Raw genomic sequence first — 44,282 nt, 5'->3', positions numbered from 1 at the left:
ATCCGGTTTCTGATGTATAAAGTGTGGGGGCTAAACATATCTCACGGTCTTTATGACCATGGAAACATCGGTCTTATTCCACACTCTGATGTTGAAACTTTATGCAAAAATATAACGATTAAATAATATACAATGAAAACAGTATTAACTTTCGTCATTGCGATGATCTGCGTATTGCAAGACTTTGCGCAGACATCAGACCCATTAGATACGGCTCAGTTCTCAAGTCAAGAGGAAGCTCTGATTGGGACACTTTTATCTCTAATGGAAGATAAGAATGAGAATACACTGTGTAGAAACATTATAGGCAAAGTCGTAGATGAAAACAATTCGCCTCTCGACTTCGTGAATGTCGTGCTTCTCAAAGCCGATTCCACCTACATAGCCGGTACCGTTACCGATGAAAACGGCGGATTCCTTTTTGAGAAACCACAAGGCAATCCGAAATTCATAAGGCTTTCGTCAATAGCCTACTCAACCAAAACTATGGATATTCCGGCTACCGGGAATCTTGGAGTTATCCAATTAAATCCCGAAAGTGTGATGCTCGGTGAGGTTGTTGTGAAATCCAACCGTCCTGTTACTGCAATCAAAGGTGATGCTCTTGTTACCAATGTGGCAGGGTCGCAACTTGAACACGCCGGCACCGCCAATGACGTGCTTACACAAGTGCCTATGGTGCTTGGGCGTGACGGTAATTTCGAGGTATTTGGCAAAGGCTCTCCGGCTATTTATATAAATGGCCGTGAGGTACAAGACCTCGCACAACTATCGCAGTTAAATTCTGCCGACATAAAGAATGTGGAGGTAATTACCAATCCCGGTGCTAAATACGATGCCTCAGTCAAATCTGTAATCCGTATCCGTACTAAACGCCCGCATGGAGATGGCTTCAGCGGAACGTTCCGTGCACAAGGAGTTATGCAGAAATATTTCCGCACAGTGGATCAGGCTAATTTCAAATTTAGAACTGGCGGATTGGAGTTATTCGGTAATTTCGGATACATCGGAGGAAAATTCCAAAGCAGTAATAGAGTCGATATGTTGACTCAATCAACAACCGTGTGGAATCAACTTCTTACACAGGACGGTTCCATGAGAACAAATGAGTTTTTCGGCAAAGCCGGATTCTCCTATATGTTCAATGACAGCCATTCCATAGGTGCTTATTACTCCAATGGATTTACAAAGCAAAGATCTGAACACACCGGAATAAGCCGTGTGTTGGCAGACGGACAGCCCTATGACAATCTCTCAATGTATGGTCGTAGTAACAACAATACGTTACCCAAGCATCACGCCAATCTCTATTATAACGGAGAAATCGGGAAGTTCGGTATTGACTTCAACATGGATTATATGTGGCGAAAAAATCGCAACTCCATGTTTAATAATGAAACAAGCGACACCCAAAACAATTCCCTTGTAAATTCTCTCGGTGTAAGCAGAAGCCGAATGTTGGCTGAAAAACTTGTATTAAGCTATCCTTTTGGGAAAGGCGGTATTGAGTTCGGAGAGGAATACACATCATCGCGTTTCTCATCCGAATACAACACCGATGCTACTTTAATAGGCAACGCAGATTCAAGAGTTGACGAAAACAACATTGCCGGATTTGTGGAAATCGGCCAGACTTTCGGACAATTCAATTTAGGTGTTGGATTGCGGTATGAGCATGTAAGATTTGAATATCTCGAAAACGGACAAAAAAAGGAAGATCAGAGCAAAATATATAATAATCTGTTCCCCTCATTATCGCTGTCAACCATGATAAGAAACGTGCAGTTGTCAATGAGCTATACACATAAGACCCAACGGCCAAGCTATGCTGACCTTGACGGAACAGTGGATTATATCAACCGCTTTACCCTCGAAGGTGGTAATCCGTTCTTAAAGCCGGAGAAGATGCATTCTGTTGAACTTATGGGGGCATGGCGCCAATTCTTCGGGCAGATAACCTACACATATAAGAAAGACCCGATAATGAACACCACATATCCCTATGCGGATGATGCAGAGGTCAAACTTATAACGATGGCAAATTTCCCCAAGATACATAATCTTCAGGCATTTGTCGGCGCACAGTTTAAGGTGGGTGTATGGCAGCCTAAAATAAATGTCGGCATTATGAAACAGTGGCTTACCATAGATTATGCTGATGGTCGTAAGAGCCTTAACAACCCCATAGGACTTATGCAATTTCAGAATGCCATTCATCTTCCCTACGATATTTGGCTGAATGTAGATATGCAGTGGATGAGCGGCGGTAACGATGACAACATGAAACAATCCTCATCGTCGTATCTCAATGCCAAACTCTATAAAGCGTTCTTCAATAATCAGTTCAGTGTAACTTTGGAGGCCAACGACATCTTTAATAAGAGTAATCGTGATGCCACGTTGTTGAACAAGGATGTTACCATACATAAGTTCAATACGACAAACAACCGCACGTTCATGCTGACCCTGCAATACACCTTTAATTCTTCCCGTGACAGATATAGAGGACAAGGTGCCGGAACAAATGAGATGAACCGATTCTAAAAATAACATGAAAACTTTTATCATCTCATTCATCCTGTCTTTGGTCTGCGGAATAGCCTACGCAGAACCGCACTGTCAGGGGTTCAACAACTACGACAACGAAGTCACTATCGTCTTTACAGATGATAAGGCTGGTAGCCGGTACGAGGTAACGGATGTAAAACTCGTTACCTACGGCAAAGAATACTCCGCCACTTCTGTAACAGTAAGTGTCAAAGATGGTACTGCAACGGTAACACTTACCTTTCCCCATATCACCCAATTCTCTAATCCGAAAGTAACACTTCGGATTAACGGAAGGAAGAAAAGGTTTAAGGTGTGTCAATAGCATACTCCAAATCCTAATTAATATTTACAGAAAACAGCTATATTTCATGCAAGAAGACAGGCAACCCCGGCAGTGATTGTCGGGGTTGCCTGTCTTTAATAGGGTTATAGAGGATATTAGTGCATACCGCCCATTGAAAAGTCTCCGTTAAGATTCTTGCCTCGTTTCTTGGCTCTGAAAGCGGCAAGGGCTTCTGTCGGTGACATCTCCGGATGTCGGCGACGGAATTCCGGCCACGTTTCGCTGTCGCCCCCCCCGATACCGTACATGGGCCTTCTTCGGTGGGGGATTGGGATGCCCCTCCATATAGTCCGAAATTGTTGTGTCCTTGCGACTGTGCCGGAGCATCAGGATTTGTGCCATCGGCATACATCCATCGGGATTGCGGATGCAACGGTTTGTTCTTTGCAAGATGAGCCTTGATACTACCGAAACTGAAACGGCGGTCAATCTTAGAGGCAGGAAAACACTTGCCTTTGCAGATGAATGAAAGGCCTTGGATTTCCTCTGTGCCTCGGCGATACTTGTATTTTAACTCTACGCCGGAGGCTTTCAGGCTTGCTTCCAACTGTTCGAAGGTATGTATCTCGGAATCATGCCATGCGGTATTGACGGCATTGACGATTGCGATACGGTACTTATCAATCGTAGTAATGGTACGGGAGTAGTAATGATTTCTTTGGAAGAATATAATTCTTTGAAGGAGACCGAATATATCATGTCTTCTGAACAAACCATGAACGATATTCGTAAAGGAGAAGAAGACCTAAAGGCAGGCAGAGGAATAGAAGTAAACTTAGACGAACTATGAAATTGATATTTACTCCTATTGCCAAGGAACAGTGGTCATATTAGGAGAAGAATGATTCCGACATGACCAAACGCATTAAGAAACTGCTCGCAGATATATTGGAACATCCTTACACTGGCATAGGTAAACCTGAACCTCTCAAATATGAATTGGCAGGTAAATGGTCAAGGCGAATTAACTCAGAGCATAGACTTATTTATTCTGTGCATGATGATATGATAGTAATTTACATATTCTCCATGAAATATCACTATTCCAAGAAGTAACTATATTATCCCATCTTATTAATTAGAAGGACAGCTATTAAGTCGGGTGTCCTTTTTCTGTTTATACACTCCAATCAAATAAAGAGCAATCAAATCGAAGTCACATTCCTTTAATATATGGTAATAGCATCGTTCACATACAAATATTTTATTCGTAGACTACCGTTTTCGACAAAGAAACAACATTCTAAGAACAGGTATCTTTTTTACAAGAAAAATCCCATTATACCATAAACGCTTATAAAGCAATGCACACATTTGTATATCAAAGCCCTATTTTAGTTAGAGCCTGTTTAAATTTTATTCAGCATTCTTTTAAGAGTTCTTTTTGAGGATGTTTTTCTGTTTTAATGAAGAGCATAGCGGGCTATGTGACGAATAGAAACAGAAAAACAGACCGGAAAGAAGCTTGGGAAGAAGCTGAAAAAACTTTTTGAAGAAAATTTAAACAGGCTCTAATCAAATTATGTAAGTTTGCAAACGAATAAAAAGTTCCCTTTCCATGAACAATATCATTCATAAAATCAGGCAGATTTACCCGGTTTCTGATGAGGCACTGCAGGCGCTTCTGACAAATATGCAAGTAAGGTACTACCCTAAAGGTACTTATATAGTACGAGCGGGAGTGACAGACCGACTGGTATATTTCATTGAGGAAGGAGTCACCCGTTCCGTATTTCATCACGACGGACAAGATACCACCACTTGGTTCAGCCAGGAAGGTGATGTAACCTTCGGAATGGATTCACTATATTATCAACAGCCGTCAATAGAAAGTATTGAGACTCTTTCGGACTGCAAAATCTATACTATCCACATAAACAAGTTAAACGCTCTCTACGAAACATATATCGATATAGCCAACTGGGGCAGAATATTGCATCAGAACGTAAACAAAGAGCTCAGTCACATGTTTGCGGAAAGACTCCAACTGCCTCCCAAAGAGCGGTACGAACAATTTAACCACCGTTACCCCGGACTGATAAACCGGGTGAAGCTAAAATATGTGGCAGCCTTTCTGGGTATTTCCATTTATACCCTCAGCCGGATACGCGCAAAAAAATAGAAACTCGTCGTTCTTTTTTTGCTTTTAAGCAAAAGAACTTCGTTTCGCATGGCGTATCTTTGGCATCCGAAAACATTAACCAAACAATAGAAAAAACAGATGTCACACATTTCATCTTCTGCCTTCTCAGACACCAAAGCACACTATGACCTTCTCGACGGGCTCCGTGGCGTAGCAGCCTTAATGGTTATATGGTATCATATATTCGAAGGCTATGCTTTTGCCGGTGGTGGCATTATCGACACCTTCAACCACGGTTATTTAGCTGTAGATTTCTTCTTTATACTATCGGGATTCGTTATCGGGTATGCCTATGATGACCGTTGGGGCAGGAGCCTCACAATGAGAAACTTCTTTAAACGGCGCCTGATACGTCTCCATCCGATGGCCATTATGGGGGCCGTCCTAGGCACCATTACCTTCTGTCTTCAAGGATGTGTACAATGGGACGGAACACATATTGCCCTCTCCATGATTATGCTGTCCCTTCTTTGCACAATATTTTTTATTCCCGCAATGCCGGGTGCAGGTTATGAAGTCCGTGGCAATGGCGAAATGTTTCCTTTGAATGGTCCATGCTGGTCCTTGTTCTTTGAATATATAGGCAACATCCTTTATGCTTTATTTATCCACCGCTTATCAAACAAAGCCCTAACCGTACTGACAATATTGCTGGGAGTGGCATTGGCATCATTCGCCATTTTCGATGTCTCCGGATATGGAAATATGGGAGTGGGCTGGACACTGGACGGAATAAACTTTGGCGGCGGATTACTGAGGATGCTTTTTCCTTTCTCCATGGGCATGCTTTTGTCACGCAACTTCAAGCCTATCAAGGTGAAAGGTGCTTTCTGGATATGTGCCATCGCATTGGTCGCCTTGTTTTCAGTGCCCTACCTGGAAGGTGCAACACCGGTCTGTACAAATGGCATTTATGAAGCGTTCTGTGTAATCATCGCTTTTCCGGTTCTCGTCTGGTTAGGAGCTTCCGGTACCACAACAGACAAGAAATCAACCCGGATATGCAAATTCCTGGGAGATATATCCTATCCAATCTATGTGATACATTATCCATTCATGTACTTATTCTATGCATGGCTCATCAAGAACCAGCTCTTCACATTGGAACAGACCTGGCAGGTTGCCTTGTGTGTTTACGCATGGAACATATTATTGGCTTCTCTATGCCTGAAATTCTATGATGAACCGGTGCGGAAATATCTGGCCAAACGCTTCTTGAACAAGAAACGGTAAAATGGCTTCCTGCTTCCGTCACATTTTCATATTCATAATCTCCTCTTTTTACTTATTAGACGCGGAAATATGAAGGTTGATTGCAAAAATCTGCATTTTTTTCCTACATTATATCCCCAATAAGCAGTATCTTTGTCCCCGCATTTTTTACAACCACATAAAATTATAATGAAAACAATAGTAAATGTTCCCTCCCGACAGAACACCATGCGCGAACTGCGGGATTATCTGATGATTGCTCTGGGTATGGTCTTATATGGTATCGGTTGGACAGTCTTCCTGCTTCCCAACGATATTACTACCGGTGGCGTACCGGGCATTGCATCCATCGTATATTTTGCCACTGGATTTCCCGTCCAATATACGTACTTCGCCATCAACTTTATACTTCTATTGCTTGCCCTACGTGTGTTGGGATGGAAGTTCAGCGTAAAGACAATCTTTGCCGTATTCACCCTGACCTTTTTCCTTTCCATTATCCAGAAACTGACCGAGGGTGTTGTCCTCCTACACGACCAACCCTTCATGGCTTGTGTCATCGGTGCTTCCTTCTGTGGTAGCGGCATCGGCATCGCCTTTTCCAACAACGGCAGTACCGGCGGCACGGACATCATTGCCGCCGTAATCAACAAATACCGCGACATCACGCTGGGCAGAGTCATGCTGATATGTGACCTTATCATCATCTCGTCCAGCTACTTTGTTCTGAAAGACTGGGAAAAGGTGGTGTACGGCTACGTTACTCTATACATATGCAGCTTCGTGCTCGACCAAGTGGTGAATAGTGCCCGCCAGTCCGTACAATTCTTCATCATCAGCGATAAATATGAAGAGATAGCCAAGCACATCCAGGTATATCCCCATAGAGGTGCAACGGTCATCAACGCTTCGGGTTTCTATACAGGAAAAGAGATAAAAATGCTATTCGTGCTGGCCAAGAAACGGGAGTCCACCATCATCTTCCGGCTCATAAAAGACATAGACCCCAATGCTTTTGTATCACAAAGTGCAGTCATCGGAGTCTATGGAGAAGGATTCGACAAAATCAAAGTGAAGTAGAGGACTTCTCAAACTTCCCTTGATTCCAAGTATAAACAATAAAACGGCGGACAAACGGTTTCAGTTTCTCCGCCGCTTCTTTACCCATATAATCGGTCGTGGTAAAAGTAAATGTCAACGTGGCGTCCTCCGCAGAAAGGTCTGCTTTCATCAGCAACATGTCGGCCTGGCGACGGGCATCCTGATACTCATAGACATCCACTGTATCCGAGGCCTCAGCGATAAAATCATCCAGAACGGGCAATGCCGGCAAATAGGACGAAGCTGTCAGCTCCTTCCAGTCTGTGTTATAGAACTTGACATGGCTGTCGCAGGCCGGAGCACAAACCGTAGCAACCACACAAATCACCTTCGTACTATCGCTAGTAGGCAAGAGCTTCATCTGCCATGACCCTTGGGGCGTCATCTTCACATGTATATAGTCTGGAGAAAGCTTCGTCATTTCCGATTTACCACCAAGGCTGTTGGTCACCTCGGCTTTCATCTTACTTTCCAGAAAGTCTATAAAATCCGCACGGTTCACGGCACTAAGCAACGGACATATAGAATCCGGCATATTCTTAAAACACGTCTTGGCTTCCTGGGCCTGCAAATATCCCCATCCGATGAAAGCCAAAAACAAAAAAGCACTCAGTTTTCTTATCATAACATTTTAATCATTTCTTCAAGGAAACGGGCATCTGTTTTATCAAAACTGCCCAAATCGTCACTGTCAATATCCAATACCCCCCACACTTCACCGTCCTCACGCTTCAGCGGAACCACAATCTCCGAACGCGACAGCGAGCTGCAGGCTATATGTCCGGGAAATGCATCCACATCGGGCACAACCAATGTCTCGGCTCTATCCCATGCCGTTCCGCAAACACCCCGACCTTTCCTGATGCGTGTACAAGCTATCGGTCCCTGAAAAGGTCCCAACACCAGTTCCTCCCCTTTCACCAGATAGAATCCTACCCAGAAGAAACGGAAAGTCTCTTTCAATGCCGCCGAAACATTTGCCAGATTAGCTATCAAGTCATCTTCACCTGCCAGCAGGTTTTTCAGCTGAGGAAGCAGGGCTCGATATTTCTCAGCCTTGCTACCAGCATTTATATATAAGTCTTCTGCCATATATTTCTTGTCTATTTACTCCCCAAATATAGGAAGAACATTCCAATCAACACCAAAATGAGGTCGACAGCCTTGCTTTTTAAATTCTTTTCACGGAAGAAAAGCGCACCGAAAAGGAAGGAAACCACAACGCTACCACGACGCACCATCGAAACGATGGAAATCATGGAGTCCTCATAGCTCAGGGCATAAAAATAGACAAAGTCTGCCGCACAGAGGAAAATGGAGATGCAGATAATGGTCCAGTCCCAACGAAACGGAGTGCTTTCTTTTCGTTTGGGGTACCACAACAGCAGGATAATGGGGCACATGATAAAGACTTGGTAGACATTATACCACGACTGCACCAGCATCGGATTGAGCTGCTTCATCAGGTATTTGTCATACAGCCCGCTGACAGCTCCGGCAACGGCCGCCAGCACGATGAAAAGAATCCATTTGTTATGCTTGAAATCTATTCCCTCTTTCTTGCCTGAACGGCTCAACATGAAGAAGGACGCTATGGCAAGCAGCACGCCAATCCATTGATAAAGGTTCAAGCGTTCGCCAAACATAAGCATGGCACCTAACAGCACCATTACGGGCCGCGTCGCATTAATCGGTCCCACGATAGTCAGCGGCAGATGCTTCATCCCGAAATATCCTAATATCCAGGAAGAAAGCACGATGAGCGACTTGACAACAATAAACTTATGTACCTCCCACCCCACCACGGGGACATCAAACATCGTGCCTCCCAACACCGACGGCGCAAAGGCAGATACCAAAATGAAAGGAAGAAATATAAGGCTTGAGAATAACGTGTTCAGAAAAAGCACCGGCAGTACGGCATTGTCACGCAGCGACTTCTTCTTGAAGACATCGTAAAATCCCAGCAAGGCGGCAGAGAGGAAAGCAAGTAATAACCACATTTTTAATTGGAAATTGATAGTTAATAGTTGAGAATTGATAGTTGAAAATGAAGAACGGGAAGATATATGCAATATTTAATCCTCAATCCTTCATTTCCCGTTCTTCATTTAAGAACAGCCCTTCCGGATAGGCTACGTCCACCAAAAACAATGCATTTCCGGGAACGGAAGTTCCTGCGCGGCAACGGTTCTTCTGCTCGATGACGCGTCGGAACCCTTCGACGGAAAGTTTTCCACGACCCACCTCGAGCAAAGTGCCGACAATAGCACGTACCATGTTGCGCAGGAAACGGTCGGCCTGGATGGTAAAAACCCAGGTCACATCGTCTACCCGAGTCCAGGAAGCATACATAATCTTGCAATTATTGGTTTTGACATCGGTATGGAGTTTGCTGAAGCTGGTAAAGTCCGTATAGTCAAACAAGGTTCGGGCCGCCTCATTCATCCGCTCAAAGTCCGGTGTTTGGAACAGACGGCAACGATATTGGCGATTGAAAGGAGACTTGGCGGTAGTGACATAATACTTATACATACGTGCAGTTGCATCAAAGCGTGCATGTGCCTCCGGTATCACCGCCCGCAAGCGATACACAGAAATATCGGGAGGAAGCAGGCGATTCAGCTTATCCGTCATAAAAACAGTGTCCAGAGGAGAATCACTGTCAAAGTGAGCTACCATCAATGAGGCATGCACCCCGGCGTCGGTACGCCCCGCTCCCACTACTTCCACCTCGCGACGCAGCAAGGTACTCAGCGCCTTCATCAAACACTCCTGCACACTCGCACCATTCGGCTGGATTTGCCAGCCGTGATAAGCGGTACCATCATAAGCCAAGTATATAAAATATCGTTGCACGGTCTTTTTTGTGTGCAAAGATAGTGCAAACCGAATACAGAACTTTCATGCTCGCATGAAAAAGTTATGCTGAAGTGCAGCCTATATTCGCTTTTTCAGCAAAGATAGTGCCAATTTAAAAACGTTTGAATTATCTTTGCAAGGTTTTCACCACGGATTACACAGATTAACGCAGATTTTTCACAGACGTAGTACATTTATAAGATGAGATATTCTTCCAGAATCCTACCTATACTGATAATTGCCGCAGCTGCCGCAACATTCACCTTTGCCGGCTGTAAGAAGAAGGACACGTCGCTCAAGTTGAACGAACCACGCAACATTCGGGGCGTTGTCAGTTACAAACGCTCGTTCGGAGACTTGAATGAGAAACATCTCAATGCAGCCCAAGCCATCGGCATACGTGTGCTTTCCTCCCGCGAGGAAGCAGAAAAGATGAAGGAGCAACTGCAACCTATCACGACAAACGAGCTCTATGCCGTGGATTCACTGACGCATTCCATCCCTTATCTCATTCCGGGCGCAGCCAGCCTGCTGGACACCATCGGACGCAACTTCCTTGATTCACTGACCTCCAAGGGGCTTAATCCAAACAAGATAATTGTGACTTCCGTACTTCGCACCCAGAACGATGTAAAACGCCTGCGCCGCCGCAACCGCAATGCTTCTCCAAACTCGGCACATTTCTACGGAACGACATTCGATGTCAGCTGGAAGCGCTTTCAGAAAATAGAAGACGAGGATGGGCGTCCTTTGCAGGATGTCAGCGCAGATACCTTAAAACTGGTTCTTTCGGAAGTGCTTCGTGACCTGCGGAAAGCCGACAAATGCTACATCAAATACGAGTTGAAGCAAGGATGCTTCCACATTACGACAAGAGGGAAATAAGCAGATAAGTGTTATTACACTTATCTCTTTATTCTTCCAACATCTTCCACGCCAGCGGCAGGCAGGCAACCATATCCCCTGCCGTCATCGCCACTGCCCCCTGCTTCTTGCAGGCAATATCTCCTGCCAGTCCGTGCACATACGTGGCCAGGCAGGCTGCCTTTTCCGGCTCATAGCCTTGGGCAAGCAGTGCAAGCACTACTCCCGTCAGCACATCACCGCTACCTCCCGTTGCCATACCCGGATTGCCGGTAGGGTTGAAAAAGCATTTCCCGGCAGAAGTGACAATGGCAGAATAAGCGCCTTTCAAGATGATGTGCACTCCGGCACTCTTCGCCAGCTCGCGAGCCTTCACCAGGCGTTCGTACGAATTCTGGCATTTGCCTACAAGACGCTCCAGCTCCTTGGGGTGCGGAGTCAGAATGCTCCCTTTGGGCAGACGCCCTATATAGTTGCGCTTCTCGCCCAGCAAGTTCAGGGCATCAGCATCTACCACCATCGGAGTCTGGCATATATCTATCTGCTCCAACAGAGCCGCTTCGGTTTCTGCCGCCTTTCCCAGTCCCGGGCCTATCCCTATGGCCTGATAATCATCCGTATCGGTGGCGGCGGCAAAGCAAGTGTCGCTGATGTCCAGCTCCGTCATGGCTTCGGGCACGGAAGTCTGCACAATGAAGTTGTTGCAGAACGGAACATGCACCGTCAGCACCCCCACACCCGAACGCAGGCAGGCGCGTGCGGCAAGCACCGAGGCCCCCGCCATTCCCTGCGAACCGGCTATCAGCAATGCGCGTCCGAAGTTCCCTTTATGGGCAAACCGACTGCGCGGCTTCAGCAAAGCAGACACGTCTTCATGCTCTAGCAGACAGAAGTCCGTTTCCATGTCATGTATGGCATCCTTGCTGAGCCCGATGTCCAGCAACTGCCATTCGCCCACATACGGTTCATTCTCGGCAAAGAGAAATGCCAGTTTCGGGAGTTGTAGGCTTAGCGTCAGATGGGCGTGGACGATATTCGTCTGTATATTATAGGTATTGTCCTCGCCCATCAGTCCCGACGGGATATCAATGGCTACCACCGTGGCGGGCGAGGCATTGATGTACTTCACTACGGCTGCAAAACCGCCACTCAGAGCCTTGTCCAGACCACTTCCGAAAAGGCCGTCTATCACCACGTGCCCTGCTGTCAATGTGGGAGGCACGAACTGGGTCGTCACTTCGTGAAACTCCACACCCGTCACGCCGCACAACCGTTCCTTGTTCGTCTCACAGTCCTGCGAAAGCGTCCCTTTCGTATTGAAGAGATACACCTCGAGCCGGTATCCCTTCGCTGCCAACAGCCGCGAGAGGGCAAGCGCGTCGCCACCGTTGTTCCCCGGTCCGGCAAAGACCGTAAATGGCGTGTCCGGCTCCCAGCGTTCCTCAATGGCTTCCGCCAATGCGTGTGAGGCACGTTCCATCAAGTCGATGGAAGAAATCGGTTCATTCTCTATGGTATTTGCATCCAGTTGCTTGATGCTTGCAGTAGGAAATATCTTCATAACAGAATTATCTGAGTTTTAAATTATAGAGCAAAGATAGAGCTTTGATTTCAACTATACAAAGAGAAGGCGTTTTTTATCAAGTTATTTGTGCTGTCACGGAGAAGGGTCCTCCGCATTATCAGGAAGCCATTAATCCTATGTTTGTGCCATCGCATTGGCAAAGTTGTGCCATCGCATTGGCAAAGTTGTGCCATCGTATTGGCACAAACTTGTGTTCCCTATCGGATTTGATAAATTAATTATCTCCGCCAATTTAAGAAAATAATGACTATTTTTGCACTTTCAATATCATAAAAACGAAAAACAATAAGAATATACACTATGAGTACATCCCGACATCCCAAAGGTCTTTACCTTATCTTCGCCACCAGCACGGCAGAGCGTTTCAGTTACTACGGCATGCGTGCCATCTTCATCCTGTTTCTCACCCAGGCACTTCTTTTCGACAAGGAGCACGCCGCCTCCATCTACGGCAGCTACACCGGACTGGTCTATCTGACACCTTTGATTGGCGGCTACATTGCTGACAAATACTGGGGCATCCGCCGTTCTGTCTTCTGGGGAGCGATGATGATGGCAATCGGCCAGTTCCTGATGTTCGCCAGCGCCTCGATGCTGGAGGCACGTGAGCTTTCGCATTGGCTGATGTACGGCGGACTGACTTTCCTTATATTGGGCAACGGCTGCTTCAAGCCCACCGTCTCCTCCCTGGTGGGGCAGCTCTACGAGCCGGGTGACAAACGGCTGGATTCCGCCTACACCATCTTCTATATGGGTGTCAACGTGGGTTCCTTCCTCGCCCCGCTGGTCTGCGGCTATTTTGGAGAGACGGGCAACCCTCACGACTTCCGATGGGGATTCCTCATTGCCGCCATCGTCACCGTGCTGACAATTGCCCTCTTCGAAACCCAAAAGAACAAGTACCTCATCGGCCCCGACGGCCAACCTCTCGGCATCATCCCCGATGCCCGCAAGGAGCAGCCTCAGGCAGACAACACTGCCCGGAAGAGTGCCCCCGCCAACGGCCGGAGCGCACGCAACTACCTACTGCTTTCCCTACTCGCCATCGCGCTTGCCGGTTTCTTCTACTGGTGCTTCGGGGGCGACTGGATAAGCATCGGCATCTTCACCGCCTGCATCGTGTTTCCCGTCAGCATCCTGCTGGAAGGCTCGCTCACCAAGACGGAGCGCGACCGCATCTTTGTCATCTACATCATCGCCTTCTTCGTCATTTTCTTCTGGGCAGCCTACGAACAGGCAGGTGCCTCGCTCACGCTTTTCGCCTCCGAACAGACCGACCGCGTCATCCTGGGGTGGGAAATGCCCGCCTCCTGGATTCAGTCCTTCAATCCCTTCTTTGTGGTGATACTTGCCGCCATCATGCCGGGTGTATGGGGTGCTTTGGGCAAGCGGGGCATGGAGCCCGCCTCGCCTACCAAGCAAGCCATCGGTCTGCTACTACTTTCACTGGGCTATCTCGTCATCTGCTTTGGGGTGAAAGATGTGCAGCCGGGCATCAAAGTGAGCCTCATCTGGCTGACGGGGCTCTACTTTATCCACACCATGGGCGAAATCTGTCTCTCGCCCATCGGGCTCTCTATGGTGAATAAGCTCACCCCCATCCGCTTCGCCTCGCTGATGATGGGGATATGGTATCTCTCCACTGCCACTGCCAATAAGTTTGCAGGCACGCTGAGCGGGCTCTATCCCGAAGCCGGAAAGGTAAAGACACTGCTGGGCTATCACATCGAGACGATGTACGATTTCTTCATGGTGTTTGTCGTCATGTCTGCCACAGCATCGCTTATCCTCTTCCTGCTTTCAAAGAAATTGCAGAAGATGATGCATGGAGTGGAATAAAAATCGTATTTTTGCCCCAACTTTCTAAAAACATCCCATCTATGGATACCATACAAATAAAAGACAAAATGTTCACAGTCTCTATCAAAGAGCAGGACATACTGAAAGAAGTAACCCGTGTAGCGAACGAAATCAACCGCGACCTGGCGGGAAAGAATCCTCTATTCCTCAGCGTACTGAACGGTTCATTCATGTTTACCGCCGATTTGTTGAAACGAATCACAATACCCTGCGAAATTTCGTTTGTCAAATTGGCATCCTATCAAGGAGTATCCTCTACTGGGGTAATTAAGGAAGTAATAGGCATCAATGAAGACCTCACAGACCGCACAGTGGTCATTGTAGAAGACATCGTAGATACGGGTCTCACTATGCAGCGCCTACTGGACACCCTTGGTACCCGCAGTCCCAAGGAGATTCATATTGCCTCCCTGCTGGTGAAACCGGATAAGCTGAAAGTCGATTTGAACATAGAATATGTGGCCATGAATATTCCGAACGACTTCATCGTGGGTTACGGGTTGGATTATGACGGCTTCGGACGTAACTATCCAGACATTTATACAGTAGTAGACTGATACAGACATAATATAGTAAATCATTAAATAATAACTAAGCAAATGTTGAACATTGTAATTTTCGGTGCTCCCGGTTCAGGTAAGGGAACGCAAAGTGAAAAGATTGTAGAAAAGTATGGCATCAACCACATCTCCACCGGAGACGTGCTCCGTGCAGAAATGAAGAATGGTACAGAACTGGGCAAGACTGCCAAAGGCTACATCGACCAAGGTCAACTGATTCCCGATGAGTTGATGATTGATATCCTGGCAAGCGTATTCGACAGTTTCAAGGATAGTAAAGGTGTGATTTTCGATGGCTTCCCCAGAACAATCGCCCAGGCCGAAGCATTGAAGAAGATGCTCGCCGAACGCGGACAAGAAGTCAGCGTAATGCTCGACCTCGACGTACCCGAGGAAGAACTGATGAAACGCCTCATCAAACGCGGACAAGAATCAGGACGTGCAGACGACAACGAAGAGACAATCAAGAAGCGTCTGGTGGTATATCACTCGCAGACAGCTCCGCTGATTGACTGGTACAAGCAAGAAGGCAAATATCAACACATCCAGGGCCTCGGCGTATTGGAAGAAATCTTTGCCGATGTTTGCAAGGCTATTGACGCAGTAAAATAACAATAAAACTGAATATGGCTGAATCGAATTTTGTTGACTACGTAAAAATATATTGCCGCTCCGGAAAGGGCGGACGAGGTTCTACGCATATGCGGCGTGAGAAATACATACCCAACGGAGGCCCCGACGGAGGTGACGGAGGACGAGGAGGCCATGTCATCTTGCGCGGTAACCGCAACTACTGGACGCTACTCCATCTGAAGTATGACCGCCACATCCTGGCAGGTCACGGAGAATCCGGCTCCAAAAACCGAAGCTTCGGCAAGGACGGAGCAGACAAGGTGATTGAAGTGCCCTGCGGCACGGTGGTGTACAACGCCGAAACGGGTGAATATATCTGCGACGTCACCGAGCACGAACAAGAAGTCATCTTGCTGAAAGGCGGACGCGGAGGTCTGGGCAACTGGCACTTCAAAACCGCCACACGCCAGGCTCCCCGTTTTGCACAACCCGGCGAACCGATGCAGGAGCTGACGGTAATCATGGAACTGAAGTTGCTGGCAGACGTCGGTCTGGTAGGTTTTCCCAATGCAGGAAAATCCACTTTACTGGCATCCGTTTCTGCGGCAAAGCCCAAAATCGCCAATTATCCGTTTACGACACTGGAGCCTAATCTGGGCATCGTGTCCTATCGCGACAGCAAATCGTTTGTAATGGCGGACATTCCCGGCATCATCGAAGGGGCCAGTGCGGGCAAAGGATTGGGATTGCGCTTCTTGCGACACATCGAGCGCAACTCCTTGTTGCTGTTCATGGTACCTGCCGACAGCGACGACATCCGCAAGGAGTACGACATACTCTTGAACGAGCTTCGCACCTTCAACCCCGAAATGCTGGACAAACAGAGGGTGCTTGCCGTCACCAAATGCGACATGCTCGACCAGGAACTGATGGATGAAATAGAACCGACACTCCCCGAAGGAATTCCGCATATATTCATCTCTGCTGTCTCCGGCATGGGCATCCCGGTGCTGAAAGACATCCTTTGGGAAGAGCTGAACAAGGAAAGCAATAAGATAGAAGGCAAAGTAGACAGCATTGCCCACCGCGCCAAAGACCTCAGCCACCTGCAGGAAGAATTGAAGGAAGAGGGTGAGGACGAAGACCTCAGCTATGAATACGTCAACGATGATGAGGACATAGAAGACCTCGAGGACTTTGAATACGAAGAAGATTGGGAGGAAGACAAAAAATGATTCCTCTTACTGAAGATAGGAGAATGTTGGGATATGAGCTGCTTGCCTCATATCCCGGCATTTCTTGTTTTGTAACCACCCGCCGCGGAGGATGCAGTGAGGGCAACTATGCCTCCCTCAACTGTACGCCTTATACCGGAGATGATGCTGAAGCTGTGCGCCGCAATCAGGAAATAGTATGTTCTTCGCTGCCCCGGCGTCCCAAAGAACTGGTCATCCCGTTTCAGACCCACGGGACAGAGGCACTTGTCATTGATGAAACCTATCTGCAAGCAACAGCAGAAGAACGCCACTCCATGTTGCAAGGCATTGATGCACTGATAACCCATGAACCGGGTTACTGCATCTGTATCTCTACGGCAGACTGCATTCCCATCCTGCTCTACGACCGGAAGAATGCCGTGATAGCTGCTGTTCATGCCGGATGGCGGGGCACAGTGAATTATATCCTCGGCCACACGCTCGACAAGATGCGTGCCTGCTATGGCACAGAGGGTAAAGAAGTGATAGCCTGCATCGGCCCCGGCATCTCTCTTTCTGCCTTTGAGATAGGCGACGAAGTCTATGAAGCATTCCGTAAGAACGGTTTTCAGATGGATTACATCTCCGAATGGAAACCCGACACCCACAAATACCATATCGACCTATGGGCCGCCAACCGACTGCAATTGCTGGACTTCGGAGTACCTGCCTCACAAGTAGAGACAGCCAATATATGTACTTTTACCCAATATGAAGAGTTTTTCTCGGCACGCCGGATGGGTATCAGATCCGGAAGGATGTTATCGGGAATCATGTTGACCTATTCAAACGGATTGTATTAATGTATCATATCACACTTTCTAAAGATATCAAGCAAAATTGCCCCGAATTCCGCGGTGCAGCCGTATTTGCAGAAGTGACAAATACCGCATATTGTGAAGGGTTGTGGCAGGAAATCGCAACTTTCACCCATGAGCTAAGAGCACGTGAAACAACGGACAGCATCAAGTATCAACCCGTCATTGCCGCCACACGCGAGGCCTACAAGCGTTGCGGAAAGGACCCCAGCCGCTACCGTCCCTCTGCCGAAGCCCTGCGCAGACGGTTGCTGCGCGGACTGGAACTTTATCAGATTGACACGCTGGTAGACCTTATCAACCTTGTTTCCCTACGCACGGGCCACTCTATCGGCGGATTTGATGCCGACAAGATACAAGGAACCGACCTTGAGCTGGGTATAGGACGTGCCGAGGAATCGTTCGAGGGTATAGGCCGCGGCATGCTGAACATAGAAGGGCTACCCGTCTACCGCGACCGTATAGGCGGTATCGGTACCCCGACCAGCGACCACGAACGCACCAAGATGGGACTGGAAACCCGTCATATCCTTGCCATTGTCAACGGTTACAACGGTCAGGAAGGACTGGCAGAAGCCGCCGAAATGATACTGCACCTACTAGAGAAATACGCTTCCGCCACCGGTGGAACCATACAATATTTTGAATAAGACCATCCCATGAGAAACCATATTCTTGCCTGCTGTCTGCTGCTGCTCCCTCTCGATGCCACGGCACAAGAAAAGAAAAACAGCTTTTCCGCCATGGAAATCAACCACGTCCGCGTCACCACCCCCGGACTGTTCTCGCAACGAAACGAAATAGAACTCCCCTTGGAAACCATATTGGATAGCGAATACTCCTTTCCCCTGCCCGGCGGAAAAGTCATCTCCCCCTACGGACGGGGAAGGGGAAGGCACAGCGGCATCGACATCAAGACCCACGCCAAAGACACCATACGGAGCGCTTTCAACGGAGTGGTACGCATGTCCAAGCACTACAGCGCATACGGCAACGTGATAGTCGTGCGCCACTCCTTCGGGCTGGAAACCATCTATAGCCATAACTCCAAAAACCTGGTACACAGCGGAGATACCGTCAAAGCCGGACAACCCATCGCCCTGCTTGGACGTACGGGACGCGCCACCACCGAACACCTCCACTTTGAGACTCGCGTCAATGGCCAGCACTTCGACCCCAACTTCATCTTCGACATGAAGAAACAAACCCTTCACAGGCAACGCATCAGCTGCCTGAAAACCGGAAACAAGATTGTCGTGAAACCATTGCCCACCATCTACCCGAAGCCCTTGGAAAAAAAATACCCAATGGAACTATTTAAGTATCCAAACGTTTCACTACATTTGCAAAACGTTTCACTAAAAGAACGAATTGAACTTTAAAGCATATCAATGATAGAAAAACTGATTGTTCTTGAAGATATTGATCCGGTAATATTCTACGGCGTAAACAACGCCAACATGCAACTGATAAAAGCTTTGTACCCCAAACTTCGTATCGTTGCCCGTGGCAATGTCATCAAAGTATTGGGTGATGAGGAGGAAATGTGTGCATTCGAGGAGAACATCACCAAACTGGAAAAATACTGTGCCGAGTACAACTCTTTAAAAGAAGAGGCCATTATCGACATCATCAAAGGCAATGCCCCGCAGGCCGAGAAATCGGGCAATGTCATCGTATTCAGCGTAACCGGAAAGCCTATTATACCACGTAGCGAAAACCAGCTGAAACTGGTGGAAGCCTTTGCCAAAAACGACATGCTGTTTGCCATCGGTCCTGCCGGTTCCGGAAAGACCTATACCGCCATCGCACTTGCCGTGCGGGCACTAAAAAATAAAGAAATCAAGAAAATCATCCTCAGCCGCCCTGCCGTAGAAGCCGGAGAAAAGCTCGGCTTCCTGCCCGGTGACATGAAAGACAAGATAGACCCGTATCTGCAACCCCTCTACGATGCCCTGCAGGACATGATACCTGCCGCCAAGCTGAAAGAGTACATGGAGCTGAACGTCATCCAGATTGCCCCCCTCGCCTTTATGCGCGGACGCACACTGAACGATGCCGTCGTCATTCTGGACGAAGCGCAGAACACCACTACCCAGCAGATCAAGATGTTCCTCACCCGCATGGGTATGAACACCAAAATGATTGTAACGGGAGACATGACGCAGATTGACTTGCCTTCTTCCCAGACTTCGGGTCTGGTACAGGCATTGAAGATTCTGAAAGGTGTAAAAGGCATCAGCTTTGTGGAACTGAACAAGAAGGACATCGTGCGCCATAAGCTTGTCACCCAAATTGTGGAGGCCTACGAGAAGTTCGACAAAGAAGCGAAAGCAGAGCGTGAAAGGCATAAGACCGAACAAACCGACAAAAGGATTGAACAGAAACAGTAAATTCTCAAATCGTAAATATTACAAAGATGAAAGCATTAACAGCAACTGAATTTAACTTTCCCGGACAGAAAAGCGTGTACCACGGAAAAGTTCGCGATGTGTACAACATCAACGGTGAAAAACTGGTCATGGTAGCTACCGACCGTATCTCAGCCTTCGACGTAGTATTACCCAAAGGCATTCCCTTCAAGGGACAAATGCTGAACCAGATTGCAGCCAAGTTCCTGGATGCCACTACCGACATCTGTCCCAACTGGAAAATGGCTACTCCCGATCCGATGGTGACGGTAGGTGTGATGTGCGAAGGTTTCCCCGTAGAAATGATTGTACGCGGTTACCTCTGTGGCAGTGCATGGCGTGCTTACAAAAGCGGCGTGCGTGAAATCTGCGGTGTGAAGCTTCCCGAAGGAATGAAGGAAAACCAGAAATTCCCCGAGCCCATCATCACCCCGACCACTAAAGCCGAGATTGGCGAACACGATGCCGACATCTCCAAAGAAGAAATCCTGGCACAAGGTCTTGCCACACCCGAAGAATATGACGTATTGGAAAAATATACCATGGCCCTCTTCAAACGCGGCACCGAGATTGCAGCGGAACGCGGATTGATTCTGGTAGACACCAAATACGAATTCGGCAAGCACGATGGCAAGATTTACCTGATGGACGAAATCCATACCCCCGACTCCAGCCGCTACTTCTACTCCGAAGGCTACGAAGAACGTTTTGCCAACGGCGAACCGCAGAAGCAACTTTCCAAGGAATTCGTACGCGAATGGCTGATGGAAAACGGCTTCCAGGGTAAGGAAGGACAGCAGGTACCGGAAATGACAGACGAAATCGTTACTTCAATCAGCGAACGTTATATCGAACTGTACGAGCATATCACCGGCGAGAAGTTCGTAAAGGAAGATACCAGCAACATTGCCGAACGCATTGAAAAGAATGTAACAGAATACTTAAATAAGTGATAAATATCCTAGTGACAAGTGATTAATAGATTTATTAATCACTTGTCACTTATCACTAAACTCTATCAACATGGATTATCCCCAGGAACATATCAAGCCCTACGGTAAGGATGGAAAGAAGAGTGAACAGATAGAGGAAATGTTCGACAACATTGCCCCTGCTTATGACAAGCTGAACCATACCCTTTCATTAGGCATCGACCGCAGTTGGCGCCGGAAAGCAATCAATTGGTTAAAGCCTTTCCAGCCGAAGCGCATCATGGACGTAGCCACCGGTACAGGTGACTTTGCCATTCTGGCCTGCCGCGAGTTGCAACCTGACGAACTGATAGGCACCGACATCTCAGAGGGAATGATGGACGTGGGACGTAATAAAGTAAAACAGGCGCACCTCTCGGACCGAATCACCTTTGCCCGGGAAGATTGCACCTCTCTCTCATTTGCCGATGACACGTTCGATGCTGTAACCGTAGCGTTCGGTATCCGCAACTTCGAAGGGCTGGACAAAGGGTTGGCAGAAATGTGCCGCGTGCTGAAAGCCGGAGGACATCTCGTCATTCTGGAACTCTCCACACCGGACCGTTTTCCTATGAAACAACTTTTCACCATCTACTCCAAAGTAGTCATCCCCCTACTTGGCAAATGCCTGTCAAAGGACAATAGTGCTTACACCTACCTGCCCCAAAGCATCCGTGCTTTCCCGCAAGGCGAAGTGATGCAGGAAGTTATTCGCAAAGCAGGTTTCAGTCAGGTTAATTTCCGCAGACTGACATTCGGTATATGCACTCTTTATACTGCGACCAAATAGAGTGATAAAGTGATATCACCTATCACATTACCGCTCTACCACCTTGATATATAGTATTATTAACGTTAGCACACTAAGAGAATTATGCAGAAATACGGTTTAATAGGCTATCCGCTGAGACATTCGTTTTCCATCGGATATTTCAATGAAAAGTTCAAATCGGAGAATATCGACGCTGAATATGTAAACTTTGAGATACCCAGTATCAATGACTTTATGGAAGTCATTGAGGAAAATCCCAACCTCTGCGGACTTAATGTGACCATCCCGTACAAGGAGCAGGTCATTCCCTTTCTTGACGAACTGGACAAAGACACCGCAAAGATCGGTGCAGTGAACGTCATCAAAATCATCCGCCTGCCGAGGGGAAAAGTAAAGCTTGTCGGCTACAACTCGGATATCATAGGATTTACACAGTCTATTGAGCCTTTGCTGCAACCCCATCACAAGAAGGCGCTGATTCTGGGCACAGGCGGTGCATCCAAAGCCGTCTATCGCGGACTGGCCAACCTAGGCATCGAAAGCGTATTCGTATCGCGCACGAAAAAGGAATCCTCTTACCTCACTTATGACGAACTGACACCGGAAATCATGCAGGAATATACAGTCATCGTAAACTGTACGCCTGTAGGCATGTATCCCAAAGTAGATTTCTGCCCCGACATCCCTTATGAACAACTGACCCCAAACCATTTGCTCTACGATTTGTTATATAATCCAAACGAAACACTCTTCATGAAGAAAGGCCAGGCACAAGGAGCCGTCACTAAAAACGGACTGGAGATGTTGCTGCTGCAAGCCTTTGCTGCATGGGAAATTTGGAATAGATAATGAAGAAAACCATCAAATATTCAATTCTCGGTCTGGCTGCCCTCTGCACCTTGCTGTTGTGCGGAGGGTACTATATGCTAGGATATGCCCTGAAGCCCGAAGAACTGGTGACACGAAGCCGCGACATCGCCTCATCCTACGAACTCATGTACGAACACTATCCCGAACTGCAACCGTGGATGGACAGCCTGATGACCGTAGGAGCACTGAAGGACTTCTACATCGAGAACGACCGTGGAGAGACACTACATGCGCTCTATGTTGCAGCCGCCCTCCCCACCGACAAAACGGCAGTCATCGTACATGGATATACGGACAATGCCGTACGCATGCTGATGATAGGCTATTTGTACAGCAAGGAGATGGGTTTCAACATCCTGCTTCCCGACCTTTACGGACACGGAATGAGCGAAGGAACCCATGTACAGATGGGCTGGAAAGACCGACTTGACGTGTTGCAATGGACTGAAACCGCCGATGAGCTTTTCGGGCGCAGCCATGCAGACAGCATATCATCCCGCAGTACAAAGATGGTAGTACACGGCATCTCCATGGGAGCCGCCACCACCATGATGGTATCCGGCGAAGTAGAACATGGCCAATACCAACAGCCTTTCATCAAGTGTTTTGTGGAAGACTGCGGCTATACAAGCGTATGGGACGAGTTTCGCGGAGAATTGAAAGAACAGTTCGGACTGCCTCCTTTCCCCCTACTGCATACAGCAAGCTGGCTCTCTCGGCAGGAGTACGGATGGGACTTCCGTGAAGCTTCTGCCTTGGAGCAAGTAAAGAAATGCACTTTGCCCATGCTCTTCATCCACGGTGATGCCGACACCTTTGTGCCGACGTGGATGGTTTATCCCCTCTACGAAGCCAAGCCTGAACCCAAAGAATTATGGATTGTACCCGGTGCCACGCATGCCATGTCTTACAAGGATTATCCGCAGGAATACACCGAGCATGTAAAGAAATTCGTAGGGAAATACATTCATTGATGTGATTTTGCCTATCTTGGCCACAACAAATATTAGTAGTATGAAACGATTTATTTCCATAGCATTCTTCTTGTGCCTGGTTGTATCCTTGCAGGCACAAGAAGTCTACACCACTAAGAACATCCCTAAAGTACACCTTCAGGACAAGACACGTTATGCCTGCAACCCTGCCGGTATCCTGTCTGCAGAGGCATGTGACGACATAGACCGCATGCTCTACGCACTGGAACAGCAGACGGGCATCGAAACGGTAGTTGCCGTTGTCCCGTCCATCGGACAAGAAGATTGTTTCGACTTTTCACACCGGCTGCTCAATGAATGGGGAGTGGGCAAGAAAAAGAAAAACAACGGTTTGGTCATTCTGTTGGTAACCGACCAACGCTGCATCCAGTTTTACACAGGATACGGTCTGGAAGGAGACTTGCCCGATGCCATCTGCAAACGCATACAAACCAAGTACATGATTCCCTATCTGAAAGACAGTAATTGGGATGCCGGAATGGTAGCGGGCGTAAAGGCTGTCTGCGCACGTCTTGACGGCAGTATGGAAAATGACACGGAAGAGGAGGAAGACCTCTCTACGGGAGGTATTCTGTTGGGGATTTTAGGTATCTTTGGAGTAGCACTGATAACAGGTTTCCTTGCCCAACGTGCAGCCAACAAATGCCCCAACTGCGGACAACATAAATTGCAGAGAAGCGGAAGCGTACTCATCTCACGCCGCAATGGAGTGAAAACCGAAGACGTGACCTACACCTGCCGCAATTGCGGACACAAAGTAGTGCGCCGCCAGCAGTCATACGATGAGAATTACCGGGGAGGCGGAGGCAGCGGTCCGGTCATTTTTGGTGGAGGAGATCTCTTCGGAGGCGGAGGCTTCAGCGGTGGCAGCTTCGGAGGTGGTATGGGCGGTGGCGGTGGAGCCGGTTCCAGATTCTAAAACCTCATCCTCTCTCCCGCAGAGAGGAGAAAAGGAATGAAAAAAAAATTTCATAGAATATAATTAAATGATTAATAACCGCACTTTCCTCCTCCCCTCTCTACGGAAGAGAGGGCGGGGGCGAGGCTTAAAAATGAAAAGTATGAAGAAATCAACCATTATCATTATTGCAGTTTTAGCACTCCTTGCCATTTGGGCAGTAACGGGTTACAACGGACTTGTAGCAATGGAAGAAAATGTCAACGGACAATGGTCGAACGTGGAAACTCAATACCAACGCCGTGCCGACCTGATTCCCAACCTTGTAAATACAGTAAAAGGGTACGCTTCTCACGAACGGGAAACCTTGGAAGGTGTGATAGAGGCCCGCAGCAAGGCCACCCGAATCACAGTGAATGCCGAGGACCTGACGCCCGAAAAGCTGGCCGAGTATCAAAAGGCGCAAGGTGCCGTGACTTCTGCCCTCGGCAAACTGCTTGCCATCACGGAGAACTATCCCGAGCTGAAGGCCAACCAGAATTTCCTGGAACTGCAAGCCCAACTGGAAGGTACCGAAAACCGCATCAACGTGGCACGTACCAACTTCAACAACACGACGAAGGAATTCAATACCAGCATCCGCCGCTTCCCCAAGAATATCCTTGCCGGACTGTTCGGCTTTGAGAAACGCGCTTACTTTGAAGCTGCCGAAGGTGCGGAACAGGCACCGAAAGTAGAGTTCTAAGAATGGACGCAAAAGCATGAATTGAATAATACAGCCTGCATCACATATTCATAAGCAACTGTATATCAATATAAATAATCTAATAAAAGCTAAAAAGGTATGCCCGTATAACCGGACGTACCTTTTATTTTATACATTTGCTCCCGTTATCCATTCCTTTTAACCCGATACAAACAATGAAACATGCGTTGAAATACATCTTCACCCTCCTTATACTGTCCGGCTTGTATGCCTGCAACGGTGACGTTTTTGTGGACGAAGTCAAACTCCCCCTCACCGAAGCCACGCTCAGCGGCGACGGCGACACGCTGACTCTCCGATTCAATACTCCAGAGTGGTCGCTGATTAATGCCTATAAAGGCGAAGAGATTTACGGGCTTTACGGACAATTCTATACACTGGACGGCACGGACATGGGTATCACCAAGTGCCATTTGGAAGACAAAGGAAAAATCGTAGTAAAAGACCTCGGCCAAGAGTTAATCCTTGTCCGCCCCAACGACAGGGAACTGCAAGTGTACATCGGCGACAACCCCACCGGCAATCCTTTTCTTTTCTCCGTGTTGATAGGCAATAAGAACCATTACGGCAAGGAACAAGAGATACGCTTCACCCAATCTCCGGGCAGCGGTTACGTGATAGACCGGATAGAATACAACCTCATCCCCGAATCCGTGGGTACTGAAATTTTTGAAGACAATTATCTGCTATGCCTCAACAGCTCCGGCGAACCGGAAGTGCGCACCTACAACCTGAACGAATGGATGCGCCGTCACATATACCTCTCCTGCGCCACCTCCACACACTTTGCACAAACAGATGACGGTCTGCCCTCCATCGAGCTCCCATCTGCCGACATCTCGCAGGGACTGAAACCCGGCAACGACCGTATAGAGTACTTCCAAAACGGAAACGCACTTGTCGAAATGAGTGTGCAGCCGCCCTTCATGAAGACCATGACCCTGCAACCGGGTATCACAGAAATCAGACGCATAGCCGAATATCAGGTTTATTCCGCCGACTACACCCTCTATCTGCGCAATGCCAAAACAGGAAAGCCCCATACCGTGCAAGGTACCTTGCGCAGCAAAACTCCGACAAGAACAATTGGTTTCTATCTAAATCATCAGGAGAATGATAAGTGACCCCAAGAACAAAATACAATATACAAGTAAGAAAACAAGCCTATACATTCATGAAAACCATCCATAAACTACTGACGGCCCTGCTCCTTGCAGGACAATCTGTCAACGGGCTATGGGCGCAGGGCGATGCGATGCCCGCACATACAGACACCGTGCCTCATCCCCTGCACCGTCCCATCCACAAAATCTCACTGGACATACGCCCCGCCTACCTGACTCCTACCAACAGCTTCTTCAAAGGTGACAATGCAAACCAACAACGGATGAACAAGTTCTTGTCGGGGCATCTGAAATACGGTTTGCAGTTCAACCCCGAATCGCCTTTGGGAATGATGTATCCACACACCACACAGGGCATCGGTTTGGCGGTCAATACGCTATTCAATGACACGGAAATAGGAACACCGGTGGCAATCTATGCCTTTCAGACTTCGCGCATCGCAAGCCTATCGTCCCGGTTGTCGCTGGACTATGAGTGGAACTTCGGCGCATCGTTCGGCTGGAAGAGGTATGACGAGGAGACGAATCCGTACAATACAGTGACAAGTTCCAAGATAAATGCCTACATCAACCTGGGCTTCTTCCTGAACTGGCAGCTTTCTCCCTGCTGGAACTTCACGGCAGGGGTGGAAGGAACCCACTTCTCGAACGGAAACTCCCACTATCCCAATTCAGGAGTCAACACGATAGGAGCACGGATAGGCATCACACGGAACTTCGGCGATGCACGGACACTGATGCCGGCACAAGCCGCCCGTCCTCCTCAGGGAAGGACATTTGTCCCGCATATCAGTTACGACTTAGTGGTGTACGGAGCCACGAAAATACGCGGTTGGGTAGAAGAGTACAACAGTGTGCTGGTGCCGGGTTCATTCGGTGTAGCGGGCATCAACTTCAACCCGATGTATAATTTCCACCGGGTATTGCGGGCAGGCATATCGATAGACGCTCAATATGACGAAAGCGCCAACCTACGCGACCATCAGGCGGGAACGAACGAGAAGGGTGACCTCAAGTTCTACCGCCCACCATTCAAGGAGCAATTCAATGCGGGACTGTCGGCACGCATCGAGTTCGTGATGCCGGTGTTCTCCATCAACCTTGGCGTAGGTTACCACTTCCTGCACAAGGGCAATGACACCAAAGGATGCTACCAAGTACTGGCACTGAAAACGTCACTAACGAGGAACCTCTACCTCCATATAGGCTATCAGTTGCAGAATTTCCACGACCCGAACCACTTGATGCTGGGATTGGGATGGAGATTCAACAACCGGAGAACCGGAATGTTCTAAGCAGATTACTTTTCTCGCACAAAGCCAAGGTTGTAACCGAAATAATCACTACTTTTGCGCATTCAATTGAACTAACTTATTATCTCATGAGCAATCAACGATACATGATGCGAGGCGTCAGCGCATCCAAGGAAGATGTGCACAACGCCATAAAGAATATCGACAAAGGTATCTTCCCGCAGGCTTTCTGCAAAATTATTCCCGACATTTTGGGCGGCGACCCGGAATATTGCAACATCATGCACGCCGACGGTGCAGGCACCAAGTCCAGTCTTGCCTACATGTACTGGAAGGAAACCGGTGACCTCAGTGTATGGAAAGGCATCGCACAGGATGCACTTATCATGAACATAGACGACCTGCTTTGTGTGGGTGCCGTGGACAACATTCTGGTATCTTCCACCATCGGGCGCAACAAACTGCTCATTCCCGGTGAAGTAATCTCCGCCATCATCAACGGTACGGACGAACTGCTTGCCGAGCTCCGTGAAATGGGCGTAGGCGTTTATGCCACCGGAGGCGAGACTGCCGATGTGGGCGACCTTGTACGCACCATTATCGTAGACTCTACGGTGACTTGCCGCATGAAGCGCAGCGATGTCATTGACAATGCCAACATCCGCCCGGGAGACGTGATTGTAGGTCTGGCTTCCTACGGACAGGCCACCTACGAAAAAGAATACAACGGCGGTATGGGCAGCAATGGTCTGACCAGCGCACGCCACGACGTGTTCGCCAAATATCTGGCAGAGAATTATCCCGAAAGCTACGACAAGGCAGTGCCCGAAGAACTGGTTTACAGCGGCAAGCTGAAACTGACGGACAGCGTCGAAGGCAGTCCGATAGATGCAGGAAAGCTGGTACTCTCTCCTACCCGTACGTATGCACCGGTAGTAAAGAAGCTGCTCGACGCACTCCGTCCCGAGATTCACGGTATGGTCCACTGCTCAGGCGGCGCACAGACCAAGGTGCTGCACTTTGTAGGTGACAACTGCCGCGTCATCAAAGACAATCTCTTCCCCGTTCCACCGTTGTTCAAGACCATCAAGGAACAGAGCGATACGGACTGGAGCGAAATGTACAAGGTGTTCAACATGGGCCACCGTCTGGAAGTGTACCTCTCTCCCGAACATGCGGAAGAGGTGATTGCCATCTCGAAGAGTTTCAATATCGACGCACAGATTGTAGGCCGCATCGAGGAAAGTGACAAGAAAGAATTGATTATCAAGAGCGAGTTCGGAGAGTTCAGATACTAAACATGAAGGTAGCAAAGCAAGACTCCGGCAAAGGATGTCTATTCCTATTAGCAGGCATCTCATTATGTTGTCTGGGCATTTGCATCGGAATGTGGCTTGACTGTCCATATCTCAAAAACCTCGGCATCATGATGGGAGGTTTTGCAGGCTCTTTTGTGGGAAGCAACTACATCAACATCAAAAAGAAGAAAACACCTGCATGGTAATGGGTGGTTTTCTTCATTTTAATATTAATAATAACGGCTCTACTTACCCTATTTTTAGAATCAAATGGCAGAAAATAACACCATACTTGAGAAACTGGAAGGACTCGTAGCCCGCTTCGAGGAGGTATCGACTCTGATTACCGACCCGGCAGTGATTGCCGACCAGAAGCGCTACGTGAAGCTCACCAAAGAGTACAAGGAACTGGGCGACCTGATGAACGCCCGCAAAGAGTACATGCAAGTGTTGAGCGGCATCGAAGAAGCCAAAGAAATCATTGCCAACGAGACAGATCAGGAGATGCGCGAAATGGCACGCGAAGAGCTGGATGCCTGCCAGACCCGCCAACCGGAACTGGAAGAACAGATAAAGCTGCTCCTCGTTCCCGCCGACCCGCAGGACGGACGCAACGCCATTCTGGAGATACGCGGCGGTACGGGCGGCGACGAAGCCGCCATCTTTGCAGGCGACCTCTTCCGCATGTACACCAAATTCTGTGAAGCCAAAGGCTGGAAGCTGGAAATATCCAGCGCCAACGAAGGTGCAGCCGGCGGTTTCAAGGAAATAGTATGCTCCGTGACGGGCGACAACGTATACGGCACGCTGAAATATGAATCGGGCGTACACCGCGTGCAGCGTGTGCCTGCCACCGAAACACAAGGACGCGTACACACCTCTGCCGCCTCCGTAGCCGTGCTTCCCGAAGCCGAAGAGTTTGATGTAGTCATCAACGAAGGCGAAATCAAGTGGGACACCTTCCGAAGCGGCGGTGCAGGCGGTCAGAACGTGAACAAGGTGGAATCCGGCGTGCGTCTGCGCTACAACTGGAAGAACCCCAACACGGGCGTAGTCGAAGAAATCCTCATCGAGTGTACCGAGACGCGCGACCAGCCCAAGAACAAGGAACGCGCCCTCTCGCGCCTGCGTACCTTCATCTACGACAAGGAACACCAGAAGTACATCGACGACATTGCCAGCAAACGCAAGACAATGGTCAGCACCGGCGACCGCTCTGCCAAGATACGTACCTACAATTATCCGCAAGGACGTATCACAGACCATCGCATCAACTACACCATTTATAATCTCTCCGCTTTTATGGATGGAGACATCCAGGACTGCATCGACCACCTCATCGTAGCGGAAAATGCAGAAAGACTGAAGGAAAGCGAATTGTGACAAGGTGGCAAAGTGATAAAGTGACAAGGTTATAGAGTGACGAGATGATAGTTCATTAACCAAGCAATCCCAATCATTAAATCGTAAATATAAAGATGAACAAACAAGAATTATTTGAAAACATAAAGCGCAAGAAATCATTTCTTTGCGTAGGCCTTGATACCGACATCAAGAAAATCCCCGAACATCTGCTGAAAGAAGAAGATCCTATCTTCGCTTTCAACAAAGCTATCATCGACGCAACGGCCGACCTCTGCATCGCCTACAAGCCCAACCTTGCTTTTTACGAAAGCATGGGCGTGAAAGGCTGGATAGCTTTCGAGAAGACCGTGAACTACATCAAGCAGAACTATCCCGACCAATTCATCATCGCCGACGCCAAACGCGGAGACATCGGAAACACCTCTGCCATGTATGCACGCACGTTCTTCGAAGAGCTGGATATAGATTCCGTAACCGTTGCCCCCTATATGGGCGAAGACAGCGTTACGCCGTTCCTCACCTATGAGGGCAAATGGGTAATTCTGCTTGCACTGACCAGCAACAAAGGCTCGCACGACTTCCAACTGACGGAAGACCCGCAAGGCGAACGCCTCTTCGAGAAGGTGCTCCGCAAATCACAGGAGTGGGCTAGCGACGAACAGATGATGTATGTGGTAGGCGCCACCCAGGGCCGTGCCTTCGAGGATATCCGCAAGATTGTGCCCGAACACTTCCTGCTTGTCCCCGGCGTAGGTGCCCAAGGCGGTTCGCTGGAAGAAGTCTGCAAGTATGGCATGACGAAGACTTGCGGACTGATTGTCAACTCCAGCCGCGGCATCATCTATGTGGACAAGACGGAAAATTTCGCTGCTGCCAGTCGCAAGGCTGCCCAAGAAGTGCAGGCACAGATGGAAGAACAATTGAAAGCAATCTTGTAAGAATATGCCATGATACTCCTGCAAGACATACCACAATATTATGCATACTGCTTTGCGGGCAAAGACCTTTGCCCCAAAGCAGCCACCTGCCTGCGAGCCATTGCAGCGCAAACCCTCGCGGAAAGCGAGGAAGAAGGGAAGAATATACTGTACTGCATAAATCCCGTTTATGTGCAGCGTCTTTCGCCTGCCGACAGTTGCCGGTATTACCGCAACAATAAACCCGTGCGCTATGCCAAGGGTATGACCCAGCTCTTCGAAGACCTCCCCTTAAAGCAATCACGCGTGGTCCGCCTACGAGTAATGCAATGCTTTTCGTGCGAAAGCTATTTCTACCAAAGCCGCAAAGGAGAGCGGCTCATTACTCCTGACGAACAAGAAGCCATTCGCCGTGTATTCCGTGCGTCAGGCGTGACAAGCGAACCTAAGTTCGATGACTTTCAGTACAGTTTGGCGTGGGAAGGATAGATATAACTATTCTATCAATCAGCATCTTACGGATTTATTTATTTTTATCTCCAACAAAGTGACACTTTATTCCCAATAAAGCGCCACTTCAACAGCAATAAAGCATTACTTTAACAGCAATAAAGCATTACTTTAACAACAATAAAGCGCCACTTCAACAGCAATAAAGTGGCGCTCTGGCAGAGATAAGACAAAACTCGATTGTCACTGAAGCAACAGCATACGGAAAAGAAGACACAGACAAGACAGTTCTCATCCACCAGTTGATGAGCAGCGTCTGTCTTACTGCATGAAATTAGCAATCAGGAAACTGCAAGCGTCCTCAAGTTCCGAAAGTTCTTCTTTGCGAGACAGACGGATGCCGCACCGGTCGCAGAAATCTTTCAAGAGCGATTCCGTTCTGCCATCCTCCACCTCAATCATATCCGGTTTGTTGTCCAAGCGGCACAAGTTATCGACAAGTTCAACAAGCATCTGCCGAGGCGCCTCTTCTCCATCCTCCATACAGAAGACGGGGAACAGCCCATCTTCTCCGGCATCCAGGCAAAGCAATACAGACGGCAGGAAAGGTATTCCATCTGCTGATTCATCCACGGGTGCAGGCATGTGGATGAGCTTCATCTGCAATGTGCCGGAAGTACGGAGTTTCTTCACCCTTCTTATAAGTATATCATTGGTAAACTCCGGTGCCGGCCATTCGTCGGGCAGGAGAGCAGGAAGCTCTATCATCCCCCAGTCGTAAGTCCCCTCAGCGTTGGGAACAAGGTAAGGCACCGGTTTTCCTCCCTCCATCGTAGGGTAATCTCCTTTTTCGTCAAAGCCCAGTTCAGTCAGACTCCGGCACGCCAACTCTCCCGCAACGGCAATCGCCGCACGGAGTGCTTCGACAATATCGGCGGCATCTTTCTCGCAAGTAATGCCCAAGGGCACTTTGAAAGGCAGATGCCGGGTAAAGTCAGGCCACCCTTTGGGACGGCGCACCTTCAGCCCATGGGCATTGACATAGTCGCGGATTATCTTCTTCGTCTTATTCTGCACGGCAGATGCCTGTATGAAGTCACAATTGATGCAGTCAAAAGTCGCTGCCATCTCAAGCATATCCACTTCAGAAAGCCGCATACTGCCGAAACCGAGACTCTTCAAATAAGAAGCGAACCCTTTCTGTCCCCTATAGAAGCCCAAGGCTAAATGTTCGCCTCCATTCCCCATCACGCAACAATAACCTGTCTCTCCATCAGAAAGGCGGAATGCAAACACATCACTGTCCGTCAATATATTCCACAGTTCCGTATCGCGGTATTGAAATGCCACCGCAAGCATATCATCTGTCAATATCATACTACATCTATTTTTATCAGATGCAAAGCTACGACTTATTTCGAACAAACATGCTTCCTTATCTATTTAATTATAAAAAACTGTCATCCATAGCGAAGCAAAGCACCTACTTTTCCAAAACAAGTTTGTTATCTATCAAACCCAAGACGGGAAGACTTCTATTGATGTGAAATTGGAGCAGGACACGGTGTGGCTTACACAGGCGCAAATGAGCGAATTGTTTCAGATTTCATCTTCGACAGCGAAGAACATGTACAACAAGGCAGATGACAGTATTGACATCCTCTACAACGACGGCAGCACCAAGAATATTGCCGAAGCATCGGACATGCTCAACATTTCTCTTCTGTCTAAGAAAGTAAAAAAGTACGACTTATGTTACCAACGTTTGCATAGATAAGTATAAAATATTCACCTTAGAATAAGGAAATATAAAAAAAAAGTCCGTTATTTGCGTTTTGAAACCATCTAACAAGAATAAGACATGGAGTTCTCTGCTAAACAAATTGCAACATTTATCCAAGGAGAAATTGTTGGAGACGAGAATGCTACCGTTCATACCTTTGCGAAAATCGAAGAGGGAATACCGGGAGCCATATCCTTCCTATCCAACCCCAAATACACCCCCTATATATACGAAACCCAATCAAGCATTATTCTGGTAAACAAGGACTTTGTTCCGGAACAAGAAGTAAAAGCTACCTTGATTAAAGTGGACAATGCGTATGAAAGTCTTGCCAAATTGCTGAATCTTTATGAGCAAAGTAAGCCAAAGCGGGTGGGAATTGACTCTCTAGCCTTTGTTGCCGAGACAGCTAGAATAGGCAAGGATGTTTACATTGCGCCTTTTGCTTGTATTGGCGAATATGCAGAAGTGGGAGACAATACGGTCATTCATCCTCACGTCACGATTGGCAACGGTGCCAAAGTGGGCAATGACTGTATTATTTACGCTAACTCAACCATCTATCACGATTGCCGGGTAGGAAATCACTGCATCCTGCACTCCGGTTGCGTTATCGGTGCAGATGGTTTCGGCTTCGCCCCCACTTCCGAGGGTTATGAAAAAATCCCGCAAATAGGTATAACCATCTTGGAAGACCATGTGGAAATCGGTGCCAACACGTGTGTGGACCGCGCTACTATGGGAGCTACCATCGTACATAGCGGCGTGAAACTGGATAATTTAATCCAGGTGGCACACAATGATGAAATAGGCTCCCACACCGTAATGGCTGCGCAAGTAGGTGTAGCAGGTTCTACCAAGATAGGAGAATGGTGCATGTTCGGCGGGCAAGTAGGCATTGCAGGCCATATCCATATAGGCAATAAAGTGAACCTTGGCGCACAGTCCGGTGTTCCCAGTAGCCTAAAGGACGGTAGCCAGCTTATCGGCACCCCTCCTATGGAGCTGAAACAATATTTCAAGGCATCCATCGCACAAAGAAGTTTGCCGGAAATGCAAGTGGAACTGCGCCAGCTCCGCAAAGAATTGAATGAACTTAAACAACAATTAAATAAGTAACCAATGTTAAAACAAAAGACTCTAAAAGATAGCTTTTCGCTCAGCGGAAAAGGTCTTCATACGGGACTTGACCTAACCGTTACTTTCAATCCTGCTCCGGATAATCATGGATACAAAATCCAACGTGTCGACCTAGAAGGACAACCTACCTTCGATGCCGTTGCAGACAATGTAATCGAAACTACCCGTGGTACCGTACTCTCCAAAAACGGAGTAAAGGTGAGCACAGTGGAGCATGGTATGGCAGCCCTCTATGCATTGGGAATCGACAACTGCCTGATACAGGTAAACGGACCGGAATTTCCCATTCTGGACGGAAGCGCCCAATATTATGTCAACGAAATAGAGCGCGTAGGCACTGTAGAACAAAATGCCGTAAAAGATTTCTATATCATCAAGTCCAAAATTGAATTCCGTGACGAAACCACCGGCTCTTCCATCATCGTGTTGCCGGACGAGAACTTCAGCTTGAATGTACTGGTATCGTACGACTCCAACATCCTCCCCAACCAGTTTGCAACATTGGAGGACATGACAAAATTCAAGGATGAAATCGCAGCAAGCCGTACTTTCGTGTTTGTGCGCGAAATTGAGCCATTGCTGCAGGCCGGTCTTATCAAGGGCGGCGACCTTGACAATGCGATTGTTATTTACGAGCGCGAAATGTCTCAGGAGAACTATGACAAACTGGCCGATGTGATGGGAGTTCCTCACATGGACGCCAAACAATTGGGATATATCAACCACAAACCTTTGGTGTGGCCCAATGAATGCGCCCGTCACAAGTTGCTCGATGTCATCGGCGACCTGGCTTTGATAGGCAAGCCCATCAAGGGCCGCATCATCGCTACCCGCCCGGGACACACTATCAACAACAAGTTCGCCCGCCAGATGCGCAAGGAAATCCGCCTGCACGAAATCCAGGCTCCTGCCTACGACTGCAACCGCGAACCGATTATGGATGTAAACCGCATCCGCGAACTTCTGCCTCACCGTTACCCGATGCAATTGGTGGACAAAGTAATAGAAATAGGTGCCAACTACATTGTAGGTATCAAGAACGCAACTTCCAACGAGCCTTTCTTCCAGGGACACTTCCCGCAGGAACCCGTAATGCCCGGTGTGTTGCAGATAGAGGCAATGGCGCAGACGGGAGGTCTGCTTGTACTGAATTCGGTGGATGAACCGGAACGCTACTCTACCTACTTCATGAAGATTGACGGTGTGAAGTTCCGCCAAAAAGTGGTACCGGGAGATACGCTCATCTTCCGTGTAGAGCTGATGGCTCCCATACGCCGCGGCATTTCTACCATGAAAGGTTATGTGTTCGTAGGCGAGAAAGTGGTCTGCGAAGCGGAGTTTATGGCACAAATAGTTAAGAACAAATAAATAGATTTACGATTAGACGATTTACGTTTTACGATTCATATTACCCATAAGAATTATCACTTTCAGGTAAAATCGTATATACTGTAAATCGCAAATAACCTCAATCGTAAATTGCTAAATCGTAAATAATATGATAAGTCCCTTAGCGTATATTCATCCCGAAGCCAAAATCGGGGAGAACGTAGAGATTGCTCCTTTTGTTTTCATTGACAAGAATGTGGTAATCGGTGATAACAACAAGATTATGGCAAACGCCAACATTCTGTACGGTGCACGCATCGGCAATGGAAACACCATTTTCCCGGGAGCCGTTATCGGTGCCATTCCCCAGGATTTAAAATTCAGAGGGGAAGAAAGCACTGCTGAAATCGGAGACAACAATATCATACGTGAAAACGTAACTATCAACCGCGGCACAGCTGCCAAAGGCAGAACCATCGTCGGCAACAACAACCTCCTGATGGAAAGCGTACACGTGGCCCACGATGCCCTGATAGGCAACGGCTGTATCATTGGCAACTCTACAAAAATGGCGGGTGAAATTGTCATCGACGATTATTCCATCATCAGTGCCAATGTACTGATGCACCAATTCTGCCATGTAGGCGGTTACGGTATGATACAAGGCGGTTGCCGTTTCAGCAAGGACATCCCACCGTACATCATTGCCGGACGCGAGCCTATCTGCTATGCGGGAATCAATGTGGTAGGGTTACGCCGCCGTGGATTCTCCAACGAGACCATCGAGAAAATCCACGATGCCTATCGCATCATCTATCAAGGCGGTCTGAACAATACGGATGCCTTGAAGAAAATCGAGGATGAAATGGAAATGACACCGGAAATAAGTTATATCGTAAACTTTATACGTGAATCAGCCCGCGGCATTATCCCCGCAGGGAAATAAAAAGACGTATGATTTACACAAAATCAGAAGTCAGAAATCATAAATTATAATTCATCATGATCTACAGATTTACAATCATCTCTGACGAAGTGGACGATTTTATCAGAGAAATACAGATAGACCCGGAAGCTACCTTTTATGACTTCCATGAAGCAATCCTAAAGTCGGCCGGCTACGCCAACGACCAGATGACCTCTTTCTTCATTTGCGATGATGACTGGGAGAAAGAAAAGGAAATTACGCTGGAAGAAATGGACGACAATCCGGAAATGGACAGTTGGGTAATGAAAGAGACCCAACTGAGTGAACTGGTTGAAGACGAGAAACAGAAACTTCTCTATGTATTCGATTATATGACTGAACGTTGCTTCTTCATCGAGCTTTCTGAAATCATTACCGGAAAAGAAATGAAAGGCGCCAAATGCACCAAGAAGGCGGGTGAAGCTCCCAAGCAGACCGTTGACTTTGAAGAGATGGCAGCTGCCGGCGGTTCTCTTGATTTAGACGAAAACTTTTACGGCGACCAGGACTTCGATATGGAAGATTTCGACAAAGAGGGCTTCGGCGGTTTGGACGAAGCAGGAAACTCTTTTGAAGAAGAGAAATATTAAACAGACATACCATACAGATTTCTTTTAAGCGCGGATTACACGGAAACGCACGGCTATTATTGAATATTCCCCGTGTAATCCGCGTAATCCGCGCTTAACGTTTTTATCCGCATGCACACTTTAATTGTACTTATCGGTCCCACCGGAGTAGGCAAAACAGAGCTAAGCCTCCGATTGGCAGAACATTTCCATACTTGTATCGTCTCAGCCGATTCGAGACAACTCTACGCAGATATAAAGATAGGCACAGCTGCCCCTACACCGGAGCAACTGAAACGGGTACAGCACTACTTCGTCGGCACCCTGAAGCTGACAGACTATTACAGTGCCGCCCAATACGAAGCGGAAGTGATGAGGCTGCTGGAAAGCTTGTTTACAAAGCATGACACCGTACTGCTGACCGGAGGCTCAATGATGTATGTAGATGCAGTCTGTAAAGGAATTGACGACATTCCGACCGTAGATGCCGATACACGCCGGCTCATGCTGCACAAATACGAAACAGAAGGTCTGGAAAGACTTTGTGCGGAACTTAAGCTGCTGGACCCGGAATATTACAAAATAGTAGATTTGAAAAATCCCAAACGTGTAGTCCATGCGTTGGAAATCTGCTACATGACGGGAAAGACCTACACTTCCTTCCGCACCCGGCAAAAGAAGGAACGTCCCTTCCGTATTATCAAAATAGGATTAATGCGTGACCGGGAAGAGCTTTATGAACGCATCAACTGCCGGGTAGACCAAATGGTGGAAGACGGCTTGGTGGAAGAAGCGCGCACGGTCTATCCGTATAAAAGTCTAAATTCCCTGAATACAGTAGGCTACAAAGAAATATTCAAGTATCTGGACGGCGAATGGACATTACCCTTTGCCATCGAAAAGATAAAGCAGAACTCACGCATCTATTCCCGTAAGCAAATGACCTGGTTCAAACGGGACGAGGAAATCCGCTGGTTCCACCCGGAGCAGGAAACGGAAATACTGAAAATCCTCTGAAATCCTTATCCCCTATTCATCAAGAAAGAATTATTCGCTGACAAGTTCCTGCAACTTATCCTGCATATACCGAAGTTTCGCAGTTCCAGTACCTTGTTCTATATGGCGGATAATGCCTTTCTTATCCACCAGTATAGTGACCGGCATACCACTCACATGAAAGGTCTCGAAGAAAAACAAGTCATCGGCTATCTGGGTAAAGAGGAAAGGACGGCTCTCTACAATTTTCTTTATTTGTGCAGCACTGTCAAAAGTCGTAGCAAGATAGGTTACATCAGGATAGACTTCCATCCATTTGTTCAGCTCCGGCATTTCACGGATACAAGGGCCACAGCCGGTATACCAGAAGTTCAAGACCATAGGACGTCCCGCCACGTTGTCGGAACCCACACCAGGCGGCATGCCTTCGAAGAAAAGCCCGTCCACCAAATAATATTTCTTACCGGCTGTCTGGGCAGAGCAAAGCCCTGCCCCCACAGCTAGCAGAATTAAAAACAAAGAGAAAATTTTCCTTATCATAGTTGTTAGAGACTATTCATTTTTTAGCGCAATCGTAAGCTTGGATTGTGCCTTCACTTTGCCGGTAGCCATGCCAATATACGAAACAACCAATACAGCATCCTTAGAAGGTACAGAAAGGACAAAATTACCATTGACATCGGTAACGCTTCCCGTAGTGGTACCTTCTATCAGAACAGTCGCGCCGATAACAGGTTTCCCCTGCTCATCCACCACTTTGCCTTCCACTTTCATATTGCCTTTGGCAATGGTCTTTTCTACGGCTTTAGTTTTTTTAGTAGTGATGTAAATCTCACCTTTTCCATCTGCCTCTTTCTTCACCTCAATACCCTCAATATTCTCGGCAGGTATTAAATCATCGATAGTTTTAGTACCCAAGTCAACCTTTTCTCCATCAATATAGACAGTCTTTATTAAATCAAGACTGCCCTTATGCTGTACTTTAGCATTCTCTGCCACCTCATTACCCCGGCGGATAACCATACCCGGAATTCCTTGTTTCAGGGTTATCAGAATAACACCATTCTGTCCCTTTTCTCCATATAATTCCGTGGCAGATTTGTCTTTTAAAACCGTTATACGTTCTATCTTATCAGGATTCAATGCACTCATAACAGATGGCGTCACCTCTTTTCCATCCACAATATACAGTGGTTCTTTCCCATTACCTGCATACCCTTCAACTGTAATACCATTGGCAGAAGAAGTTTTTTCAAGTTTGTCGTCATCCAGCCTGAACATCACCGGAGCCGTATATTTCACCGCCACCGGCTGCCCCTTCTGTCTTCCAGGTTTCCACTTCGGCATAGTGTTTATCAAACGTAACGCCTCAGCATCCATATCCTTATCTACAGAACGGAGTACCTTGGAGTCCTTGATACTTCCATCTTTATCCACTACAAACCGGACAGTCACGCATCCCTGTATACCTTTCTCTTTGGCAGATGCCGGATAACGCATATTCGTCTTGATATAATCCATGAAAGCACTCATTCCGCTGCCGGGAAATTCCGGCATCTCCTCTACCACCTCGAAGACCGGAGTTCCCTTCAACTGCTTTCGGACTTCCGACGGTACATACTTCACATCGGCAGGTTTCGTAGTGTCACCTGCATTTTCCGCCACTTTTGTTTCTACAATTGCAGCCAAATCGTTAACTTTGACGCTTGAAATTTCCTCAACTTTATCGGAAACTTCGGGACGGGCAAAAGCTGTCACTGCAATGGCAGCCACAGGAAGTACATAAAGATACTTCAAACGTGCCCACGGACTTGATTTTTCTTTTAACATCATAGTGATACGTTTTTTAAGTTTACTGTGATTAAAGCTGTTGGCCATAGAGTAGAGCCTTGTGCCGACAGCTTTTTTTATTAATAATAGTTGATATTGTTTTGCGTCCACGCCCTCCTTTATCACCGTCTCATCGGCTTCAAACTCATGGATATTCTGCAGTTCCTGCTTCAGCAACCACGATGCCGGATTGAACCACTGGAAGAAAATGCAGACATCAGTCACCAGCAAGTCCCAGGAATGGCGGTTATGGATATGGGCAAGCTCATGGATAAGGATTTCCCGTCCATTCTCCTCCAAGTCTTTCCGTGAAATGACAATATATCCCATCCAACTGAACGGGGAGATGTCACGGTTGTGTACAATCAAAGTAACGCGCTCTTTCCTGCCCTGCAAGTAATTGCCGATGTCTTCTCTCCTACCTACTTTCAGCAACATCAGCAACCGCACCAGCGAACAGGCATTGCGGAAGGCAAAGAAAACGATTCCTGCCAGATAGACCAACAGCGCCACTTGTATCCAGGTGACCGTTGCCGCCTCAGCCGTTATTCCGGTTTCAGTGGCATTCATTGCATCTGCCATCATCAACAACTGTTCCAATGTCAGCATGGTCTGATGCACTTCAGTCTCTTGCCTTACACTTACCTCAACCCAAGGCAGCAGGCACGACAACAACAAAATGCCCAGTAAAGCGAACCGGTTGAAACGATGAAAAGTCTCACGTGCCAGCAGCAAGCGGTAAAACAGATAGAATACCGCCAGACAAACGGATGATTTGAGTATATAAACAAGAAACAGACCCATGGAGTTATTTGCTATTTGATGATTTGTAATAGTCAAGACTTGTTCTGACAGTCCATTTACTATTCGGTTTTCTCATTTCCTGATTTTGCAGTTGATACTTTCTTGCCACAGCGACTTCTTCGATAAAAGTTTGCATGGGAGTTTTTTCTGAAACAGTACTTTCCGGATGCTTGCAATCCGTAGCAAATAGTCACCAGCAACCAACAAACCAATCCGATGTTTTTCATAAGCAAGAGTTATCAAATTTTCAATTACCTCATTCCTTTCCCTTTTCCACCTCTTGTATCAACTGTTTCAGCTCTTCCAGCGATATATCCTCTTCCTTTACCAAAGACGACACCGCGCCGAGATAAGAATTATTGAAATATTTGCTGATGACATTCTTCAGTGTCCGCTTGCGGAAATCCTCCTCGCTGACCACCGCATAATACTGATACGTGTTGCCATACGTATGATGGCTCAGGAATCCCTTATCCTCCAATCCTCTCACAATGGTGGACAAAGTATTGAAATGCGGTTTCGGCTCTTCATAGAATGCCAGCATTTCCTTCACAAACAACGGCCCCTTTTCCCAGAAAAAGCCCATGATTTCTTCTTCTTTTGCAGTCAATCCTTTCATAACATTCTTTGTTTTCTGCAAAGAACTAAATTATTTAGTTCAAAAACTAATTTCCTTCGTTAAATAAAACTAAAGCTTTTAGTTTATCCGGCAAAACCCACTCTCCAACCATCTCCCGACAAGCAAAATACCTAGTAATAGTGATTGCAGTTCTCGGATAAAAGCCGTTACTTTGCATACGAATTAGAGAATTAAAAAACAATAACGCACAATGAATGAGCAACATAAATACCGCTCCACGGACAAGATGAGCGACCTCATCTGCGACAATTACTCTTTATTGATGGTAATGAGCCGTTTCGGACTGTCATTAGGATTCGGAGACAAAAGTGTGAAGGACGTCTGCGAAGCGCAAGGCGTCGATTGCCCTACATTCCTTGCCGTAGCCAACTTTATCAGCGAAGAGCAATACTCTTACAGAGGCAATGAAAGCGATTTTTCCATTCCCGCCCTTATGGATTATCTGAAGCGTGCCCACACATATTTCCTCGACTTCAACCTGCCGGCCATCCGCCGCAAACTCATCGAAGCCATCGATTGTTCCAGTACAAACGATGTAGCCTACCTTATCCTGAAGTTCTTCGATGAATATGCCAAGGAAGTACGCCGCCACATGGAATATGAAAACCAGGCCGTATTCACCTATGTAGAGCAACTGCTCCAAGGCAGGCTATCGGACGAATACGACATCGCCACTTTTGCCAGCAAACATAACCAGATAGACACCAAACTGAAGGAACTGAAGAACATCATCATCAAATACTATCCGGAAAAGGGGAACAATAACCTCCTGAATGCTGTTCTGTTCGATATATTCAACTGCGAACAAGACCTTGCCACCCACTGCCAAGTAGAAGATTATATGTTTGTTCCCGCCGTAGCACACATAGAAAGGAAGTTGAAAAATGAACCATAACACTTCATTGAAGATTGTCATTGCAGAAACCTCGGTCATCCTACGGAGTGGACTGACGGCTGTTTTAAGGCGTATTCCCAACTTGAATGCACACCCCATTGAGGTTTCTTCGCCAGAATCACTGCAGAACTACATTCACATGCAACCGGCAGACATTATCATCATCAACCCCACTTTCGGTGGCTGGTTCGACCTGCCCGCCTTCAAGGCAGAACACGGAAAATCAGGCGTCAAGTTCATTGCCATGGTATGCTCCGTCATCGACAATAACATATTGAAGGAATATGACGAGAACTTCGCCATGTGCGATGACGTAGATGTCATCACCTCCAAAATCAACCACTTGCTGCACACCGAGGAGGAAGAGGAGAAAGACGGCGAACAAGAAACCCTGAGCCAGCGCGAAAAGGAAATCATCACCTGCGTTGTGAAGGGTATGACCAACAAAGCCATCGCCGACAAGCTCTACCTCTCCATCCATACCGTCATTACCCATCGCCGCAACATTGCACGCAAATTGCAGATACATTCTCCGGCAGGGCTCACCATCTACGCTATTGTAAACAAACTGGTAGAATTGAGCGATATCAAAGACTCCCTATAAAAAATCCCGACAGATGTTTTCCATTCTGTCGGGATTCTTTTTACCATTCTCACCGTACTTGTAAGAATATGGTCTTCAGCAACTCTGCTACAAATTCATTGCATTGGCACCTAAAGCTCCCAATACGGCGGAAGCAACAGCTATCACTACCTTCAAAATCTTGTCCCAAACGTTCTTTTTCATAGTCTCAATCTTTCAAAATTAGTAAATACATCTTATCCTAACGGGTTCTCTCCCTGGTCACCGTCGGAACCGCCACCGGAATTACCACCGTCACCGGCATCATCCTTACCGTCAGTAACTGGTCCCGTCCATTTCTCAAACTCCACACCTTGAAGCAGGGCACGCGTAGTGCCAATGGCAGCCGGGCGCGTGTATTCCGGAGTAAACTGGCAGCGTAGAGCAGTCACCTGATTGGGATTCACGTCTTCAGATTGAGCCACTCCCTTACCTCGCGTACGGGCCTTCATGGTGAATGTGCCCAAACCATCCAGACGCACCGTACGACTGTTCAGCAGCTGACTCCTCATCACCGTCATCAGGTTACGGATTACATTATGTACGTCACCCGGAGTCAGGGAAGACTTCTCGGCAATCACCTCAGCCAGCTGTTGCGCATCCACGGCCCTTCCCACTTTCTTCAAACTCAGATGCCAAAGTTTGGCACCCTCTTTCGTCGCCAGAGACGACTGTCTTGCATAATAAAATAAAGGCATACTTTCTTTCTCCTTTTTACATTTTTAATTCAACATCACTACTGTCCCATTAAAATCTGAAAAATTTCTTTGAAATTATTGAAATATAGTTAGTTACATGGATTTTTCGAGCGAACGGACTTGAAATTTTATCTTTGCGGTAGTTTTACTATGACCGCATATGTTTCAAGACAAGTTTGTATTTGCTCAGTT

At 47.6% G+C, this 44,282-nt stretch carries 47 protein-coding genes and 2 pseudogenes; 37 read left to right on the top strand and 12 right to left on the bottom strand.

The window, feature by feature from the left end:
- The first annotated feature begins 132 nt into the window (after positions 1-132).
- Positions 133-2,544 carry a TonB-dependent receptor domain-containing protein gene (locus tag HU824_RS14185; RefSeq protein WP_176469174.1) on the top strand — a complete coding sequence of 804 codons (2,412 nt, stop codon included), beginning with the start codon at positions 133-135 and terminating at the stop codon, positions 2,542-2,544.
- A 7-nt stretch (positions 2,545-2,551) separates the two neighbouring features.
- On the top strand, positions 2,552-2,872 hold the full coding sequence (locus HU824_RS14180; protein ID WP_136011520.1) for a hypothetical protein: 321 nt from the start codon (positions 2,552-2,554) through the stop codon (positions 2,870-2,872).
- 37 nt (positions 2,873-2,909) lie between these two features.
- Here the strand turns inward: HU824_RS14180 and HU824_RS14175 are convergent, their stop codons facing one another.
- Complete coding sequence (locus tag HU824_RS14175) at positions 2,910-3,440, bottom strand: hypothetical protein (RefSeq protein WP_136011521.1); 531 nt, start codon at positions 3,438-3,440, stop codon at positions 2,910-2,912.
- A gap of 12 nt (positions 3,441-3,452) precedes the next feature.
- Here HU824_RS14175 and HU824_RS14170 point away from each other — a divergent pair, with 12 nt between their 5' ends.
- The 5 genes and pseudogenes from HU824_RS14170 (at position 3,453) to HU824_RS14150 (ending at position 7,328) form a co-directional block, all read left to right on the top strand.
- Entirely contained in the window at positions 3,453-3,683 is a 231-nt protein-coding gene (locus HU824_RS14170) for a type II toxin-antitoxin system Phd/YefM family antitoxin (RefSeq protein ID WP_176469173.1), read from the top strand.
- Positions 3,680-3,949 (top strand): annotated as a pseudogene (locus HU824_RS14165) (Txe/YoeB family addiction module toxin). The gene HU824_RS14170 and the pseudogene HU824_RS14165 overlap by 4 nt, the downstream one beginning before the upstream one ends.
- A 502-nt stretch (positions 3,950-4,451) precedes the next feature.
- Complete coding sequence (locus tag HU824_RS14160; RefSeq protein WP_176469172.1) at positions 4,452-5,015, top strand: Crp/Fnr family transcriptional regulator; 564 nt, start codon at positions 4,452-4,454, stop codon at positions 5,013-5,015.
- A 99-nt stretch (positions 5,016-5,114) separates the two neighbouring features.
- On the top strand, positions 5,115-6,269 hold the full coding sequence (locus HU824_RS14155; protein ID WP_176469171.1) for an acyltransferase: 1,155 nt from the start codon (positions 5,115-5,117) through the stop codon (positions 6,267-6,269).
- 168 nt (positions 6,270-6,437) lie between these two features.
- Positions 6,438-7,328 (top strand): YitT family protein, encoded by an 891-nt coding sequence (locus HU824_RS14150; RefSeq protein WP_176469170.1) that lies wholly within the window; start codon positions 6,438-6,440, stop codon positions 7,326-7,328.
- Here HU824_RS14150 and HU824_RS14145 read toward each other — a convergent pair.
- From HU824_RS14145 to truA, 4 genes are all read right to left on the bottom strand, one after another.
- Positions 7,315-7,974 (bottom strand): DUF3256 family protein, encoded by a 660-nt coding sequence (locus tag HU824_RS14145; protein WP_176469169.1) that lies wholly within the window; start codon positions 7,972-7,974, stop codon positions 7,315-7,317. The genes HU824_RS14150 and HU824_RS14145 overlap by 14 nt on opposite strands.
- Positions 7,971-8,441, bottom strand: coding sequence for a GAF domain-containing protein (locus HU824_RS14140; protein ID WP_176469168.1), 471 nt, complete (start codon positions 8,439-8,441; stop codon positions 7,971-7,973). Before HU824_RS14140 ends, HU824_RS14145 begins: the two co-directional genes overlap by 4 nt.
- Before the next feature lie 11 nt (positions 8,442-8,452).
- Positions 8,453-9,352, bottom strand: coding sequence for a DMT family transporter (locus tag HU824_RS14135; protein ID WP_176469167.1), 900 nt, complete (start codon positions 9,350-9,352; stop codon positions 8,453-8,455).
- Between the two features lie 82 nt (positions 9,353-9,434).
- Positions 9,435-10,208 carry a tRNA pseudouridine(38-40) synthase TruA gene (truA, locus tag HU824_RS14130; protein WP_136010698.1) on the bottom strand — a complete coding sequence of 258 codons (774 nt, stop codon included), beginning with the start codon at positions 10,206-10,208 and terminating at the stop codon, positions 9,435-9,437.
- Positions 10,209-10,412: 204 nt separating this feature from the next.
- Here truA and HU824_RS14125 point away from each other — a divergent pair, with 204 nt between their 5' ends.
- Positions 10,413-11,096 (top strand): DUF5715 family protein, encoded by a 684-nt coding sequence (locus HU824_RS14125; protein ID WP_176469166.1) that lies wholly within the window; start codon positions 10,413-10,415, stop codon positions 11,094-11,096.
- 28 nt (positions 11,097-11,124) lie between these two features.
- Here the strand turns inward: HU824_RS14125 and HU824_RS14120 are convergent, their stop codons facing one another.
- A complete protein-coding gene (locus tag HU824_RS14120) occupies positions 11,125-12,636 on the bottom strand; it encodes an NAD(P)H-hydrate dehydratase (protein ID WP_136010700.1) in 1,512 nt (503 codons plus the stop codon).
- A 324-nt stretch (positions 12,637-12,960) separates the two neighbouring features.
- On the opposite strand from HU824_RS14120, the gene HU824_RS14115 reads away from it, so the two are divergent.
- The 21 genes from HU824_RS14115 (at position 12,961) to HU824_RS14015 (ending at position 31,856) form a co-directional block, all read left to right on the top strand.
- On the top strand, positions 12,961-14,499 hold the full coding sequence (locus HU824_RS14115) for a peptide MFS transporter (RefSeq protein ID WP_136010702.1): 1,539 nt from the start codon (positions 12,961-12,963) through the stop codon (positions 14,497-14,499).
- A gap of 41 nt (positions 14,500-14,540) precedes the next feature.
- Positions 14,541-15,077 (top strand): hypoxanthine phosphoribosyltransferase, encoded by a 537-nt coding sequence (hpt, locus tag HU824_RS14110; RefSeq protein WP_136010703.1) that lies wholly within the window; start codon positions 14,541-14,543, stop codon positions 15,075-15,077.
- Positions 15,078-15,119: 42 nt separating this feature from the next.
- Positions 15,120-15,692, top strand: coding sequence for an adenylate kinase (locus HU824_RS14105; protein ID WP_136010704.1), 573 nt, complete (start codon positions 15,120-15,122; stop codon positions 15,690-15,692).
- Positions 15,693-15,706: 14 nt separating this feature from the next.
- On the top strand, positions 15,707-16,888 hold the full coding sequence (gene obgE, locus HU824_RS14100; RefSeq protein ID WP_136010705.1) for a GTPase ObgE: 1,182 nt from the start codon (positions 15,707-15,709) through the stop codon (positions 16,886-16,888).
- Entirely contained in the window at positions 16,885-17,712 is an 828-nt protein-coding gene (gene pgeF / locus HU824_RS14095) for a peptidoglycan editing factor PgeF (protein WP_176469165.1), read from the top strand. Before obgE ends, pgeF begins: the two co-directional genes overlap by 4 nt.
- Positions 17,712-18,377, top strand: coding sequence for a B3/4 domain-containing protein (locus tag HU824_RS14090; protein WP_136010707.1), 666 nt, complete (start codon positions 17,712-17,714; stop codon positions 18,375-18,377). Before pgeF ends, HU824_RS14090 begins: the two co-directional genes overlap by 1 nt.
- A gap of 9 nt (positions 18,378-18,386) precedes the next feature.
- Positions 18,387-19,109 carry a M23 family metallopeptidase gene (locus HU824_RS14085; protein WP_176469164.1) on the top strand — a complete coding sequence of 241 codons (723 nt, stop codon included), beginning with the start codon at positions 18,387-18,389 and terminating at the stop codon, positions 19,107-19,109.
- 9 nt (positions 19,110-19,118) lie between these two features.
- Positions 19,119-20,120 (top strand): PhoH family protein, encoded by a 1,002-nt coding sequence (locus tag HU824_RS14080; protein ID WP_136010709.1) that lies wholly within the window; start codon positions 19,119-19,121, stop codon positions 20,118-20,120.
- A 26-nt stretch (positions 20,121-20,146) separates the two neighbouring features.
- Positions 20,147-21,091, top strand: coding sequence for a phosphoribosylaminoimidazolesuccinocarboxamide synthase (locus tag HU824_RS14075; protein WP_148356415.1), 945 nt, complete (start codon positions 20,147-20,149; stop codon positions 21,089-21,091).
- A gap of 70 nt (positions 21,092-21,161) precedes the next feature.
- On the top strand, positions 21,162-21,899 hold the full coding sequence (gene ubiE / locus HU824_RS14070) for a bifunctional demethylmenaquinone methyltransferase/2-methoxy-6-polyprenyl-1,4-benzoquinol methylase UbiE (RefSeq protein ID WP_176469163.1): 738 nt from the start codon (positions 21,162-21,164) through the stop codon (positions 21,897-21,899).
- A gap of 84 nt (positions 21,900-21,983) precedes the next feature.
- Positions 21,984-22,730, top strand: a complete 747-nt coding sequence (locus HU824_RS14065) for a shikimate dehydrogenase (RefSeq protein WP_176469162.1) — start codon at positions 21,984-21,986, stop codon at positions 22,728-22,730.
- Positions 22,730-23,725: an alpha/beta hydrolase gene (locus tag HU824_RS14060; protein ID WP_176469161.1), complete on the top strand. Its 996-nt coding sequence runs from the start codon at positions 22,730-22,732 to the stop codon at positions 23,723-23,725. The genes HU824_RS14065 and HU824_RS14060 overlap by 1 nt, the downstream gene beginning before the upstream one ends.
- Positions 23,726-23,765: 40 nt before the next feature.
- The gene (locus tag HU824_RS14055) at positions 23,766-24,665 is read left to right on the top strand and encodes a YgcG family protein (RefSeq protein ID WP_176469160.1); all 900 of its coding nucleotides are present in this window, start codon (positions 23,766-23,768) and stop codon (positions 24,663-24,665) included.
- Between the two features lie 142 nt (positions 24,666-24,807).
- The gene (locus HU824_RS14050) at positions 24,808-25,389 is read left to right on the top strand and encodes a LemA family protein (RefSeq protein WP_176469159.1); all 582 of its coding nucleotides are present in this window, start codon (positions 24,808-24,810) and stop codon (positions 25,387-25,389) included.
- Between the two features lie 176 nt (positions 25,390-25,565).
- Entirely contained in the window at positions 25,566-26,534 is a 969-nt protein-coding gene (locus HU824_RS14045) for a hypothetical protein (RefSeq protein ID WP_176469158.1), read from the top strand.
- Positions 26,535-26,665: 131 nt separating this feature from the next.
- On the top strand, positions 26,666-27,829 hold the full coding sequence (locus HU824_RS14040) for an acyloxyacyl hydrolase (protein WP_255260525.1): 1,164 nt from the start codon (positions 26,666-26,668) through the stop codon (positions 27,827-27,829).
- Between the two features lie 86 nt (positions 27,830-27,915).
- Positions 27,916-29,085: an AIR synthase-related protein gene (locus HU824_RS14035; RefSeq protein WP_176469156.1), complete on the top strand. Its 1,170-nt coding sequence runs from the start codon at positions 27,916-27,918 to the stop codon at positions 29,083-29,085.
- 2 nt (positions 29,086-29,087) lie between these two features.
- Positions 29,088-29,291 carry a hypothetical protein gene (locus HU824_RS14030; RefSeq protein WP_176469155.1) on the top strand — a complete coding sequence of 68 codons (204 nt, stop codon included), beginning with the start codon at positions 29,088-29,090 and terminating at the stop codon, positions 29,289-29,291.
- 64 nt (positions 29,292-29,355) lie between these two features.
- Entirely contained in the window at positions 29,356-30,468 is a 1,113-nt protein-coding gene (gene prfA, locus HU824_RS14025; protein WP_176469154.1) for a peptide chain release factor 1, read from the top strand.
- A 95-nt stretch (positions 30,469-30,563) separates the two neighbouring features.
- Positions 30,564-31,388: an orotidine-5'-phosphate decarboxylase gene (gene pyrF / locus HU824_RS14020; protein WP_136010721.1), complete on the top strand. Its 825-nt coding sequence runs from the start codon at positions 30,564-30,566 to the stop codon at positions 31,386-31,388.
- A gap of 9 nt (positions 31,389-31,397) precedes the next feature.
- Complete coding sequence (locus HU824_RS14015; protein ID WP_176469153.1) at positions 31,398-31,856, top strand: DUF6078 family protein; 459 nt, start codon at positions 31,398-31,400, stop codon at positions 31,854-31,856.
- A 282-nt stretch (positions 31,857-32,138) separates the two neighbouring features.
- Here HU824_RS14015 and HU824_RS14010 read toward each other — a convergent pair whose 3' ends face one another.
- Complete coding sequence (locus tag HU824_RS14010) at positions 32,139-33,194, bottom strand: hypothetical protein (protein WP_176469152.1); 1,056 nt, start codon at positions 33,192-33,194, stop codon at positions 32,139-32,141.
- 244 nt (positions 33,195-33,438) lie between these two features.
- Between HU824_RS14010 and HU824_RS19545 the strand changes: the two are divergent.
- From HU824_RS19545 to miaA, 6 genes and pseudogenes are all read left to right on the top strand, one after another.
- Positions 33,439-33,594 (top strand): annotated as a pseudogene (locus HU824_RS19545) (phosphohydrolase); the annotation flags it as partial.
- A gap of 84 nt (positions 33,595-33,678) precedes the next feature.
- Entirely contained in the window at positions 33,679-34,719 is a 1,041-nt protein-coding gene (gene lpxD / locus HU824_RS14000; protein ID WP_136010725.1) for a UDP-3-O-(3-hydroxymyristoyl)glucosamine N-acyltransferase, read from the top strand.
- Positions 34,720-34,722: 3 nt separating this feature from the next.
- Positions 34,723-36,108: a bifunctional UDP-3-O-[3-hydroxymyristoyl] N-acetylglucosamine deacetylase/3-hydroxyacyl-ACP dehydratase gene (locus tag HU824_RS13995; protein ID WP_136010726.1), complete on the top strand. Its 1,386-nt coding sequence runs from the start codon at positions 34,723-34,725 to the stop codon at positions 36,106-36,108.
- 130 nt (positions 36,109-36,238) lie between these two features.
- A complete protein-coding gene (lpxA, locus tag HU824_RS13990) occupies positions 36,239-37,015 on the top strand; it encodes an acyl-ACP--UDP-N-acetylglucosamine O-acyltransferase (RefSeq protein ID WP_136010727.1) in 777 nt (258 codons plus the stop codon).
- A gap of 56 nt (positions 37,016-37,071) precedes the next feature.
- Positions 37,072-37,626 (top strand): hypothetical protein, encoded by a 555-nt coding sequence (locus tag HU824_RS13985; protein ID WP_176469151.1) that lies wholly within the window; start codon positions 37,072-37,074, stop codon positions 37,624-37,626.
- A 111-nt stretch (positions 37,627-37,737) separates the two neighbouring features.
- A complete protein-coding gene (gene miaA, locus HU824_RS13980) occupies positions 37,738-38,622 on the top strand; it encodes a tRNA (adenosine(37)-N6)-dimethylallyltransferase MiaA (RefSeq protein WP_176469150.1) in 885 nt (294 codons plus the stop codon).
- A gap of 30 nt (positions 38,623-38,652) precedes the next feature.
- Here the strand turns inward: miaA and HU824_RS13975 are convergent, their stop codons facing one another.
- The 3 genes from HU824_RS13975 to HU824_RS13965 all read right to left on the bottom strand — a co-directional run bounded on the left by HU824_RS13975 (position 38,653) and on the right by HU824_RS13965 (position 41,854).
- A complete protein-coding gene (locus tag HU824_RS13975) occupies positions 38,653-39,141 on the bottom strand; it encodes a TlpA disulfide reductase family protein (RefSeq protein WP_176469149.1) in 489 nt (162 codons plus the stop codon).
- Between the two features lie 12 nt (positions 39,142-39,153).
- Positions 39,154-41,235, bottom strand: a complete 2,082-nt coding sequence (locus HU824_RS13970; protein WP_176469148.1) for a M56 family metallopeptidase — start codon at positions 41,233-41,235, stop codon at positions 39,154-39,156.
- A 256-nt stretch (positions 41,236-41,491) separates the two neighbouring features.
- The gene (locus HU824_RS13965; RefSeq protein ID WP_136010732.1) at positions 41,492-41,854 is read right to left on the bottom strand and encodes a BlaI/MecI/CopY family transcriptional regulator; all 363 of its coding nucleotides are present in this window, start codon (positions 41,852-41,854) and stop codon (positions 41,492-41,494) included.
- Positions 41,855-42,065: 211 nt separating this feature from the next.
- Between HU824_RS13965 and HU824_RS13960 the strand changes: the two genes are divergently transcribed.
- Positions 42,066-42,770: a hemerythrin domain-containing protein gene (locus tag HU824_RS13960; RefSeq protein ID WP_136010733.1), complete on the top strand. Its 705-nt coding sequence runs from the start codon at positions 42,066-42,068 to the stop codon at positions 42,768-42,770.
- A complete protein-coding gene (locus HU824_RS13955; protein ID WP_176469147.1) occupies positions 42,760-43,374 on the top strand; it encodes a LuxR C-terminal-related transcriptional regulator in 615 nt (204 codons plus the stop codon). Before HU824_RS13960 ends, HU824_RS13955 begins: the two co-directional genes overlap by 11 nt.
- Positions 43,375-43,461: 87 nt before the next feature.
- On the opposite strand, the gene HU824_RS13950 is transcribed toward HU824_RS13955, so the two are convergent.
- Together HU824_RS13950 and HU824_RS13945 are read right to left on the bottom strand one after the other, a co-directional pair.
- Positions 43,462-43,557, bottom strand: coding sequence for a smalltalk protein (locus HU824_RS13950; RefSeq protein ID WP_168354333.1), 96 nt, complete (start codon positions 43,555-43,557; stop codon positions 43,462-43,464).
- A gap of 32 nt (positions 43,558-43,589) precedes the next feature.
- Positions 43,590-44,090 (bottom strand): HU family DNA-binding protein, encoded by a 501-nt coding sequence (locus HU824_RS13945; RefSeq protein WP_136010735.1) that lies wholly within the window; start codon positions 44,088-44,090, stop codon positions 43,590-43,592.
- Positions 44,091-44,282: the final 192 nt, after the last annotated feature.

The sequence above is a fragment of the Bacteroides sp. L10-4 genome, assembly GCF_013373675.1.
Lineage (GTDB): Bacteria > Bacteroidota > Bacteroidia > Bacteroidales > Bacteroidaceae > Bacteroides > Bacteroides muris.
This window is presented reverse-complemented; position numbering and strand designations above follow the sequence as displayed.

Bases quoted from the DNA above. Each gene is read 5' to 3' on its own strand.
- HU824_RS14185 (WP_176469174.1), top strand. From the start codon at position 133: ATGAAAACAGTATTAACTTTCGTCATTGCGATGATCTGCGTATTGCAA.
- HU824_RS14180 (WP_136011520.1), top strand. From the start codon at position 2,552: ATGAAAACTTTTATCATCTCATTCATCCTGTCTTTGGTCTGCGGAATA.
- HU824_RS14170 (WP_176469173.1), top strand. From the start codon at position 3,453: ATGTATCTCGGAATCATGCCATGCGGTATTGACGGCATTGACGATTGC.
- HU824_RS14160 (WP_176469172.1), top strand. From the start codon at position 4,452: ATGAACAATATCATTCATAAAATCAGGCAGATTTACCCGGTTTCTGAT.
- HU824_RS14155 (WP_176469171.1), top strand. From the start codon at position 5,115: ATGTCACACATTTCATCTTCTGCCTTCTCAGACACCAAAGCACACTAT.
- HU824_RS14150 (WP_176469170.1), top strand. From the start codon at position 6,438: ATGAAAACAATAGTAAATGTTCCCTCCCGACAGAACACCATGCGCGAA.
- HU824_RS14145 (WP_176469169.1), bottom strand. From the start codon at position 7,974: ATGATAAGAAAACTGAGTGCTTTTTTGTTTTTGGCTTTCATCGGATGG.
- HU824_RS14140 (WP_176469168.1), bottom strand. From the start codon at position 8,441: ATGGCAGAAGACTTATATATAAATGCTGGTAGCAAGGCTGAGAAATAT.
- HU824_RS14135 (WP_176469167.1), bottom strand. From the start codon at position 9,352: ATGTGGTTATTACTTGCTTTCCTCTCTGCCGCCTTGCTGGGATTTTAC.
- HU824_RS14125 (WP_176469166.1), top strand. From the start codon at position 10,413: ATGAGATATTCTTCCAGAATCCTACCTATACTGATAATTGCCGCAGCT.
- HU824_RS14120 (WP_136010700.1), bottom strand. From the start codon at position 12,636: ATGAAGATATTTCCTACTGCAAGCATCAAGCAACTGGATGCAAATACC.
- HU824_RS14115 (WP_136010702.1), top strand. From the start codon at position 12,961: ATGAGTACATCCCGACATCCCAAAGGTCTTTACCTTATCTTCGCCACC.
- hpt (WP_136010703.1), top strand. From the start codon at position 14,541: ATGGATACCATACAAATAAAAGACAAAATGTTCACAGTCTCTATCAAA.
- HU824_RS14105 (WP_136010704.1), top strand. From the start codon at position 15,120: ATGTTGAACATTGTAATTTTCGGTGCTCCCGGTTCAGGTAAGGGAACG.
- obgE (WP_136010705.1), top strand. From the start codon at position 15,707: ATGGCTGAATCGAATTTTGTTGACTACGTAAAAATATATTGCCGCTCC.
- pgeF (WP_176469165.1), top strand. From the start codon at position 16,885: ATGATTCCTCTTACTGAAGATAGGAGAATGTTGGGATATGAGCTGCTT.
- HU824_RS14090 (WP_136010707.1), top strand. From the start codon at position 17,712: ATGTATCATATCACACTTTCTAAAGATATCAAGCAAAATTGCCCCGAA.
- HU824_RS14085 (WP_176469164.1), top strand. From the start codon at position 18,387: ATGAGAAACCATATTCTTGCCTGCTGTCTGCTGCTGCTCCCTCTCGAT.
- HU824_RS14080 (WP_136010709.1), top strand. From the start codon at position 19,119: ATGATAGAAAAACTGATTGTTCTTGAAGATATTGATCCGGTAATATTC.
- HU824_RS14075 (WP_148356415.1), top strand. From the start codon at position 20,147: ATGAAAGCATTAACAGCAACTGAATTTAACTTTCCCGGACAGAAAAGC.
- ubiE (WP_176469163.1), top strand. From the start codon at position 21,162: ATGGATTATCCCCAGGAACATATCAAGCCCTACGGTAAGGATGGAAAG.
- HU824_RS14065 (WP_176469162.1), top strand. From the start codon at position 21,984: ATGCAGAAATACGGTTTAATAGGCTATCCGCTGAGACATTCGTTTTCC.
- HU824_RS14060 (WP_176469161.1), top strand. From the start codon at position 22,730: ATGAAGAAAACCATCAAATATTCAATTCTCGGTCTGGCTGCCCTCTGC.
- HU824_RS14055 (WP_176469160.1), top strand. From the start codon at position 23,766: ATGAAACGATTTATTTCCATAGCATTCTTCTTGTGCCTGGTTGTATCC.
- HU824_RS14050 (WP_176469159.1), top strand. From the start codon at position 24,808: ATGAAGAAATCAACCATTATCATTATTGCAGTTTTAGCACTCCTTGCC.
- HU824_RS14045 (WP_176469158.1), top strand. From the start codon at position 25,566: ATGAAACATGCGTTGAAATACATCTTCACCCTCCTTATACTGTCCGGC.
- HU824_RS14040 (WP_255260525.1), top strand. From the start codon at position 26,666: ATGCCCGCACATACAGACACCGTGCCTCATCCCCTGCACCGTCCCATC.
- HU824_RS14035 (WP_176469156.1), top strand. From the start codon at position 27,916: ATGAGCAATCAACGATACATGATGCGAGGCGTCAGCGCATCCAAGGAA.
- HU824_RS14030 (WP_176469155.1), top strand. From the start codon at position 29,088: ATGAAGGTAGCAAAGCAAGACTCCGGCAAAGGATGTCTATTCCTATTA.
- prfA (WP_176469154.1), top strand. From the start codon at position 29,356: ATGGCAGAAAATAACACCATACTTGAGAAACTGGAAGGACTCGTAGCC.
- pyrF (WP_136010721.1), top strand. From the start codon at position 30,564: ATGAACAAACAAGAATTATTTGAAAACATAAAGCGCAAGAAATCATTT.
- HU824_RS14015 (WP_176469153.1), top strand. From the start codon at position 31,398: ATGATACTCCTGCAAGACATACCACAATATTATGCATACTGCTTTGCG.
- HU824_RS14010 (WP_176469152.1), bottom strand. From the start codon at position 33,194: ATGATATTGACAGATGATATGCTTGCGGTGGCATTTCAATACCGCGAT.
- lpxD (WP_136010725.1), top strand. From the start codon at position 33,679: ATGGAGTTCTCTGCTAAACAAATTGCAACATTTATCCAAGGAGAAATT.
- HU824_RS13995 (WP_136010726.1), top strand. From the start codon at position 34,723: ATGTTAAAACAAAAGACTCTAAAAGATAGCTTTTCGCTCAGCGGAAAA.
- lpxA (WP_136010727.1), top strand. From the start codon at position 36,239: ATGATAAGTCCCTTAGCGTATATTCATCCCGAAGCCAAAATCGGGGAG.
- HU824_RS13985 (WP_176469151.1), top strand. From the start codon at position 37,072: ATGATCTACAGATTTACAATCATCTCTGACGAAGTGGACGATTTTATC.
- miaA (WP_176469150.1), top strand. From the start codon at position 37,738: ATGCACACTTTAATTGTACTTATCGGTCCCACCGGAGTAGGCAAAACA.
- HU824_RS13975 (WP_176469149.1), bottom strand. From the start codon at position 39,141: ATGATAAGGAAAATTTTCTCTTTGTTTTTAATTCTGCTAGCTGTGGGG.
- HU824_RS13970 (WP_176469148.1), bottom strand. From the start codon at position 41,235: ATGGGTCTGTTTCTTGTTTATATACTCAAATCATCCGTTTGTCTGGCG.
- HU824_RS13965 (WP_136010732.1), bottom strand. From the start codon at position 41,854: ATGAAAGGATTGACTGCAAAAGAAGAAGAAATCATGGGCTTTTTCTGG.
- HU824_RS13960 (WP_136010733.1), top strand. From the start codon at position 42,066: ATGAATGAGCAACATAAATACCGCTCCACGGACAAGATGAGCGACCTC.
- HU824_RS13955 (WP_176469147.1), top strand. From the start codon at position 42,760: ATGAACCATAACACTTCATTGAAGATTGTCATTGCAGAAACCTCGGTC.
- HU824_RS13950 (WP_168354333.1), bottom strand. From the start codon at position 43,557: ATGAAAAAGAACGTTTGGGACAAGATTTTGAAGGTAGTGATAGCTGTT.
- HU824_RS13945 (WP_136010735.1), bottom strand. From the start codon at position 44,090: ATGCCTTTATTTTATTATGCAAGACAGTCGTCTCTGGCGACGAAAGAG.